Annotated in this window: 48 protein-coding genes, 1 pseudogene, 1 riboswitch and 1 other annotated feature (2 of these 51 cut by a window edge); of the genes and pseudogenes, 40 read left to right on the top strand and 9 right to left on the bottom strand. The window is 27.1% G+C overall.

Going from position 1 to position 57,671, the window contains the following annotated elements:
• The 3 genes from trkA to CSBG_RS12360 all read left to right on the top strand — a co-directional run.
• Positions 1–571, top strand: partial view of a Trk system potassium transporter TrkA gene (trkA, locus tag CSBG_RS12370; RefSeq protein ID WP_008679973.1) — the end only. It extends 806 nt beyond the left edge of the window; only the last 571 of its 1,377 coding nucleotides appear in the window; its start codon lies off the left edge, out of view; the stop codon is at positions 569–571.
• Positions 561–2,009, top strand: a complete 1,449-nt coding sequence (locus CSBG_RS12365; protein ID WP_008679972.1) for a TrkH family potassium uptake protein — start codon at positions 561–563, stop codon at positions 2,007–2,009. The genes trkA and CSBG_RS12365 overlap by 11 nt, the downstream gene beginning before the upstream one ends.
• 201 nt (positions 2,010–2,210) lie before the next feature.
• Positions 2,211–2,645, top strand: a complete 435-nt coding sequence (locus tag CSBG_RS12360; RefSeq protein WP_008679970.1) for a hypothetical protein — start codon at positions 2,211–2,213, stop codon at positions 2,643–2,645.
• Between the two features lie 104 nt (positions 2,646–2,749).
• Here the strand turns inward: CSBG_RS12360 and CSBG_RS12355 are convergent, their stop codons facing one another.
• Positions 2,750–3,391: an undecaprenyl diphosphate synthase family protein gene (locus CSBG_RS12355; protein ID WP_008679968.1), complete on the bottom strand. Its 642-nt coding sequence runs from the start codon at positions 3,389–3,391 to the stop codon at positions 2,750–2,752.
• A gap of 258 nt (positions 3,392–3,649) precedes the next feature.
• Here CSBG_RS12355 and CSBG_RS12350 point away from each other — a divergent pair, with 258 nt between their 5' ends.
• Together CSBG_RS12350 and CSBG_RS17780 are read left to right on the top strand one after the other, a co-directional pair.
• The gene (locus tag CSBG_RS12350) at positions 3,650–6,532 is read left to right on the top strand and encodes an ABC transporter substrate binding protein (protein ID WP_008679966.1); all 2,883 of its coding nucleotides are present in this window, start codon (positions 3,650–3,652) and stop codon (positions 6,530–6,532) included.
• 298 nt (positions 6,533–6,830) lie between these two features.
• Positions 6,831–11,417 carry a phosphodiester glycosidase family protein gene (locus CSBG_RS17780; RefSeq protein ID WP_008679963.1) on the top strand — a complete coding sequence of 1,529 codons (4,587 nt, stop codon included), beginning with the start codon at positions 6,831–6,833 and terminating at the stop codon, positions 11,415–11,417.
• Between the two features lie 108 nt (positions 11,418–11,525).
• Here the strand turns inward: CSBG_RS17780 and CSBG_RS12340 are convergent, their stop codons facing one another.
• A complete protein-coding gene (locus CSBG_RS12340) occupies positions 11,526–12,176 on the bottom strand; it encodes a hypothetical protein (RefSeq protein WP_008679961.1) in 651 nt (216 codons plus the stop codon).
• Between the two features lie 454 nt (positions 12,177–12,630).
• Between CSBG_RS12340 and CSBG_RS12335 the strand changes: the two genes are divergently transcribed.
• From CSBG_RS12335 to CSBG_RS12290, 10 genes are all read left to right on the top strand, one after another.
• Positions 12,631–12,972: a zinc ribbon domain-containing protein YjdM gene (locus CSBG_RS12335; RefSeq protein WP_008679957.1), complete on the top strand. Its 342-nt coding sequence runs from the start codon at positions 12,631–12,633 to the stop codon at positions 12,970–12,972.
• Positions 12,973–13,028: 56 nt separating this feature from the next.
• Positions 13,029–13,289, top strand: a binding site (T-box leader).
• Between the two features lie 112 nt (positions 13,290–13,401).
• The gene (gene brnQ, locus CSBG_RS12330) at positions 13,402–14,748 is read left to right on the top strand and encodes a branched-chain amino acid transport system II carrier protein (RefSeq protein ID WP_008679955.1); all 1,347 of its coding nucleotides are present in this window, start codon (positions 13,402–13,404) and stop codon (positions 14,746–14,748) included.
• A gap of 171 nt (positions 14,749–14,919) precedes the next feature.
• Entirely contained in the window at positions 14,920–15,174 is a 255-nt protein-coding gene (locus CSBG_RS12325; RefSeq protein WP_008679954.1) for a small acid-soluble spore protein Tlp, read from the top strand.
• A 434-nt stretch (positions 15,175–15,608) separates the two neighbouring features.
• Positions 15,609–16,061, top strand: coding sequence for a GNAT family N-acetyltransferase (locus CSBG_RS12320; protein WP_035285363.1), 453 nt, complete (start codon positions 15,609–15,611; stop codon positions 16,059–16,061).
• Between the two features lie 418 nt (positions 16,062–16,479).
• Positions 16,480–16,899 (top strand): PPC domain-containing DNA-binding protein, encoded by a 420-nt coding sequence (locus CSBG_RS12315; protein WP_008679953.1) that lies wholly within the window; start codon positions 16,480–16,482, stop codon positions 16,897–16,899.
• Positions 16,900–16,988: 89 nt separating this feature from the next.
• Positions 16,989–17,798 carry a MurR/RpiR family transcriptional regulator gene (locus CSBG_RS12310; RefSeq protein WP_008679952.1) on the top strand — a complete coding sequence of 270 codons (810 nt, stop codon included), beginning with the start codon at positions 16,989–16,991 and terminating at the stop codon, positions 17,796–17,798.
• 160 nt (positions 17,799–17,958) lie between these two features.
• Positions 17,959–19,809, top strand: coding sequence for a beta-glucoside-specific PTS transporter subunit IIABC (locus tag CSBG_RS12305; RefSeq protein ID WP_008679951.1), 1,851 nt, complete (start codon positions 17,959–17,961; stop codon positions 19,807–19,809).
• 4 nt (positions 19,810–19,813) lie between these two features.
• A complete protein-coding gene (locus CSBG_RS12300) occupies positions 19,814–21,220 on the top strand; it encodes a family 1 glycosylhydrolase (protein WP_008679950.1) in 1,407 nt (468 codons plus the stop codon).
• A gap of 15 nt (positions 21,221–21,235) precedes the next feature.
• A complete protein-coding gene (locus CSBG_RS12295) occupies positions 21,236–22,711 on the top strand; it encodes a glycoside hydrolase family 1 protein (protein ID WP_008679949.1) in 1,476 nt (491 codons plus the stop codon).
• Positions 22,712–22,893: 182 nt separating this feature from the next.
• Entirely contained in the window at positions 22,894–23,313 is a 420-nt protein-coding gene (locus tag CSBG_RS12290) for a flavodoxin (RefSeq protein WP_008679948.1), read from the top strand.
• A gap of 248 nt (positions 23,314–23,561) precedes the next feature.
• Here CSBG_RS12290 and CSBG_RS12285 read toward each other — a convergent pair.
• Positions 23,562–24,297 (bottom strand): annotated as a pseudogene (locus tag CSBG_RS12285) (GntR family transcriptional regulator).
• A 318-nt stretch (positions 24,298–24,615) separates the two neighbouring features.
• Between CSBG_RS12285 and CSBG_RS12280 the strand changes: the two are divergent.
• On the top strand, positions 24,616–25,806 hold the full coding sequence (locus CSBG_RS12280) for a phosphopentomutase (RefSeq protein WP_008679947.1): 1,191 nt from the start codon (positions 24,616–24,618) through the stop codon (positions 25,804–25,806).
• A 116-nt stretch (positions 25,807–25,922) separates the two neighbouring features.
• Here the strand turns inward: CSBG_RS12280 and CSBG_RS12275 are convergent, their stop codons facing one another.
• Positions 25,923–26,432 (bottom strand): flavin reductase, encoded by a 510-nt coding sequence (locus CSBG_RS12275; RefSeq protein WP_008679946.1) that lies wholly within the window; start codon positions 26,430–26,432, stop codon positions 25,923–25,925.
• A 287-nt stretch (positions 26,433–26,719) separates the two neighbouring features.
• On the bottom strand, positions 26,720–27,766 hold the full coding sequence (gene dusA, locus CSBG_RS12270; protein ID WP_035285359.1) for a tRNA dihydrouridine(20/20a) synthase DusA: 1,047 nt from the start codon (positions 27,764–27,766) through the stop codon (positions 26,720–26,722).
• A gap of 323 nt (positions 27,767–28,089) precedes the next feature.
• On the opposite strand from dusA, the gene CSBG_RS12265 reads away from it, so the two are divergent.
• Complete coding sequence (locus tag CSBG_RS12265) at positions 28,090–28,914, top strand: MBL fold metallo-hydrolase (protein ID WP_035285356.1); 825 nt, start codon at positions 28,090–28,092, stop codon at positions 28,912–28,914.
• A gap of 31 nt (positions 28,915–28,945) precedes the next feature.
• Here CSBG_RS12265 and CSBG_RS12260 read toward each other — a convergent pair whose 3' ends face one another.
• Positions 28,946–29,224 carry a hypothetical protein gene (locus tag CSBG_RS12260; RefSeq protein ID WP_008679942.1) on the bottom strand — a complete coding sequence of 93 codons (279 nt, stop codon included), beginning with the start codon at positions 29,222–29,224 and terminating at the stop codon, positions 28,946–28,948.
• Between the two features lie 84 nt (positions 29,225–29,308).
• The gene (locus CSBG_RS12255) at positions 29,309–30,169 is read right to left on the bottom strand and encodes a GNAT family N-acetyltransferase (RefSeq protein WP_008679940.1); all 861 of its coding nucleotides are present in this window, start codon (positions 30,167–30,169) and stop codon (positions 29,309–29,311) included.
• Between the two features lie 343 nt (positions 30,170–30,512).
• Here CSBG_RS12255 and CSBG_RS12250 point away from each other — a divergent pair, with 343 nt between their 5' ends.
• The 21 genes from CSBG_RS12250 (at position 30,513) to CSBG_RS17775 (ending at position 54,657) form a co-directional block, all read left to right on the top strand.
• Positions 30,513–31,271, top strand: a complete 759-nt coding sequence (locus tag CSBG_RS12250) for an SDR family oxidoreductase (protein ID WP_008679938.1) — start codon at positions 30,513–30,515, stop codon at positions 31,269–31,271.
• A 447-nt stretch (positions 31,272–31,718) separates the two neighbouring features.
• A complete protein-coding gene (locus tag CSBG_RS12245; protein WP_008679935.1) occupies positions 31,719–33,143 on the top strand; it encodes a 6-phospho-beta-glucosidase in 1,425 nt (474 codons plus the stop codon).
• A gap of 297 nt (positions 33,144–33,440) precedes the next feature.
• Positions 33,441–35,462: a molybdopterin-dependent oxidoreductase gene (locus CSBG_RS12240; RefSeq protein ID WP_008679933.1), complete on the top strand. Its 2,022-nt coding sequence runs from the start codon at positions 33,441–33,443 to the stop codon at positions 35,460–35,462.
• A 337-nt stretch (positions 35,463–35,799) separates the two neighbouring features.
• On the top strand, positions 35,800–36,540 hold the full coding sequence (locus CSBG_RS12235) for a glycosyltransferase family 2 protein (protein ID WP_008679930.1): 741 nt from the start codon (positions 35,800–35,802) through the stop codon (positions 36,538–36,540).
• A gap of 127 nt (positions 36,541–36,667) precedes the next feature.
• Positions 36,668–37,015, top strand: a complete 348-nt coding sequence (locus CSBG_RS12230) for an EamA family transporter (RefSeq protein WP_008679926.1) — start codon at positions 36,668–36,670, stop codon at positions 37,013–37,015.
• Between the two features lie 14 nt (positions 37,016–37,029).
• Entirely contained in the window at positions 37,030–38,277 is a 1,248-nt protein-coding gene (locus tag CSBG_RS12225) for a glycosyltransferase family 39 protein (protein ID WP_008679924.1), read from the top strand.
• A gap of 16 nt (positions 38,278–38,293) precedes the next feature.
• Positions 38,294–38,992: a response regulator transcription factor gene (locus CSBG_RS12220; RefSeq protein WP_008679923.1), complete on the top strand. Its 699-nt coding sequence runs from the start codon at positions 38,294–38,296 to the stop codon at positions 38,990–38,992.
• Positions 38,982–40,352 carry a HAMP domain-containing sensor histidine kinase gene (locus tag CSBG_RS12215; RefSeq protein ID WP_008679922.1) on the top strand — a complete coding sequence of 457 codons (1,371 nt, stop codon included), beginning with the start codon at positions 38,982–38,984 and terminating at the stop codon, positions 40,350–40,352. The genes CSBG_RS12220 and CSBG_RS12215 overlap by 11 nt, the downstream gene beginning before the upstream one ends.
• 304 nt (positions 40,353–40,656) lie before the next feature.
• Positions 40,657–42,369 (top strand): methyl-accepting chemotaxis protein, encoded by a 1,713-nt coding sequence (locus CSBG_RS12210; RefSeq protein ID WP_008679921.1) that lies wholly within the window; start codon positions 40,657–40,659, stop codon positions 42,367–42,369.
• A gap of 285 nt (positions 42,370–42,654) precedes the next feature.
• Positions 42,655–44,025, top strand: a complete 1,371-nt coding sequence (locus CSBG_RS12205; RefSeq protein ID WP_008679920.1) for an MATE family efflux transporter — start codon at positions 42,655–42,657, stop codon at positions 44,023–44,025.
• 91 nt (positions 44,026–44,116) lie between these two features.
• Entirely contained in the window at positions 44,117–44,839 is a 723-nt protein-coding gene (locus CSBG_RS12200) for a YoaK family protein (protein WP_051005325.1), read from the top strand.
• 62 nt (positions 44,840–44,901) lie between these two features.
• Positions 44,902–45,003: riboswitch (purine riboswitch) on the top strand.
• 114 nt (positions 45,004–45,117) lie between these two features.
• Positions 45,118–46,467 (top strand): nucleobase:cation symporter-2 family protein, encoded by a 1,350-nt coding sequence (locus tag CSBG_RS12195; RefSeq protein ID WP_008679918.1) that lies wholly within the window; start codon positions 45,118–45,120, stop codon positions 46,465–46,467.
• 217 nt (positions 46,468–46,684) lie between these two features.
• Positions 46,685–47,587 (top strand): hypothetical protein, encoded by a 903-nt coding sequence (locus CSBG_RS12190; protein ID WP_008679917.1) that lies wholly within the window; start codon positions 46,685–46,687, stop codon positions 47,585–47,587.
• Entirely contained in the window at positions 47,588–48,145 is a 558-nt protein-coding gene (locus tag CSBG_RS12185; RefSeq protein ID WP_008679916.1) for a hypothetical protein, read from the top strand.
• A gap of 52 nt (positions 48,146–48,197) precedes the next feature.
• Positions 48,198–48,482: a hypothetical protein gene (locus tag CSBG_RS12180; RefSeq protein ID WP_008679915.1), complete on the top strand. Its 285-nt coding sequence runs from the start codon at positions 48,198–48,200 to the stop codon at positions 48,480–48,482.
• Between the two features lie 272 nt (positions 48,483–48,754).
• Complete coding sequence (locus CSBG_RS12175) at positions 48,755–50,605, top strand: carbohydrate-binding domain-containing protein (RefSeq protein WP_008679914.1); 1,851 nt, start codon at positions 48,755–48,757, stop codon at positions 50,603–50,605.
• 436 nt (positions 50,606–51,041) lie between these two features.
• Positions 51,042–51,467 carry a hypothetical protein gene (locus CSBG_RS12170; protein ID WP_008679913.1) on the top strand — a complete coding sequence of 142 codons (426 nt, stop codon included), beginning with the start codon at positions 51,042–51,044 and terminating at the stop codon, positions 51,465–51,467.
• A gap of 14 nt (positions 51,468–51,481) precedes the next feature.
• Entirely contained in the window at positions 51,482–52,144 is a 663-nt protein-coding gene (locus CSBG_RS12165) for a hypothetical protein (RefSeq protein WP_008679911.1), read from the top strand.
• Positions 52,145–52,150: 6 nt separating this feature from the next.
• Positions 52,151–52,573 (top strand): DUF2871 domain-containing protein, encoded by a 423-nt coding sequence (locus tag CSBG_RS12160; protein WP_008679910.1) that lies wholly within the window; start codon positions 52,151–52,153, stop codon positions 52,571–52,573.
• A gap of 466 nt (positions 52,574–53,039) precedes the next feature.
• Complete coding sequence (locus CSBG_RS12155; RefSeq protein ID WP_008679907.1) at positions 53,040–53,372, top strand: PadR family transcriptional regulator; 333 nt, start codon at positions 53,040–53,042, stop codon at positions 53,370–53,372.
• Positions 53,356–54,657, top strand: a complete 1,302-nt coding sequence (locus CSBG_RS17775) for a DUF2812 domain-containing protein (protein ID WP_008679905.1) — start codon at positions 53,356–53,358, stop codon at positions 54,655–54,657. The genes CSBG_RS12155 and CSBG_RS17775 overlap by 17 nt, the downstream gene beginning before the upstream one ends.
• Positions 54,658–54,792: 135 nt before the next feature.
• Here the strand turns inward: CSBG_RS17775 and CSBG_RS12145 are convergent, their stop codons facing one another.
• Complete coding sequence (locus CSBG_RS12145) at positions 54,793–55,482, bottom strand: DUF4956 domain-containing protein (RefSeq protein ID WP_008679904.1); 690 nt, start codon at positions 55,480–55,482, stop codon at positions 54,793–54,795.
• On the bottom strand, positions 55,476–56,222 hold the full coding sequence (locus CSBG_RS12140; RefSeq protein ID WP_008679901.1) for a polyphosphate polymerase domain-containing protein: 747 nt from the start codon (positions 56,220–56,222) through the stop codon (positions 55,476–55,478). Before CSBG_RS12140 ends, CSBG_RS12145 begins: the two co-directional genes overlap by 7 nt.
• 177 nt (positions 56,223–56,399) lie before the next feature.
• Between CSBG_RS12140 and CSBG_RS12135 the strand changes: the two genes are divergently transcribed.
• Both CSBG_RS12135 and CSBG_RS12130 read left to right on the top strand, forming a co-directional pair.
• Positions 56,400–56,759 (top strand): DUF3221 domain-containing protein, encoded by a 360-nt coding sequence (locus tag CSBG_RS12135; RefSeq protein ID WP_008679899.1) that lies wholly within the window; start codon positions 56,400–56,402, stop codon positions 56,757–56,759.
• Positions 56,760–56,995: 236 nt separating this feature from the next.
• Positions 56,996–57,671 carry the 5' portion of a PhzF family phenazine biosynthesis protein gene (locus CSBG_RS12130; protein ID WP_008679897.1) on the top strand. 161 nt of this gene lie beyond the right edge of the window, so only the first 676 of its 837 coding nucleotides appear in the window; the start codon lies at positions 56,996–56,998; its stop codon lies off the right edge, out of view.

Below are 57,671 nucleotides of genomic sequence, written 5' to 3'. Positions count from 1 at the left end.
TTTACCAAACTCTATAATAATTAACGGAGATGGTATGGATGAAGAGTTATTATTATCTGAAAGTTTACTTGAAGTTGATAGTTTTATTACATTGACAGGAAGAGATGAAGATAATATAATAGGTTCTCTTTTAGCTAGTAGTAAGTCTGTAGATAACGTAATAACTAAAATAACAAGAGATAATTATAGAGAAATAGGAAAAACTGTAGGAATAAATTCTATAGTAAATCCAAAGTTAGTTACTGCATATAAGATATTGAGATATGTAAGAACTTTAAGAAGTAAGAAAAAATGCTCTATAGAAAATATATATAGGATTTGTAATGATAAAGCAGAAGCAGTAGAGTTTGTAGTTGGCAATGATACAACGAATATAAATATAAAATTTAAAAATGTAGAGTTTAATCAGGATATTTTAGTAGCTACAATTGTTAGAAATAATAAGATAATCATTCCAACAGGAGATGATTATCTAAAAGCAAATGATAGAGTAATTATTATAACTAAGAATATGAAACTTTTAAGTATTGATGACATCTTCTCTGGAGGTGGCAGATACTATGAACTATAAAATGGTTCTAAAGGTTTTAGGAAATGTATTGTTATTCGAGTCAATTCTTTTACTAATTCCTTTGGGAATAGCACTAGCATATGGAGATGGAGATAGTTTTTCATTTTTAATAACCATTATTTTGATGATGCCAATAGCTTTATTGTTAAGAAGAATAGAAGTTAAAGAAAAAGGCATATATGCTAAAGAAGGATTTTTGACTGTAGGTTTAACATGGATTGTAATAGCAGCCTTTGGAGCCTTACCATTTGTTATAAGCGGAGCAATGCCATCTTTTATAGATGCATTTTTTGAAACAGTCTCAGGCTTTACAACAACAGGTGCTACAATTTTAACAGAAATTGAATCATTACCAAAAGGAATATTATTTTGGAGAAGCTTTACTCATTGGATAGGTGGAATGGGATTCTTAATTTTTATATTAGCATTAGCACCATCATTAGGTTCTAATACAATATATTTATTAAGAGCAGAAAGTCCTGGGCCAAATCCAGGTAAAATAGTTCCTAAAATAAGTGAAACTGCTAAAATTTTATACATAATATATTTTATTTTAACTATAATACAGACGATTTTATTAATGGCATCAGGACTTTCAGCATATGATGCTATAATACATGCATTAGGAACTGCAGGAACAGGTGGTTTTTCTAATATGAATACAAGTGTTGCTGCTTTTGCTAGTCCTTCTGTTGAATGGATAATAACAATATTTATGATATTATTTGGAATTAATTTTGCATTATATTTTCAAGTAATAAGAGGAAATATTAAAAACTTCTTTAAAAGTGAAGAACTAAAATATTATTTATTAATGATTTTTATATCTATAATATTTATAACAGTAAATATTTTGGATTTTAATAATGGAAATTTAAATGAATCAATAAGACAGTCATCATTTCAAGTTGCATCAATAATTACAACGACAGGATATGCAACTGTAGATTTTAATTTGTGGCCAACGCTTAGTAAAATGATAATTATGATGCTTATGATAGCTGGAGCAATGGCAGGTTCTACTGGTGGTGGAGTAAAAACAATAAGAATAGTAATAATGCTAAAAGCTATAAGACGTGGTATAGATAAAATATTACATCCTAAAAGAATACAAAGTGTTAAGATAGATGGAAAAGTAGTAGATGAAGAAACTATATCTGGAGTATTTTTATTTATAGGAGCATATATTGTAATTGCATTAATTGCTATGTTTATTATTTCATTTGATGGATTTGATTTAATTACAACATCAACATCTGTACTAACTGCTATAAGTAATGTAGGTCCTGGTTTTGAAATGGTTGGACCAATAGGTAACTTTTCAGCATTTTCACCATTAAGTAAAATAATACTATCTTTTTGTATGCTTGCTGGTAGATTAGAAATATATCCGATGCTAATTATGTTTAGTACATCAATTTGGAAAAAGACTTATTAAATAAAATTCGATATAAATTAAGGATATCTAAAGTAAATAGCTTTAGATATCCTTTTTTTATTAACTTAAGTTTAAAAAGGAAGAAGGAAATTTAAAATGTGAACTAGTTTACTGCAAACTGAATAGAATAATACGAAGAATATTCCTTAATATTTCTATTTAGATTTTTATCAAATGAATAATTGAAATGAGTGGTAAATTATGTTTAACGAGAGAAGAATGTTTTGTAAATACATTGGTTCAGGTTCATCAAGAAATGTATTTGACTTGGGAAATGGATATGTGATGAAAGTAGCAAAAAATTTAGCAGGAATAGCGCAAAATAGGGTGGAATATCAAATTTCGTCAATGGATTCCTCGGATTTGTTTGCAAAGGTTATGCAGGTCTCTTCAAATTTTAATTATCTAGTAATGCAAAAAGCAGATAAAATAAACAGTATTACTGATATTCTTTACTATTTTAATGTTAGAAGTATTGACGAACTCTTTAGTTTAAGGGAATTTCAGAATATTGTATATAGATATAATTTATTAGCAAATGATCTATGCAGGACTAGTAGCTGGGGAATAGTTAATGGGGAACCAGTCATTATTGATTATGGTTTCACAAGAGAAGTTAGTGCAAGATATTATTAAGGAGTACAGTTAAGAGTGTAAAATAGCATTAAACATTTATAATATCTGTTTATGAATTTTACACTCTCTTAAATATGAATTAATTATTATTTACTAGTTTAACTTTAACCACCAAGAGTAATATCTTGATCATTATACCAATTTAAGGCACTATAGAAGTCTTGAGAATTAAAATCAGGCCAATATGTATCTATTACGTAAAAATCTGAATAAACAGATTGTACTGGCAAAAATCCGCTAAGGCGTCTTCTTCCTCCCCATCTTATTATAAGATCAATTCTAGAAATATCTTCTGAATGAATACAAGGTAAAATATGTTTTTTAGATGAGTCTGATTCTTTTAATAAATTTAAATCCCATTCCCATCCATAATGAATTAAAAAATTTACTTTGATACCTCCATTTCCAAATTTTTGTCTTGTTATAAAAGGAGGTAATTCCTGTGGAAAGACATCAGATTCAGTATTTCCAATTACTAATATTTCACAATCTTCTTTGGTTAAAAGCATAACAGAATCAATGCAAGCTCTTATAAATGCTTTTTTTTGTTCAGAAGGACGTTTAGTATTATCTATGGTAAAGCCATAAAATGTTACTTCTTTAATATTTTCCTTCTGACAAAGTTTAAATACTTCAAGTCCTGGATTAATTCCATGTGAATATCCTTTATCTTTACTTAAATTATTTGAAAGTGCCCAACGTCTATTTCCATCAGGAATTATTCCAATATGTTCTGGTATTCTCATATATCCTCCATAAAAGTAAAAATTAATAATAGTATTTTATCCAGAAGAATATAAATTAGTCATAAATTTATATATATTAGTAAAATTTAAATAATTAATAGTACTTTTTGTTTTTTACTGTAGAAAAAAGCAATATCATTGAGTATAATTGTTTTATGAAACCCTATGTTAAATTATAGTGTAACTAAAAGGAATCGTAATAAAAAGAATACAAATAAATACAGAATGAATAATTTATTTTATGGTTAGGGGGATGCAATGGGTGGAAAATTGAAAAAAGTGATGTTTTCATTCATAATATTTTTATTTATTATCTTAAATTTTCAAGTCCCTATAAAGGCTGAATCAGGTAAAAAGATATTAATTTTGAATTCATATAGTGAAGAATTACAATGGACTAGAGATATTCAAGAAGGTATAGAAAAAACTATAGAAGTAAATGATAATTTATTAGTATATTATGAATATATGGACTTAAAAAATAATAGCGGTGAGGCATATATAGGTATATTAAATAAACTTTATACTGAGAAATATAAGAATACTAAATTTGATATAATTATATGTTCAGATAATGATGCATTAAATTTTATGATTAACTATGGAGAGGATATTTTTGGAGATATTCCAGTTGTGTTTTGTGGAATAAATAATTTTAATGATGAAATGCTTCAAGGAAAGTCAAATTATACAGGAGTAGTAGAAGCTATAGATGTAGAGTCAACAATAGATAGTATATTATTTTTTCAAGAAAATGTAAAAGATATCATTATTATATCAGATTCTATGCCTTCTGGAAAATTTAATGAAGAATTAGTTAGAAAATCAATATCTAAATATAGCTATGATATTAATTTTAATTTTTATAGAGATGTTGATGTTTCGAAAATTTTAGATAAAAGAAATACTTTAAATAAAGAAATAGCGATTTTAATAGTAGGACAACTAAAATCAGAAAATGGTAACTATGTTCCTTATGATGAAATTAACGTCTCTCTAAAAGAATTGAATATACCCATTTATGTATGTTGGGATTTTTTATTATCAAATAATATTGTTGGCGGAAAAGTAATAGATGGATATAGTCAAGGAAAAATTGCAGCAGAGATGGCCTTAAATATTTTAAATGGGGAAAATGTACAAAATGTACCTATTCAAAGAGAATCACCTGGTAAATTTGTATTTAATTATAATGAATTAAGAAAATATAATATATCTATAGAGAAGATTCCAAGTAACTATAATATTATAAATAAGCCTTTTTCATTTTATAATACATATAAAATTCAAATATATATAGTTTCTATAATAATTTTGTCATTAATAATTCTTATAGTAATATTAATTGTTAATATAAGGAAAAGAATTATAACTGAAAAAGAATTAAATAGAAATTATGATGAACTAAATGTTGTTTATGAAGAGCTTGCGGCTACAGAAGAGTCTTTAGAAATGCAATATAATGAAGTGCAAGCTAGTGAGGAAAGATATAAACTTGCTGTTGATGGAGCAAATGATATAATTTGGGAATATGATTTTAGAAATAAAGAACATTATTTATCAAATAAATTTGAAGGATTACTTGGATATACAATTTATAATTCAGAAAATTTAATAGATACATTTAAAAAAATAATATTAAAGGAAGATTTGGGAAAAGTATTATCATTGTTTGAGGAACATTTAAATAGAAAATCTTCTTATTTTTATGTTGAATGTAGAGTAGTTGACAGATTTAATAATATTAAATGGGTATTTATAAGAGGTAAAGCACTAATTGATAGTGAAAATAATCCTGTAAAGATTTCTGGATCAATTTCAGATATTACTGAGAGAAAAAAGGCAGAGGAAAAAATTGAAACTTTAGCTTTTTATGATCAGCTAACAGGTTTACCTAATAAGCATATGTTTTTAGATAAAATTGATGATGAATTATTAAGAGGTTTAAAAAATGAATATATTGGTGTAGCATTTTTAATCGATATTGATAATTTTAAAAATATAAATGATACGCTAGGGCATGATTATGGAGATGAATTTTTAAAATGCATAGCAAAAGAATTTATAAAACTTCTAGATAATGATGAATTTATATGTAAATTAGATGGAGATGAGTTTCTAATATTAATGCTTGATGTTAATGGAAAAGCAGAAGCAGAAGAGATGGCAAATAAAATTTTAGAATTATTTAAAAATCCATTTAAAGTTAAAGAAAAAAATATTTTTACAAGTGTAAGTATTGGTATAAGTATTATTCCAAATGATGCTAGAAATAAATCAGAGCTTCTTAAAAATTCAGATATAGCTATGTATAAAGCTAAAGAAAATGGGAAAAATAGGTATTTGTTTTATCGTGAGAGTATGGCTAAAGATATAGTTAGGAAATCTCAATTAATAGATGGACTTAGAAATGCTATTTGTAAATCAGAATTTGAATTGCTATATCAACCTCAAATAAACATGAATGACTCCAAAGTTATAGGTGCAGAAGCTTTATTGAGATGGAGAAGCAATTCTTTTGGAAATGTTTCGCCAATAGAATTTATACCACTTGCAGAACAAAGTGAATTAATAATATCAATTGGGAAATGGGTTTTGAAGAATGCTTGTATAAAGAATAAGGAGTGGATTGATAAAGGAATTACTCCAATGACTATAGCTGTTAATGTTTCAGTTATCCAACTGTATCAAAGTAATTTTTTAAATACAGTAAGAGATATATTAGATGAAAGTGGATTACCAGCAGAATATTTAGAAATTGAAATAACAGAAAGTATAGTTATGAATAACATAGAAGAAAATTTAAAGGTACTTAATGACATAAAAGACTTAGGGGTTAAAATAGCATTAGATGATTTTGGAACTGGATATTCATCTCTTAGTTATTTAAGATTACTTCCAATTGATAAGCTTAAATTAGATAAATCATTTATAGATAACATACACATAAGTGAAAATGATAGGGTAATAGTTGAATGTATAATAAAGCTTGCACATGAAATGAATATACTTGTTGTTGCAGAAGGTGTGGAAATAAAAGAACAGTTTGATATTTTATATAAAATGGGTTGTGATAGAATACAAGGATACTATTTTAGCAAACCTATTTCACCAGATAAATTTGAGTTGATTATGAAATGAAGAGTATTAAATAATGCTCTTCATTTTTTATATTAAAATAGAAAAATAACAATACTTTTAAAAGTAAGTAATTTATTTAATTTAATAATAAAATAAATTAAAAATATAATGTGTAAAATATTTACATTAAAGATTAGGTGTGATAGACTTTATGTAATGATATTTCATTTTAAATTTATAATGATGAAATGAAATCTATAAAGGTTTGTAATAACGTGAAATACTGCAATTAAACTCTGATATATTAATTTCAGGGGTTAAAATATATTTATAAAATATTTTAATAGGGGGATGTTTTATGAGTAAAAAAGTAAAAATGAGAATTGCTAGTTTATTAATTGCTATTTCTATTTTAATTAACTTTATTCCACCACTTAATGTAAAGGCTTTGGGAGACTTTGGTATTTCATCACCAATTATATCTAAAGCAATAAATAACTATAATTTTAATTTAGCACCAGGTGTTATTGAAAAAGGTTATACATTTGAAGATAATACAGGTAAAAGAATAGAAAGCTTCGTAATAGAAATAGATACTAAAAATAAAAATGTAAGTATAGAAGCTTCGACTCCTAATGATGAAAGTGCATATGGATTACAACCAGTAAGAAAGCAAGCAGAAGCACTTTTAGCAAAAGGAGAGAATGTAGTTGCTGGTGTAAATGCTGATTTTTATAATATGGCAACAGGAGAGCCAAATGGTGTTTTATTAAAAGATGGAGTAATAATTAAAAATCATCCAGAATCAAGGAAGTTTTTTGGAATATTAAAAGATGGTTCAGCAGTAATTGGAGATTATAATAAATTCAATGAAGTAAAAGATAATGTGGAGGAAGCTTTAGGCGGAAATGCTATATTAGTTAAAGATGGACAAGTTTTTGAAACTCCTCAAACTGGAGCTGATAAAGAACCTAGAACTGCAGTTGGTATAAAAAGTAATGGAAACGTATTCTTTATAACTGTAGATGGAAGGCAGGAGCCATATTCAGCAGGATTATCAATGGATGATTTGGCACAGTTAATGATTTCTATGGGTGCTATTCAGGCACTTAATTTAGATGGAGGTGGATCAACTACACATTTATCTAGAATACCTGGAACAGATAATTTAGAGGTTAAAAATAGACCATCAGATAACTCAGAAAGAAGTGTTGCTAATTCATGGATGATAATATCTAAGGAGCCTATAACCCATGAATTTAATTCAGCATATATTGAACCAAATGAAAGAAGCTTTACACCATATTCGGATATACGGTTTATCGCAAAAGGAATAGATGTATCTGGAGCTTCTGCTAGTTTACCGAAAGAAAGTTTAGAGTGGAGTATTTCTGATAATTCTTTTGGTGAAATAGACAGTAGCACTGGACTATTTTCGTCTACAGGTAAAGAAGGACAAGCGAAAGTATTATTAAGATATAAAGAAAATGTTGTAGGAGAGGCTAATTTTGAAATAGCAAAACCAGATGAGATTTATTTCTATAGTAAAGAGGTAAGCTTAGATAAAAATCAAAGTAAAGATTTAGGGTTAAATACTTTATTTAATAAAAGAAATGTTAAATGCAATGAAGAAGATATAATTTGGGAAGTACCAGAAGGCATGGGAACAGTAGATAAGGATGGAATTTTATACTCGTCTGATAAAAATTCTTCTGGAGAAATTAAAGCTACTTTAAAAGGAACAAATATATCTGCAAGTATAAATGTAACAGTAGGTCAATTACCAATAATAATAGAAGACTTTGAAAATGGATTAGAAAAATGGGGATTTTCTACAGCTAATAGAGGTGAAAGTGGTTCTTTAGAACTTACAAAATATCCGGAGGAACATACAAGATTTGATGTTCATTCTTTAAAGATAAATTATGATTTCACAAATGCACAAGTAGGGACTACTCTTGGTGTATATGCTGGTCCAGGAGAAAATATAGCAATTCAAGGAAGTCCAAAATCAATTGGTATGTGGATTTATGCTACCAAAGAGGCAAAGGGATACTGGCTTAGAATGAATTTAATAGCCGGAGATGGAAAAAGTAAAACCATTGATTTATCAAATCAAAATCCGGGAATTGATTGGGAGGGGTGGAAGTATATAGAGGCGGAAATACCTGATACTTTTATAGGACCGTTTTCTATACATCCAACTCAAGCAATAAGACTAATGTCATTAAAGTCAGGGCTTCCAGGAGAGGGTCCTATGACTAAAGGAAGCATTTATGTAGATAATATTAGAGCTGTATATGGAAATAAAGTAGACGATTTATATGCACCTGTAATTGAATCTATTAATATAGCTGATAATGATTATAATAGAAATGACGTGAATATTACGGCTAGGTTATATGATTATGAAGATGATCAATATAAAACAGGAATTAATTGGGACAGAGTAAGAATATTAGTCGATGGAATTGATTATACGGGAAAAGAAGGCCATTTTTCTTATGATAAAGATGGAACTGTTTCTTTATCAGGATATAAGTGGGCTGATGGAACTCATAGAGTAGAAGTAGTTGCTCAAGATAATTTTGGAAATGAAACTACTAAAACTGAGTATTTTAATATAGATACTAATTCATCAAAGATTACTATTGATTCTATTAATAATGAAGCAGTATTAGGAGGATATTTAGATTTAGCTTTAAAGTCTATTTCAGGGAATGAGATAAAAAATTTAAAGACAAAAATAAATATAGATAATGGATTTTTAGTAGAAAGTGTAGATTTTTCTAATTTATCTAAAAATGGTATATGGAACTACAATAGCGATTCAGGAGAGCTAGATATATATTGCGAAAATGAAAGTTTAACAAATGGAGAAAATATATTAGCTAATATAAAAGTTAAAATACCTAATACAGCTAAACTTGACTCAGATGTTAATTTTGAGATTATTAATTCATTGATGGAGTATACTCTTGAAAAAGAAGATAACTTTATAGCAACTTCATCTTCTAGAATAGGAAAAGTACCAGTAGTTAGTGCATATAACATATCTATAGAAGAAATATTAGTAGGGAAGCCAGGTGTAATTAAGGTTACTGATGTTCTTGGTAATGCGGTTAAAGATGTAAATGTAATTATGGAAAATGAAGATGGAAATAAATTTGATTTAGGCAAGACTAATTCAAAAGGTATACTTTCTAGCGATAAATTGACTAATAAAGTACAAAAGTTTTTTATATATGCTGAAAAGGAAGGATTATCCTCAATAAAAATTAAGATTCAATCTTATGCACCATTAAAAGATAAGATTCCTTCAAACATACTATTTGGAACTACGGAAGATGCTAAGACACAAAAATCAATATCTTGGATGTCTAATCCATTAACATCTAAAGATAAAGTAGTAGTTCAATATATAATGAAATCTAAATATAATTCAAAAGGATTATTACGAAATAAAATAAATACAAAGGAAGTGGAAGGAGAATATACAAATCTTACTTTTAGTGGTAATAGTGATATAAATTTGAATGGAGTAGTAAGATCAAACCAGATAAAGATAACAGGATTAGAGCCAGGAACAACTTATATGTGTAGGGTTGGTGATGGTGAGAATTGGTCCGAATTTATGGAGTTTACAACACTAGAGGATAAAGAAAATATGAAATTTATTATTTTGGGTGATACACAGTCTCCATCAGAACAGGGTTTATCAGAGTTAGATAAAATATTGAATATAATTGAAAATGAGCATAGTGATTCTGATGCTATAATACACCTTGGAGATTTTATAGATGATTCATCATTGTTTAATCAGTGGAATTTTATAACTTCACTTTTTGGAAAGTATAATAGAGCTAACTCAATTGACATGATAAATGTTTTAGGAAATCATGAATATATGGGAGATCCGAGTGCGGACAAAGCAAAAAAAATATTTAATACTCCTACTAATGGAATTAAAGAAAATATTGGAGGAGTTTATTCAGTAGATTATAACGATATTCATTTTAGTGTAATTAGCTTTACATCTGATAAAGAATTACTTAAAAAGGAATTAGAATGGTTAAAAGAAGATATAAACAATTCAGATAAGAAGTTAAAAATATTATTAACTCATCAACCTCCATATTATACTAATCCGGACGGAGGAAATGAATTAATAAAAGAAATGTTACCACCTGTAGCTGAAGAATTAGGGATAGATTTAGTATTTTCAGGACATGATCATGCTTATGGCAGAACAAAGAGATTAAAAAATGGAATAGAGGATAAGAGCGGAACAATATATATAGTTGGTGGAACTACTGGACCAAAACATTATCAAGCTGTTAATGATGGAAGTTTTGAAGTGTATAATGATGAAAATACAGCCATATATACTACTTTAGAGTTTAATAAGGGTGATATTAGAGTTATTTCTAAAAAGCCTGATGGAACTATAGTAGATGATTTTAACTTGGACAAAAAGGCTCCAGAAATAACCATAAATGGAGTAGAAGATAATGGAGTTTATATAGACTCTAAAATTAAAATTGAAGTATCTGTTGATGAAGAAGCAGAAATAATAACAACATTAAACGGAAGCCCTTATAATGGAGAGGAAATAGCAAAGGCAGGAAAATATGAGTTTGCTGTAGAAGCTACTGATAAATCAGGAAACAAATCTACTAAAACCATTAATTTCATTATTAAAGAATCAGATGAGAGTGGTGAAAATGGTTCAGAAAATGGTGGAAGTAATAATGAAAACAATAATGGCAATAATGAAAATAATAATGGATCTATAAATGAAAATAATTCACTAGGAGAAAACTCGAAAGGAGAGCTTGTTCAAACTGGAGATTTATATAGCTCTAAGTTAATAATTATTATTTCATTGGCACTAATATTAATTGGAGTCACACTAAATAAAAAGTATAAAAAGAATTTAATCTAAAAATTATACCTCTAATCTTTTAATATAAGGTTAGAGGTACTCTTTTAGGGAAAACAAATTTATTTAAATTACTTTGAAATAATTTTAAAATAATTATTATATCAGATATTATTTGAACTTTTCTGGAAATTGTTTAATTATACCATCAGTAAGAACATCAGCAAAGTTAATCATATGATCTTCTCCTCTATCATATGCATCAATATCTGCTTTACAATCTTTATTTAATCTAGCATTGACTGCTTCTAGAATTAAGTCTAAATGTTTATGTAGCATATTCTTTAAAATCTTGTTTGAATATTTAGGATTAGCAGAACTTAAGAAGTCGGCTATTTCGTCTACATTTTGATACCATAATTTATTATATTTTTCAAAATCATTCTTGTTCCCACTTTTAAATGCATCAAGAACTTGCCCAGCAAGTTTTATATGTTCTCTTAATAAAGAAGAGAGTTTATTTCCTGCTTCTTCACCATAATATGGCTTTATAGAGTTTCCAATATCATCTTGATTTTTAAGAAGTCTTTCTAAAACTGCTTCCTTATCTTCAAGAGAATCTATATCAGCTATAATATAATTTCTAGTCCATAGAACATGATCAATCCAAAGTTTTCTTTCATTCATTTTTAAATCACATTTTGATTTGTTTAGAGAATCTTCACTGAAACATGTGGTTTCTATGGCTTTAGCTTTTAAAGGAATGAAAAATAAATTTAATAGAAATAGTAGTAATAATGATTTTTTTAAAACTTTCATCATTTGTATATTCTCCTTTTGTTTATAGAATTCAATGTTAGTTTTTTCAAATATATACTGATATATACTCATAGTAATTTGGGGCTTATTGGAAAGGACATTTAAGCTAAATATAATTATTCAGTTATTTCAAAGCTAGGGTTTCATACAACTTGAACTGATATAGATAGTCATATTTTAGCATTTGTAAAGAGATAGGGTTTATATATAATAATTATGGTATGAATTTGATAATTCTTAATATTTATATAGTTATGTTATAAAGAAAAATAGTAATAAATATGTATATAAAAATTAATTTTATAAGAATAAATTAGTATAATAATTGTAAATATGGTGTTGGTATGATAGTATAAAAATATATAAGAATTTCCTTATATATTTTTTGGTAAAGAACAATATTTTAATTAATATATTGTATAACTTTAAATATTTAACTAATGGAGGAAATGAATTAATGCTAAGTTTACCAAATTGCCCAAAATGTAATTCAGAATATACTTATGAAGATGGAAGTCTTTTAATATGTCCAGAATGTGCACATGAATGGACTTTAGACTCAGCAAATAATGAGCATGAAGATGAAAAAGTTGTAAAAGATGCAAATGGAAATATTTTAAATGATGGAGACTCTGTTACTATAATAAAGGATTTAAAAGTAAAAGGAAGCTCATCAGCATTAAAACAAGGTACAAAAGTAAAAAATATACGTTTAGTTGATGGAGACCATAACATTGACTGTAAAATTGACGGATTTGGTGCTATGAAGTTAAAGTCAGAATTTGTTAAAAAGATTTAATAAAGTATTGACAGAAAATAAAATTAGATATATTATATTAACAAATATATGGAAATAAAAATTCTATGAAGAGAAAAAGTAAGTTATTATTTTGTTCAACAGAGAGTTGGCATATGCTGAAAGCCAATGTTCAAAAATTAGCTGAAAATCATCTCTGAGAAGCAGTGCTGAACGGTTAGTAGGTATTGCCGGAGTCTTTCACCGTTAAAAGATAGGCGTATTGTTAGATACGTAGCTAAGTGCTATAAAAGGTTTATTATATTTATAAACTAATTTTATAGAATTAGGGTGGTAACGCGGATATTTCCGTCCCTTGTTTTTCAAGGGACGGTTTTTTTATTTCCTAAAAAGAGGGGGATTTTTATGGATATCGAAGGTGAGATTATTAAATTAAAAGTATAGAGACAGTTAATTAGGGGGAACATTAATATGAAAAATTTATCAAAAAGAGATTTATTATTTATAGGACTTATGCTTTTTTCTTTATTTTTTGGGGCAGGAAATTTAATCTTTCCTCCATTTATGGCTCAGGCAGCTGGGGAAAAAACTTGGATAGCTATGAGTGCATTTTTTATAACAGCAGTGGGATTTCCGGTACTAGGAGTGATAGCAGTAGCAAAATCTGGAGGATTGACTAATTTAGCAAAGAGAGTAAATCCAGTATTTGCAAGCATATTTACTGTGTTAATATATTTATCAATTGGACCAGGACTTGGAATTCCAAGGGCAGGTAGTTTACCTTTTGAAATGGCAGTAGCGCCATATTTACCAGAAAGTATGTCAATTAAGATATCTTTATTTATATATACATTTTTATTTTTTACAGTTGCATATTGGCTTTCACTATCACCAAATAAATTAGTAGATCGTATGGGGAAGGTATTAACTCCAACTTTATTACTTTTAATTATAGTTATAGTAGTGGGATCATTTATAAAGCCATTGGGTGAATATGGAGCTGCAACAAATGGTTATGAAATATCACCATTTTTTAAAGGATTTTTAGATGGTTATTTAACTATGGATACAATAGCAGCTTTAAATTTTGGAATAGTGATTGCTTTAGCAATAAAATCTAAAGGTATTAATGATGAAAAAACTATAGTTTCTTTATCTATAAGAGCAGGATTAATTGCAGGTGGTTTATTATCAGTTATTTATGCTTTACTTGCACATTTAGGTGCAGCAAGTGGGGGGAAATTTGGATTAACTGAAAATGGAGCTCAAACATTAACAAATGTAACTAATTATATATTTGGAAAACCAGGTGCAGTATTATTAGCTTTAATATTTACTTTAGCTTGTTTAACAACAAGTGTTGGACTTATTACTTCATGTAGCCAATATTTTTCTACTCTAACTAAGAAAATATCATATAAAAATTGGGTTAGAATATTAACTGTATCGAGTATGCTACTTGCTAATATGGGATTAACAAAAATTCTTAGTATATCAGTACCTGTATTAAATGCAATTTATCCAATAGCTATAATGCTTATAGTACTTTCAATGTTAGATTTTATATTTAAAGAAGATCATTTAATTTATAGTTTAACAATTTTATTTACAGGTATTGTTAGTATAATTGATGCATTGGGACAAGTTGGAATTAAAATAGGGTTTATTACAAAATCTATTACTTTTTTACCTCTTTATAATGAAGGATTGGCATGGATAATTCCAGCTATAACAGGAATTATTATAGGGCTATGTATTAAATTTGCTAAAGAATTTTTAAAAGAAAATAAGATTTTTTCAGAAAAAATAAGTGATTAGTATAATGTATAAAAAGTGATATGATATTTAATTTGAAAAATAAAATATAAAAAATAGAAAAGGAGCTTTATAAGTTCCTTTTTTGGAATAACAACCTCATATTTAATAAAGTATAAACTAATATATATTGAACATCATATTAATGTAGTTTAATTTATAGGAGGTATTACAATGAAAAATAAGCCTGATGATAGAAGTAATAATGTAGAAAGAATACAAGAAAATATCGATAATGTTTTAAAAAATATTGATTTAGCTAATGAAATGATTGACAAAACAGATGATACTAAAACAGTTGAGACTTTAGAAGAAAGAAATGAAAATAGAGAAAGAGCTCTAAAAGGACTTCGTAAGGAAATTAGAGATGAAAAAATAGCAAATGAAATTAAATCAGAATTGTTATCAAATGAAAATTCTTATAAATAAACAGCTTATATTTATAAGAATTTAAATCATCATAACTATAAATAATTAAAAAGCCATACAAAAATTAAATGTAAATTTTATTTAATGTTAATACTTAAGATAAAATTTATATTTCATTTTTTAGTATGGCTTTTGTTGTATTTTTATATGTTTTATTGATTTAGAGTAAAAGTACTTTAAGCATATTAGTACAACTAATGCAGTACAAATATCAATGATAAATAAGCTGTGTTTATATATAATAAGACTATACAGTAATTTAAAATCTGTGTGGGAGGAATAAAAATATGGAAAAGAATAAAATTATAATTAGAAAAGGAACCAATCAAGATATTGATGCAATAGCTAATCTGATTTATTGTACAGAAGTTCATCCTGATTATGTTTGAGGGGGAGAATCTAAGCAGGAGAGTTTAGATAATTTAAAAACATTAATAAAAACAAAAGGATCCAGATATAGTACTGAATATATAACAGTAGCAGTAGCAGATAGCAAAGTATTAGGTGCAATGATATTAATACCCTATGATGAACTAGATAGATTAAGTATAAAAACTGACTTTAAGCAAATTAAAAAAATGGATGGCTTTAGTGAAAAGTTTTATTACTTAATTACAAGAGTTAAATATATGTTATTTAGAGAATGTAGAAGAGGAAATTTATATATAGCTAATATTGCTACTGACGAAAAAGCAAGAGGCCTTGGAATAGGTAAAAAACTAATGAAATATGCAGAGCAAGTTGCTAAAAAAGAAAAGTATGAAGGTATATCATTACTTGCAAAAGATGAAAAAGTAAGTAAATTCTACGAAAAATTAGATTACGATAAAGTATTTGATAAAGTACTTTTAGGTGAGAGAATAATAAAAATGGCGAAATGCTTTTAATATATAGATAAAGTTCCTTAGAGTTTCTCTAGGGAACTTTTTTGCTGTTAAGAAATATATAAAAATAATAGATTATTTAATAGGTTTCTTAACAGTAAAATAAAGAGAGGTAAATATATAATATTAATTATAGTAATCACTACTAGTGGGATTTATAGGTGGATTGTATACCCTTTAAATTTATTTTAGTATATAGTGATGTAGATAATTTTTTAAAACTAGCAGAGGATGATTTAATAAATCGTGTATATATAGATAATGTTAAATTTTCAGTATTACAACGATAAAATACTATTATTTTAAGAATCAAGAATATAACAATTGATATTCCTGATTCTTATTTCTATGGTAAAATCAAAATAAGAGTAAAGTTAGTGCAGATTTAGAAAAAGCATATTTAAGAAATGGAGAATGAAAAATGAATTATAGAGTATTTGGTGATAAAATTGTTTTAAGATTAGAAAAAGGTGAGGAAATTATTGAATCTATTAAAAAAGTTTGTGAAGAGCAAAAAATAATAGCAGGTTCAATATCAGGGTTAGGAGCTACTAATCATGTAGTTGTAGGTTTATTTAAGCCAAATGAAAAGAAGTATTATTCAACTATTCATGAAGATGATTTCGAAATCACAAATATTACAGGAAATATATCAGAAATGAATGATGAGGTATATTTACATATACATGGAACATTTGCTAATTTAGAAGGAAGATGTATAGGTGGACATTTAAATAAAGCAATAATTAGTGCAACGGCAGAAATCATAATAGATAGAATCAATGGATCTATAGGAAGAAAATTTGATGAAAATATAGGATTAAATCTTATAGAATTTTAACTATAATAGATTATTTAAAATATTAGACTAGACAAATTAAAAATCAAATGATAAATGAATTAGTAACTAAACTAAAGGGAGAATTCTTGATGGGGACATTATTAAATAGATTATTAATTATTTTAAATGATGGGAAAGAAAGTTCCACTTATTATCATATAGCTAATATATTACTTTGTAATTATGATTCTATACAAAATATGACTATATCAGAAGTAGCAGATTTATGTTTTGTATCAAAATCTACAATTTCAAAATTTACAAGACATATAGGATTTGATGATTTCCTTGAACTGAAGGCAGCAGCGTCCTATAGAAGTAACAAGTCTTCTAACTATTTAAACTATAATGATAATATAATTGGATTTATGGAAAATCATACAAAGGAAGAATATGTAGATACAATTATTAATGATTTGGAACTTATTAAATCAAATATAGATATGAATAAAATCGAAGAACTAGCAAAAGATTTAATTAAATATGATAAAGTAGCAGCTTTTGGACTTTTATATTCAGAATCAGCAGCTATGGATTTTCAAACAAAGCTTGCATATAATGGTAAATATATTATTTCTCATATGCATGATATTAAACAAGATGAATTTATTAAAAATGCTAAAGAAGATACATTAATTATTATATTCACTAATTCTGGTAATTATATAAAGAAGTATCAAATGATGCAAGGAAATATAAATAAAAATGTATTTAAGCAGACAAAAGCTAAAATAGTAGTGATAACTGCAAATAGGAATATGGAGAATCATCCTTATGTAGATTTGTGTATAGACTTTCAGCATAGTTCTGAAGTTCAAACACATGCTATATTGTATCAAGTTATTACAGATTTTATAACCTTTAAATACAAAAAGTTAAAGGAAAGAATTAATATATAAACTTTAGCATGGGTAATTTATTAATTATACCATGCTTTTTTTTATTTTTCTAAAGTTTCCAAAAATCGAAATTTTATAATGTAAAACTTTTCAATGCTATAATTTCAATATAAGGTGTAACCGGTGTCATCAAAGAACAAACTATATAGGAGGGATTATAATGGCAAAGAAAAACTATGATTCACTAGCAAAAGAAGTAGTTAAAAAAGTTGGTGGAGTAGAAAATATAAATAGTTTATTCCATTGTGTAACAAGATTAAGATTTAAGTTAAAAGATTCATCAAAGGCTGATAGAGAAGCAATTAAGGATATACAAGGTGTTTTATCTGTAGTAGAAGGAAATGGACAATTTCAAGTAGTTATAGGAAATCATGTTACAGATGTTTTTGATACAGTTTTAAAATTATTCCCAGAAATTAAGAGTGAAGCAATGAATACTAACGATGTAGAAGAAAAGCCTTCAGGCAATATATTAACTCGTATGTTTAATACGATGTCTTCTATATTTAATCCAATCATAATAGCACTTGCAGGTGCAGGTATGATAAAAGCATTACTTGTTATTTTAACAACTTATGGGTTCATGGACAATACAGGAAGTACGTATAAAATTTTAAGTGCTGCTGGAAATAGTGTGTTCTATTTCTTACCTCTATTCTTAGCATTTAGTACTGCAAAAACTTTTAAAGTAAATCAATTTATTGCTGCTGCAATTGTAGGAGCATTAATGGAACCTAACTTTGCTGGACTTATGAAGGCTACAGGAGATGTAGTTGATTTCTTTGGAATTCCTGTTGTTCTTATGGGATATTCAGGTACGGTTATTCCAGCAATACTAACTATTTGGGTATATTCATACGTTGAAAAATTCTTAAAGAAATTTATTCCTAAGAGTATAGAAATATTTACTTTATCAGCAGTTGCTTTATTAGTTATGGTACCGTTAGCAGTTATGGTTATAGGACCAATTGGAGTTACTTTAGGTAATGGAATGGGAGATTTAATTAATTTCTTAAGTGATAAGAGTGGATTAATAGCAGGTTTAGTAGTTGGAGCAGGTTGGACATTCCTTGTAATGATGGGTATTCACTGGGGAGTTGTACCTATAATGATAAATAATATTGCAAATCAAGGTTATGATGTAATAAGACCAATGATTGCAGCTGCTACTTTTGCAAGCGCTGGTGTAGCTTTAGGTGTATTATTTCGTTCTAAGAAAAAAGAAACAAAAGCTTTTGCAGTATCAACTATGATTCCAGCTTTATTAGGTGGTATAACAGAGCCAATAGTATATGGTTTATCAGTAAAATATAAGAAACCTTTAATTGCCCAAACAATAGCAGGTGGTATAGCAGGAGCATTTATGGGAATGTTCCAAACTAAAGCTATAGTATATGTATTCCCAGCATTAACAACCTTACCAGCATTCTTTGGAGATACATTTGTAATTTATTTAATTGGTATAGCAATGGCATTTGGATTATCAGCAATTTTAACATATATTTTAGGATTTGAGGAACGCGGAGCAAAGTCTAAAAAGAGTACATTAAAACCATCAGAAATAGCAGCTTGTGTTAAGGGGGAAATGATTCCATTAGAAGATGTAAAAGATCCTGTTTTTGCAAATAAAACAATGGGAGATGGAATAGCCTTTATACCAGAAAAAGGAGAAGTAACATCACCAGTTGATGGAATAATAGAAGTGGCATTTCCAACAGGACATGCGATAGGATTAAAAAGTGATAATAATGATGAAATTTTAATCCATGTTGGTATTAATACAGTAGAGTTAAATGGAGAGTGTTTTAAGCTTTTAGTTAAGCAAGGAGAAAGAGTAACAAGAGGACAAAAATTAATAGAATTTGATTTAAATAAGATTAAAGAAAAAGGTTATGATACTACAACTATGCTTTTAATTACAGAATCAAATAATAAAACATTAAAAAAAGAAAATTATCGTAATGTAGAAAATGAAGATAAAGTTTTAGAACTAGTAGGTGAGGGGGCATAATAAAATGACATTTCCTAAAAACTTTTTATGGGGAGGAGCAATTGCAGCTAATCAAGCTGAAGGTGCTTATAATGAAGATGGCAAAGGCTTAAGCGTTGCAGACATACTAGCAGTTGGAGCAGATAGATTTAAAAATGTAGAATTAGAAATTAATGAAAAGAAATATTATCCTAGTCATGAAGCTATAGACTTTTACCACACCTATAAGGAGGATATTAGGGAATTATCTGAGCTAGGTATGAAGTGCTTTAGGACTTCTATAGCTTGGAGTCGTATATTCCCTAATGGAGATGATAAAGAGCCTAATGAAAAAGGATTAGAATTTTATGATAATTTATTTGATGAATTATTAAAGAATGGAATGGAGCCAGTTATAACAATTTCACATTTTGAAACACCTCTTAATTTAATAACTAAATATGGTGGATGGAAAAATAGAAAGCTTATAGATTTTTATGTTAATTATTGTACTGTGATATTTAATAGATATAATAATAAAGTTAAATATTGGATGACTTTTAATGAAATTAATCATGCTCATACATTACCACTTATAGCTGCAGCAATAGTAGTTAAAGAAGATGAAAATAAGCTTCAAGACATATATCAAGCAAGCCATAATATGCTTGTAGCAAGTGCGAAGGCTGTAATTATGGGACATGAAATTAATAAAGACTTCAAAATGGGATGTATGTTATCTCTATCTCCTATATATCCAGCTTCTTGTAAGCCAGAAGACGTGTTTGAATCCTATGAACTAAGAAGAAGATCTTTATTTTATAGTGATATACAAATGCTTGGAGAATATCCTTCATATTTTAAGCGTATTGCTAAAGAAAATAATATAACTATAGAAATGGAAGACGAAGATATAGAAATTCTTAAAAAGGGTGTTTGTGATTACTTAGGATTTAGCTATTATAGATCATCTTTACATGAAGCAGGAATGAAGATACTAGGTAATACAGGTGGATTATTAGGAAAGAAGAATCCTTATTTAAGTGAAACAAAGTGGGGATGGCCAATAGATCCATTAGGATTAAGATATGTATGTAATGAGTTAACAGACAGATATCATAAGCCTTTATTTATAGTTGAAAATGGCTTAGGTGCTATAGATGAAGTAACAGAAGATGGCAAGATACATGATGAAGAAAGAATGGAATATTTAAAGAAGCATGTAATAATGATGAATGAAGCAATAGAAGATGGAGCTGATATAATAGGATATACTTGGTGGGGCCCAATAGATATTGTTTCAGCAGGTACTGGAGAAATGAAAAAGAGATATGGTTTTGTTTATGTAGATAAAGATAATAACGGAAATGGAACTTTAAAACGTATAAAGAAGGATAGTTATAATTATTATAAGCAAATTATAGCTACAAATGGAGAAAATTTAGAAAGATAATGGAGGCAGTATTATATGAAAAAAATATTATCTTTTCCTGAAGGATTTTTATGGGGAGGAGCTATAGCAGCAAATCAAGCAGAAGGAGCATGGAATGTTGATGGTAAGGGTATGTCTGTAGCAGATGTAGCTATGTACAAGCCTGATATCGATATAAAAGATTATGTAAAACAATGGCATGTTGGGCTAGAAGATATAAAAAATGCAATGGAAGCTACAGAGGATACTTACTATCCAAAACGTAGGGGAATAGATTTTTATCATCATTATAAAGAAGATATAGCTTTATTTAAAGAAATGGGATTTAAAACTTTACGTGTATCTATAGCATGGACTCGTATTTTCCCAAATGGAAATGAAGAAAAGCCAAATGAAAAGGGGCTAGCGTTTTACGAGGACCTTTTTAAAGAGCTAAGAAAAAATGACATAGAACCTTTAGTAACTTTATCACATTATGAAATGCCAATTTATTTAGTTAATAACTATGATGGATGGGTATCTAGAGAAGTTGTAGATATGTTTGTAAAATATGCAAAAGTATGTTTTGAAAGATATAAAGATTTAGTAAAATATTGGCTTACATTTAATGAAATAGATAGTGTTTTCCGTCACCCATTTACTACAGTTGGAGTGGTTGAAGACAAGTATGATAGTAAAAAAGAAGCAGAAGAAGCAATTTATCAAGCACTGCACAATCAATTTGTAGCAAGTGCATTAGCAACTAAGTATTGTCATGAAATAATACCAGGTTCGCAAGTAGGATGTATGGTTACTAAAACTTTAACATATCCTGAAACTTGTAATCCTGATGATATAATTTTAGCTCAAAGAGATAATAGAAATAACTTTGTTTATACTGATGTACAAGTATTAGGTAAATATCCTAGACATCTTTTAAATTACTTCAAAAAGAATAATATTAATGTGAAAATGCTTGAGGGGGATGAAGCTATACTACAACAATATAAAGTAGATTTTATTTCCTTTAGCTATTATATGTCCATGGTTCAAAGTATAAATGCAGCACAAAGAGAAAAAGTTGGAGGAAATTTAGTTACTGGAGTTAAAAATCCATACCTACCAACAAGTGAATGGGGATGGCAAGTAGATCCAAAGGGATTAAGAGTTTCTTTAATAGATTTATATGATAGATATCAAAAACCACTATGGATAGTTGAAAATGGAATTGGTGCTTATGATACAGTTGAAGAAGATGGCTCAATTAATGATGATTATAGAATAGAATACTTTAAAAAACATTTTGAGCAAATTGCTATAGCTATAGATGAAGGTGTAGAATGCATGGGATATACATCTTGGGCTTGTATAGATATTGTAAGTGCATCAACTTCACAAATGACAAAAAGATATGGATTTATTTATGTTGATGCAGATGATTTAGGAAATGGAACATATAAAAGAAGCAAAAAGAAAAGCTTTGAATGGTACAAAAATATTATAAAGAATAATAATATAGAAATAGAAGAGTAATTTTTAATATAGAAAAAACATCGTAGTTTAATTTAATTGCGATGTTTTTTCTATATTAAAGATATTAGAGTATATAAATTTATGAATTATTGGAAAAATATATTGACTTTATTTTAACATGAGTGTATTATAAAAACATAATAGTAATGATAATCATTCTCAAATATGGAGGGAGGATATATATGAAAATTATTTATTGGAGTGGTACAGGAAATACAGAAGCAATGGCAAATTTAATTTTAGAAGGAGTTAAAGAAGCTGGAGCAGTAGGAGAATTAATAAATATTTCAACTACTGATGTTGATTCAATAGCTAATGAAGAAGTAGTTGTTTTAGGTTGTCCTTGCATGGGAGACGAAGAATTAGAAGATGGAGAATTTTTACCTTTCTTAGAGTCAATAGAAGGAGATTTAAATGGTAAAAAGGTAGCTTTATTTGGCTCATATGGATGGGGATCTGGCGAATGGATGGAAAATTTCGAAGAGAAGATAAAAGATTTAGGAGCTAGTTTACCATTAGAGTCGTTAATAGTCAATTATACTCCAGAAGGTGAAGATGAAGAGAGATGCAGAGAGTATGGAAGGCAAATAGCTGCATTATAAGATAAGCTATAATTAAAAATAATTGTATATATTTAAAACTAATATATAAACATTTTTCTCATCAATTAAATTAATTTCAATAACCCCAAAATAAAGAATCCAAGTATAACTAGGATTCTTTATTTTTATAAATGGCAATAAATATATAGATTTTATTATATTATTCTATATTAATAATTTTTATCTTTTAAATTAGTTATTAACTAGTATTATATTTTTATAAAGCCTTAAAATTGTTGATATAATTTTTACTTTGAAGTATGAATTTTAATGGATGTATTTAATATTGGTAAATAGTGTTTATTAAAGGCTATAGGATATTCAGTATTTTTATATATAGATTCTTCAATTAAGTAATATTGCTTTTCAGAGGAAATTAAATGCCTTTTAGTTGCAAACTTTCCTGATGATGAAAACTTAACATCTAGAGAGCTGTGACTACATTTATTGTAAATATCATTTTCAATAAATTTAAGAAGACTATTAGTATCATTTAAATTTATATCAAAAGAGGATATAGTTTCTATGGGGATAATTGTATATGTATATGCAACTGCATTTCCATTACTCATATACCATCTATCAATATTCACTGCAGCAACAGTCTTTTTACCTAAGACTTCTACAAAGTAATCAGATGGAGGTTCTATATGAAAATCCATTTCTACATGATCAATTTTATCTTCTAATGATTTATATATAATATGGCCTAGTTTTTCAAGCCCAATCTTTTTTATTTTTTTGATTTCTTATTATAAAGTTGCCTTTTCCTCGAATGTTTTTTATTAAGCCATCATCTTGTAATAATGATAAGGCTTGACGCAAAGTTGTTCTACTTACTCCTAGTTCCTTAGCTAAATCTGGTTCAGAAGGGAGTCTATAATTATCTGGAAGATCTTCTTCCTTTATCATTTTAAATAATGTATTGTACACTTCAACATATCTTAACTTTTTAGACTTTTTCATAATATCAGTATTAATCATAATAAAACCTCTCTTTATAAAAATAAACAAGTTAAATACAAGTTTATCTTTATCTATTATAATATAATTATAGAATAAATTATCAAATTTTTCTAATAAAATATCAATAAAATACACTGGTGAAAACGTTGACCAATGCAAGTGTATTGTAGTATTATAAATATATATAATAGACAAGTTTAAGACAAGTTTAATAATGTATTATATATTTAAATATGCTATAATTTATTTAATTAAGATTAAATAATTAAATTATAACAAATAATAAATAATATATTCTTTATAGTCTTAAAAAGAAGATTGGAAAGGAGTAATAACATGAAGAAATATAAAAGAATTTTTACTATTGTAATAGATTCATTAGGTGTTGGAGAAATGGAGGATGCAAAAGAGTATGGAGATGTAAATGTTGATACTCTTGGTCATATTGCAGAATCAGTAGAATCATTTAAAGTGCCTAACCTTGAAAAAATGGGAATTGCAAATTTACGTCCAGTAAAGCATTTAAAAGCTCAAGAAAAGCCATTAGGATATCAAATGAAAATGAGAGAAGCTAGTACAGGCAAAGATACTATGACAGGACACTGGGAAATCGCTGGCTTACACATTACTAAGCCATTCCAAACTTTTACTGATACAGGATTTCCTAAGGAGTTATTAGATGAGTTAATTAAAAGAACAGGTCATAATATAGTAGGAAATAAAAGTGCTAGTGGAACAGAAATATTAGATGAGTTTGGTGAACATCAAATGAAAACTGGAGATATGATTGTATATACTTCAGCGGATTCAGTATTACAAATATGTGGACATGAAGAAACATTTGGATTAGAAGAGTTATACAGATGTTGTGAAATTGCAAGAGAAATTACCTTAAAAGATGAATGGAAAGTTGGTAGAATAATTGCAAGACCATATGTTGGAGAAAGAAAAGGCGAGTTTAAGAGAACAAGCAATAGACATGACTACGCATTAAAGCCATATGGAAGAACAGTATTAAATGAGTTAAAAGACAGTAATTATGATGTTATTTCCGTAGGAAAAATAAATGATATATTTGATGGTGAAGGAATTACAGAATCACATAAATCAAAAAGCTCAGTTCATGGAATGGAACAAACATTAGAAATAATGGATAAGGATTTTGAAGGATTATGCTTTGTAAACCTAGTTGATTTTGATTCACTATGGGGACACAGAAGAAATCCACAAGGATATGCAGAAGAGTTAGAAAAGTTTGATGTTAGTCTAGGTAAAGTTTTAGAAAAACTTAAAGAAGATGATTTATTAATTATAACTGCAGACCATGGAAATGACCCAACATATATTGGATCAGATCATACAAGAGAACATGTACCATTCTTAGCTTACTCACCTTCAATGAAAGGAAATGGAGTATTAGAAACTTGTGATAGTTTTGCAGCAATAGGGGCAACAATAGCTGATAATTTTGATGTTGAAATGTCTGAAGGTACTATTGGAGAGTCTGTTTTATCAAAGTTAAACTAGTTTAAATAAAGTTAATAAGATTTTTTTATATAAAAGTTTTATAATTATTAAACACATTTATTAAAAAACAAACTATTACTATTAAGATTTTATAGTAGTAGTTTGTTTTTATTAAATTATTCTCTTATTAAAATTTTTTCTACTTCTGCAATATATAAAGTATGATAATCTTTTTCAGGATAAAATTGTTTATCAATATTTTTCTCTATAAAGCATTGAGGATCTAGTTCTTGAGCATATAACTTTTTACAGATAATTGTAAGCTTTGATTCTTCAAAAGCAGGAGTAGTATCGATATAAGTAACTGTTAAATTAGTTTTAGAAAGCTTATCTTCATTTCTTCCAGAAACTGTTCCTAAGTAGCTTAAATCCTTTTTGTAACTTTTATCAAAGAATGTAAGTGAAAATGTAGAAGAAGCATCTATAAATTCTTTAGTAAATCTTTGAGGTCTTAAAACTATAGAAACTACATTTTTTCCCCACATAATACCAAAGTTACCCCATGAAGCAGTCATTGTATTAATTTTATTTTCTTTTTCTGCTGTAATAAGCATCCAGTCATGACCAATTAATTTAAATGCACTTTCATTTAAATCTTCAGGTTTAATTTCTCTAAAATTACTCATAATATGTTCCCCCGTATTAAACTTATTAAAAAAATATATTATATACATTATTATACATATATACATAGAAATTGTATGTACTATAAATTAAAATATTAAGATATATAATAATATTTATTGAAAGGATAGTGTGACCTATACTAGTGCTTAACAAAATGTTATTGTTATGAAGAAAAAGTTGGATTAGTAATATTAGAAGTAATAGAAAAGAGAGTAATATATAAATTTTACTCTCCATCTATTGAATATGAAATATGTAATGTGGACTTTTAATAAGAAAAATTAATTTAATTATTTTCCCATAAGACATCTTGAGGCATTACTTCAAGGATAGTATTAAGTATTTCTATAATATTTTCTTTTTTTACATTAGAAGAAGATAAAAGTTGCTTATACTTTTTACTTCCCCTTTGTCCTTGGAATAGGCTTTGAAGTGGGGCAATTAAAGAATGAATACTATTGCCTTTTTTAATTTCTTCTATAACATATGGAGTATAAGACTTTATAATTTCTCCTCTTGAAATAGCTTTTGTATTTTGATTATTTTCATAAAGTTTATGGAAGTTAGCCAAAAGATAACAATTTTCATATGAAGCTCTTCCTATCATTACTCCATCTACCTTAGTAAGAGCGTCCCTAATTGAATCTAATGTTTTAAAGCCACCGTTAATTTCTATATTTAAATGATTGAAATCTCGTTTTAATCTATAAACCATATCATAATCAAGTGGTGGAATTTCTCTATTATCTTTTGGGCTTAAGCCCTTTAATATAGCAGAACGGGCATGAATTGTATATCTATCAGGTTTAGCTTTAGATACAATATCCAAAAATTCTAATAAATCTTCATATCCGCTCATTATAATCTTACTTTTTTCATTTTCTATAACATCAGTTCCATCTATTCCTATTCTATGCTTTATAGTAATAGGTTTAGTAGTTGCTTCTTTCATAGCACATAGGATTTCATAAACTAATTCTTTAGAAGACATTAGAGCTGCCCCCATTAAATTACCAGAAACTCTATCAGACGGACAACCACAATTTAAATTGACTTCGGTATAATTATAATAATTGGCTAATTTAACAGCTTTATAAGCATCTTCAGGGTTAGAAGCTGCAATTTGCAGTGCAACAGGACCTTCTTCTTCCCTAAAGTAAAGTATCTTATCTCTATCACCATTGATAATTGCTTGAGCTGTAACCATTTCTGTATAAAGTAGAGCATCTTTAGTTAAAAGTCTTGAAAAATATCTAAAATGCCTATGAGATTTGTCTACCATAGGGGCAATACTAATTTTCGGAGTTTCAATATTTGAAATATATTTTTCCATCATTCGTTTCCTTTCGTAGTTGTATTAAATTGCGAAGCAATTTATTAGTGAAAAGTTAGGAGTGAAAGAGTGAAAAGCTTAGGATATTTTGCTACGCAAAATTTAATCTATAAGTGCAAAACATCTTTTATTCAAAAAAATCCTGTAAGGATTTTCTCCTTAACTTTTTCCCTATTAACTATTTTGCTTCGCAAAATAATACAAATATTCACAAGTTATTTTTTATTATTATAGCATATAGAGTTAATAAAATAGTAATGTAATAAAAGTAAAATGTGATAAAATAGTAATTGGAATTAATATGGGAATGGTTGGTGATGATCATGGTAATAACTACTTTAGTTGAAAATACTTCATTATCGAAAGAGTTTAAATGTAAACATGGGTTATCTTTACATATTAAAACGAATAAGCATAATATATTGTTTGATTTAGGCTCTAATGGATTGTTTATTGAAAATGCTATAAAACTTAACATTGATATATCAGATGTGGATATTCTTGTTATATCTCATGGACATAAGGATCATGGAGGAGCTTTAAAGTTATTTTTACAACACAATAGTAAAGCAAAAATATATATTCATAAAGATGCATTTAATAAGTATTATACTTCAGTTTTAGGAGCACTTAAGTTTTATGTAGGATTAGATGATAGACTTCAATTTAATGAAAGAATTATATTCACTGAAGATATATTTAAAATTGATGAAGATATATGTATTTTTTCAAATGTCCCAAAGAGATATGAGACATCGAATCTAAATGACTCATTGTTTATTAAAATTGATGGGAAATATTATAAAGATGATTTTACTCATGAGCAAAGCCTATTGATAAGGGAAAATGATAAATATATATTAATTGCAGGATGTGCCCATAAGGGAATAGTTAATATAATAGATAAAGCAGAAGAAATAATGGATTCTAATCTATCAACTGTTATTGGTGGGTTTCATTTATTTAATCCAGTAAATAAAAAAAGTGAAAGCTTAGAATTTATTAGTAATATAGCTAAAAATTTAAGTAATAAGAATACTATTTTTTATACTTGCCATTGTACTGGGAATAAGGCATTTTATATATTAAAAGAAAATCTTAAGGATAAAATAATGTATTTATCCACAGGACAAGTTATAGAACTTTAATAAAAAAATCGTACCGTAAGATGGTACGATTTTATTTTTTATTAGAATCAAATAATAGCATAGTTACAAATATAGCTAGTAATACTCCTCTAGCGATATTAAAACCTATTACTCCTAAAGTTAAAAAATCTATTAGAACGTAACCAACTATGTAAATAGCACAGCAGATGATTGTCCAAATTATTTTACCCTTAGTTGTTTTTGTAGCTTTAAATGGAATCTTTCCACGGCTTATTAAATATTTTGATAAGTAATTAAAAATTACATTAGCTATAATAAATGATAATACAAGTGTTAATATATTAGCCAAATCATTAGCTCCTTTCAAATTTATAGTAATATTATAACATTTATTATGAAGGCTAAGTGTAACTTTATTTTGAATTTATAATAATTAGTTTTCTAACTCTAATAACATTTCGTATTGTCCAATAAAATTTTGACATCCAATAGAGGAGAGCATTTGTTTCATAGGGGCATAGCTACCATCTACATTAATAACAGATACTTTATTTGCTTTTGTATTTTTAATTAAATTTGTAATAATGCTTTTTCCAACTCCTTTATTTCTATACTTATCACGAACTGCAATTTGTGGAATATCTCCTGTATTTTTATCGATAATACCGTAACCGATAATTTTATTATTCTCTTTTACTAATGAGAATATGAAGCTATCTATAGTGGATTTTACGGAATCAATAGAATTTTGCCATGAAGGCTCAATATCCCAGAAATTTATTACATCATTCCATTCTTCTTCTGTTAATGTAGATTTATTTTCAGTATTATACATTTTAATAGGAGTATAGGAGGATTTATCTAATTTAAAGCAGTCAAATTCTCTTACAACTTTAAATCCTTGTTTTTTATATAGTTCAAAAGCTACAGTATTAGTTTTTAATACTTCAAGCAAATAATATTCTACATTATTTTTAATTAGCTCTTTTTTTATGTTGTTAAACATTGTTGTAGTAATTCCGTGCTTTCTATATTCTTTAATAACCCCTGTTCCTGTAGCATATATAGTTTTTTTATTATTCCAAATTCTTAATCCGTTATAAATAAATCCAATCAAATCATCTTCTTTAAATGTGCCAATTGAAATTTTAGGATTATAACCTCTTCTTAAAAGAATGTTTTCAAATTTAGAAATGGAAATATCAATCTCTACTTGATAATCTGAAAAAGCCAATATAAATGCTTTATGCAAAATATCAATAGGCGTATTTTCTAAAGTATTGTAGCTATACATTTTAAATCCTCCTTAATGTAATAACTATATTTTTACTGTTTATATTAGTCTATTATAGAAAATAAATTGTATTATATAAAATAAATATTTACAATAATAATTGACAAAAAAATAACAATAAAATACACTTAAAGTAATATAATAAAAAATGAGAGTTTTTAGTATTGTGTCTTTATTGACTACATACTAAAACTTATAACAAAATATAAATTAGTTCATATACATACCGATAAAAAATGAAATAACATAGGAAATATAGTTTAAAAATTAACAAATTATATCTTCGTTATAAAGTAAACGTTTGATTTAAAATAAAAATAATTATATTTGGGAGGTATTATATATGAAACTTAATGGTAAAGTTGCTGTGGTTACAGGTGCTAGTTCAGGGATGGGAAGATCTATTGCTCTTCTTTATGCAAAGGAAGGAGCTTCTGTTATTGTAGTTGCTAGAAGAAAAGAAAAATTGGATGAAATAGTTGAGATATCAAAGGATTACAATGGTACGATAATAGCTATGCAAGGTGATGTTTCAAAAAAAGAAGATAATGAAAAGATGATAGATCTTGCAATTGAAAAGTTTGGTAAAATTGATATTTTAGTTAATAATGCAGGTATAATGGATGAAATGATGCCAGTTGGTGAAGTTGAAGATGAATTATGGGAAAGTGTAATGAATGTTAATTTAAATGGCCCATTTTATGCTTGTAGAAAGGCAGTAAATTTAATGATACAACAAGGTGGAGGAAATATAATTAATGTTGGATCTATAGGCGGTTTAAATGGTTGTAGAGCTGGGGTTTCATATACAGCTTCTAAATATGCGTTATTAGGATTAACTAAAAATATTGGATTTATGTATGCTGATAAGGGTATAAGATGTAATGTTATTTGTCCTGGAGGAGTAGATTCAGAAATTGGAGTAGGGATAAGTCATCCTAGTCAATTTGGATTTTCAAGAGTTAAACTTGGGATGGAAAGCGTGCCTAGATCAGGATCTCCAGAAGAAATTGCAACAATAGCTTTATTCCTTGCAAGTGATGATTCTAGTTTGATCAATGGAGCAGAGATAGTTGCAGATGCAGGATGGACAGCATTTTAATACAAAAAGTTAAGTAATTTATAAAAACTTTATTTCGTGAAAATTCCAATGAAATCGTTAACAAAAGGTGGACATACCTTATAATTCAAATATAGTAAATTGGATAGTGATTGTTTAAGTGAAAACTAAACCTATTTACATGGGAAATATTCAACTTAAAGGTTGGTTTTATTTTGCATGTAAATGGGCTTTTTTAATAAATAGGGTATTGTAGAGTAAATATAATAATCAGATTAACATTAGTTACTTTTGATATTGAAGCTATTAAAAAAGAAGGATATAGTTTAGAAACTCCTATCATAGTTACTAATAGCTCAGATTATCTTGATTTTATAGGAACTGACAAAAAGTCAGTAAAACAAAATGATGAATTATTAACAGTTCTTAATTAAAAAGCCAGAACAAGAGTAGTAATAAGTTATTGTATAAAAGAAAGGAAGATGAAAGATGGGATTTAGAGAAGATTTCTTATGGGGTGGAGCTACTGCTGCAAACCAATGTGAAGGTGGATATAATGAAGGAGGAAGAGGCCTTGCAAATGCAGATGTAGTTCCTATAGGTAAGGATAGATTTCCTATTATAGCTGGAGAAATGAAGATGTTTGATTTTGATAATGAGCATTTTTATCCAGCAAAAGAAGCTATAGATATGTATCATAATTATAAAGAAGATATAAAACTATTTGGAGAAATGGGTTTTAAGACTTATAGATGTTCAATTGCTTGGAGTAGAATTTTTCCAAATGGTGATGATGAAACTCCAAATGAAGAAGGATTAAAATTCTATGAAGATTTATTTAAAGAGTGTCATAAATATGGTATTGAGCCATTAGTTACAATTACTCATTTTGATTGCCCTATGAATTTAATTGAAAAATACGGTGCTTGGAGAAATAGAAAAATGGTAGAATTCTATGAACGTCTTTGCACAGTTATATTTAATAGATATAAGGGCCTTGTTAAGTATTGGCTAACATTCAATGAAATTAATATGATACTACATGCATCATTTATGGGAGCGGGTATATGCTTTGAAGAAGGCGAAAATAAAGAGCAAGTTATGTATCAAGCAGCACACCATGAGTTAATAGCAAGTGCATTAGCTACAAAGATTGCTCATGAAGTAGATCCAAACAATATGGTTGGATGCATGCTAGCAGCTGGTGAGACATATCCTTATACTTGTAAACCAGGCGATGTTCTTGAAGCAATGAATAAAAATAGAGAAAATTACTTCTTTATAGATATTCAATCAAGAGGAGCTTATCCGGCATATGCTTTAAAGGAAATGGAGAGAAAAGGTATTAATATTAAGATGGAAGATGGAGATTCAGAAATCTTAAAGAAATATACTGTAGACTTTATATCATTTTCTTATTATTCTTCAAGATGTGCAAGTTCAGATCCAGAAGTTAATAAGCTAACAGAAGGAAATATATTTGCATCACTTAAAAATCCTAACTTAGATGAAAGTGAATGGGGATGGCAAATTGATCCACTTGGACTTAGAATAACTTTAAATTCATTATATGATAGATATCAAAAACCTTTATTTATTGTAGAAAATGGACTTGGAGCAGTAGATACTCCAGATGAAAATGGGTATGTTGAAGATGATTATAGAATTGCTTATTTAAGAGAGCATATTAAAGCTATGAAGGATGCAGTTGATATCGATGGTGTTGACTTACTTGGATATAAAACTTGGGGATGTATTGACTTAGTAAGTGCAGGAACTGGTGAAATGAAAAAACGTTATGGATTTATTTACGTAGATCGTGATAATGATGGTAAAGGAACTTTAAAGAGAAGTAAGAAAAAGAGCTTTGATTGGTATAAAAAAGTTATTGCTTCAAATGGAGAAGAACTTTAGTTATTAGCATAAAAAATTTAGTTATAGATATAAAATAAGAAATCTAATAAATAAAAAATTAAGTTATAGAATTTATTGATAGATAAGTTTTTAATGAATGTATATCTTAATGGTACAAGGCTATATCAAATTTATTTTGATATAGCCTCATAATATTTATAAAAAAATTATGAGATAAATAGTAAAGACATTTATCTAGTAAGTAATTACAAAATTTGATATTCTATAAAGAGAAAGTGATACAACCTAAAATATTATAAAATAAGTAAAATATATAGAGTAAATGGGGAGTATATTATGAAAAAGTTAAGTCATGGTTGCACGTTAGATTGTTTTGATTGTTGTAAGTTTAATATTTACGTTGATAAAAATGAAATAGTAAAAATTCAAGGAGATAAAGAGCATCCTTATACTAAAGGATTTATATGTAAGAAGGGATTAGCACACTTAGATAGATTAAAGCACAGGGAAAGAATATATTCTCCAATGATAAAGATAAATGGTGAATGGAAGGAAATATCTTTTGATGAAGCTTTAAATATTATGGCTGAAAAGCTTAAGTATTACAAAAATAAATATTCTTCAAAGTCGATATTATACTATGAGCAATATGGAAATGGTGCATTACTTAAAAGTATGGGAGATTTATTCTTTAATTTTTATGGGGGAGTGAGTAAATCTAAAGGTGGACCATGTTGGAGTGCTGGAATTAAGGCACAAACATATAATTTTGGAGATGTGAAAAGCCATTCATTAGATGATATGATAAATAGTAAAACAATATTTGTATGGGGGAAAAACCCTGCTTTTACAACTATACATACAATGCAAAGTATAAAAAAAGCTAAGAGTAATGGAAGTAAGATCGTAGTAATTGATCCAATATACACAAAGACTGCAGAAATGGCAGATAAATATGTGAGAATCAAACCTAATGGCGATGGAGCTCTTGCGCTTGCAATGGGAAAAATAATAATTGATAAAAATTTATATGATAGAAATTATATAAAAAGCTATGTTAATGGTTTTGAAGATTATAAGAATTATGTAGAAAGCCTAAATCTTGAAGATTTAATAGAAATTTGTGGTGTAAGTAAAGACGATATAGAAGAATTAGTTATGCTATATACAAATAAGTATTCTACTATATTGCTTGGATATGGTATGCAAAAATACAAAAATGGTGGAAATACCATAAGCTTAGTAGATATTTTAGGAGCTATCACAGGTCAAATTGGATTTGCTGGCGGTGGTATTAATTATGCTAATAAAGTTTATCCAAATGTAATTGATTCTGACCCTTATAATAGCGAGAAATCTTGTGAAAATAGATTTTTTTATGTAAGTCATATGGCCGATTTTATAAATGATTCATTATTAGGAAGAGACTTTTATGATGATGATAAAGTTTATTTGAAAGATGCTAGTTTAGACAAAGAAAGTAAAAAATATAATACACCAATAAAGATGTCTGTAATTACAAAAAGTAATTTATTAAATCAACTGGCTAATTTAAATAATTTAAATGATGCATTTTCAAAAGTAGAATTTAAAGTATGTTTTGATATGTTTATGACTGATACAGCTAAGGAATGTGATTTGTTTATTCCAACTACAAGTACATTAGAAAGTGAAGATTTAATATATAGTTCTATGACAAGTCCATATATAATTTATAATGAAAAGGCTGTTGAACCTAAAAATGAATTAATGGATGAATATGAATTTTTTAAAGAGCTTGCAAAAAGAGTTAAGTTAGATAATTATCCATATGTTGATAAACAAGAATATTTATCAAAAGTTATAGAACCATTAAAGAAGTTTAATGATGAAGTAGATATAGAATATTTAAAAAATAACTATTTTACAATTCATAAACCTGTAGCTTGGGAAGATAAAAAATTTAAAACAGCTTCAGGGAAATTTGAAATATTCTTTAACGAAAGCTTATATTTAGAAAATAATAATAAAAAAGATAATAAATTAAGTTTTAAATTACTTACTTGCCATAGTAGAGATACTTTATCAAGCCAACATATGATGGATGAAGATGGAATTTCTGTTGCTTATATAAATGAAGAAATGGCAAGGAAGCTATCATTTAATGAAGAAAAAATAGTTACTTTAAGAAATCATAATGGAGAAATAAGAGTAAATTTAAAAATTGATAATAGTGTAGCTGATTTTATAGTTTTAATGTATGTTGGATGGTGGACAAAACATGGAAATCCTAATTATTTAACAGATTCAGGAGTATCTGATATAGGTGGACAAGTAACTTATAATGAAACAGAAGTAGAGATAGATTTTGCTGTTTAAATAAATGTTATAAATAAAAATATTGTAGAGAAATAATTATAGATAGTTTGGAAAAGGTAATTCAAGTTTGAATTATTGAACTTATTAAAAAACAGTATAATGACATATTTATTTTAAACTATAAGTTATGTTAATTATTTTATAAGAAAAGGATATTAGTTTTACTTGTAATTAAGTAAAATTAATATTCTTTTTTTATCTTAAAGTATATAAATTTGAGCTTCATAAATTCTTCATAAATTCTTTAATATTTATTGCGAAATTTAATTAAAAATATTTAAATTTGATATTTAGAATTTAGTATATGGAAGATGAGTTGTAAATGGAGGTAATAAAAATGAAAATATTAGTTATTATTCCTGCTTATAATGAAGAGAAAAGTATATATAATGTAGTTTCATCTGTTAAATTAAATATTCCATTCGCAGATGTTCTGGTTGTAAATGACGGCTCATGCGATAACACCTATGGTGAGGCTATAAGAGCAGGAGCTAAGATTATAAACTTAACCAATAATTTAGGGATAGGAGGGGCAGTTCAAAGCGGATATATTTATGCATATATCGAAGGATATGACATTGCTATACAGGTAGATGGAGATGGACAGCACAATCCAAGGGATTTAAAGAATCTTATTAATGAAATAGAAGACGGGAATACTGATATTGTAATAGGATCTAGATTTGTTGAAAGAACTGAATATAAACCGAGTTTTTTTAGAAAAGTTGGGATTAAATATTTTTCTATGTTAGTTTCAATATTATGTGGAAGAAATTATTATGATACAACATCCGGATATAGGGTAGTAAAAAGAAAAGGGATAGAACTTTTTTCAAATTACTATCCAAAAGATTATCCAGAAGTTGAAACAATAGTATATGCATGTAAGAATGGATTAAATATAAAAGAGATTAAAGTTGAAATGAATGATAGAAAAGCAGGAAAATCATCTATCACTCCTATTATGGCGATATATTATATGATAAAAGTAACAGTATCAACTATAAATGTTGCACTTTATTGTAGTTATAGTAATGTTAGATGTCTAAATAAGAAGGAGAGTGAAGTGATTAGATGAAATCATTAATAACTACGATTTTTGTAGTCTATACTATTTATGAAATCTTTAATTTGAAAAAAAGAGTTATAAGATTAACACAAGAAAATGCAATTTTTTTACAGCTATTAAAGGAGAAAGAAAATAAATGATGTATTTATTAATAAGCATAAATATTGTTTTATTACTTTTAGGACAAGTTATATGGAAACTAGGTACAAAAACAATAAATTTTGAAATGAATTTAAAAGGTATATTTAATTTTATTCTTAATCCCTACGTTTTAGGAGGAGGAATTATATACGTAATTGCAAGTATAGTCTGGATTTATATACTATCAAAAGAAGATTTGAGTAAGGTATATCCATTACAAAGTCTTTGTTATGTGTTTGGTGCAATTATTGGAGTATTTATATTTAATGAGAATATGAGTGCTCTTAGAATACTAGGATTATTTCTAATATTTTGTGGAGCATTTATAATAAGTTTAAGTTAGGGAGAGAAAAATAGATGTTTTCAATAAAGAAAGAAGAAAAGAATATAAAAGTAGCTCTTATTTTAATAGAAGTAATTTTTGCTTTAATAGCTTTACTTTATATATTAAAGTTTGGAGATTCAACGCTTCTAGGAAGCATGGAAAGTTTTGATAATGATGATGTTAAATATATAAGAAGTGCTTGGAATTTAGTAGAGAATAAAATATTATCCTATGAAAATATAACTGAGCCAACTGTATATATTATGCCGGGATTAACTTTTATACTATCAGGTTTTGTTGCATTATTGGGTAAGTTTAATGCAATAGTAGCATTTAGAATATTTCAGATATTTATTCAATGTGGTTCCTTATATATAATTTTCCTTATAGGAAGAAAATTATTTAATAGTAGGATTGGAATAATTGCATGTTTAATTAATTCGTTGTATGTAGTAGAGTTTTATGTTACAAGTTTAATTCTTATGGAAACTATTTTTAAATTTTTATTACTTTTATTAGTATATTTAAGCATGTATGCAATTGAAAGAAAAAATACAAGGTTATATATAATAGCAGGAATAGTATGGGGGACAGCATGTTTATTTAGGCCTACAATTGCAGCATTTCCAGGAGTAATACTATTAGCTTGGATAATGAAAAAGGAATACAAATTGAAGGATATGTTTAAGTATGCTAGTATTGTTTTAGTAATATTTTGCTTAATTATGACACCTTGGTGGATAAGAAATTATAAGCAATTTAATACTTTCATACCTTTTACAGCATCTAGTGGAAATCCATTTTTACAAGGAACATTTGTAAACTATGATCAAAGTGGTGGTTTTGGAGTTCCATATGAAAAAGGCGAAAATTATATTGAAAGCAATAAAAATGAAATTAAAGCAGGAATAGAAAGATTAAAAATTTATGGTAGGGAAGAACCCATTAAATATATATACTGGTACACTCTGGGTAAAACATTTTATTTTTGGAAATCACCATTTTATTGGAATGGTGTAATAGGTTTTATATTAGCTCTGATTCAACATTATTTTATTTTAATTTCAGCAATAGCGGGAATAGTAATGTGTAAGAAAAAGTCAACTTGGAATTTTGATATACTTATTATATTAGGAACCGTAATACTATTTAATCTTGTTTATTTACCTTATTTCACATTTGAAAGATATTCTTATCCATTAATTTCATTGCTTACAATTTTTTCAGGATATATAATTGATAATTTGATAAAAAAGAAGAGAGTAAAAAAGATTGATTGAAAGAAGGATGTTTTTTATGGATGATAATAAAACAATATTAGTAGTTGATGATGAAAAAGATATTAGAGAAATAATAGAAATTTATTTAATTAATGAGGGATATAATATTGTTTTAGCTAGTGATGGGATAGAAGCTTTAGAAAAATTAAAGAAAGAAAAAATAGATTTGATAATTTTAGATATAATGATGCCTAAACTTGATGGTATTAGAACTTGTATTAAAATAAGGGAAGATAAAAAAATGCCTATTATAATGCTTTCAGCTAAAAGCGAAGATAGTGATAAAATATTAGGACTAAACATAGGTGCGGATGATTATATTATAAAGCCTTTTAACCCACTTGAGCTAGTAGCAAGGGTTAAATCGCAGTTAAGAAGAGTTACTAGTTTTAGTGAAGCCAAAGAAATTAATGATGAAGAAATATATATAGATGGACTTAGAATCAATAAAGCAAATAGAGAAGTTTTGGTAGAGGATAGAAATATAAAATTGACGCCTAGGGAATTTGATATATTAGAAGTTTTAGCGATAAATAGAGGCAGAGTATTAAGTACAGAACAAATATATGAAAAAGTATGGAACGAGCCATTTTATAATTCTGAAAATACAGTGGCTGTCCATATTAGAAATATAAGAGAAAAAATTGAGATTAATCCTAAAGATCCTAAGTATATAAAACTTGTATGGGGAGTTGGATATAAAATTGAGAAATAAAGGACAAAAAAAATTATTTGTATGGAGTTTAAAAAAAGAGTTTTTATTATTAAGTATAGTTACATTTATAATAGTTATTAGTGGGATTATTCATAGTATTAATATTGTTAAATACAATTCCAATGAAAGTTTAATTAATATTTTTAATAAAACTTATATAGATATACAAAGGTATGTTAATAGACTTGATGATAACAGTAAGGAATATTTAAATGAAGTATGCGAATTGAATAAAGTTAATGCAGCTATTATAGATACACAGGGAAATATTTATATGAAATCAAAAAATGTAGATTCAAATATAATTGATGTTAATAAAATTCAAAATATATTTCAAAATAAGTATTCTGACGAGAATATTTATCAAAGATATGACATTAGCTTAGATAATGAAGATTACAATCTTTTAATATGGAGAGAACAGGTAGGAAATGAGGTAATTATAAAAGTAATTTCATCTATTTCATTAAGTTTTCTACTAGCAATAATAATAATATATATTTATACAATTAGAAAAGCTAGATATATAAGAGAATTAACCAAAGGAATAAATGAGTTTTCATTAGGTAATTTAGATTATATAATATCAGAAAAAGGAAAAGATGAATTAAGATCCTTAGCAAAAGGAATGAACTTAATGGCTAAGAATTTAAAAAACAGTATAGCTTCAGAGCGAAGCCAAGAAAAATTTAAATCTGAATTAATTACAAATGTTTCTCATGATTTAAGAACTCCACTAACATCAATAATAGGATACTTACAACTTATTGATAATGAAAAAACTTCTGAGGAAAATAAAAAAAGATATACTAAAAGTGCAATAGAAAAATCTTATAAATTAAGAGAGTTAATTGGAGATTTATTTGAGTATTCTAAGCTTCAATCTAATTCAGTTACTTTAAATAAAAGTAATGCAAATATAATTGAAATAATAGAGCAGAGTATAGGAGAGTTATATATTGAAGCTGTAGAGAAAAATATAGTATTTATTAAGAAATATGAGTATTCAAACATAAATTTGAATGTTGATTCCAGTAAAATAGGTAGAGTTTTTCAAAATGTTTTATCAAACTCTGTAAAATACAGTAAGAGAAATAGTGATATTTCAATTAATATTTTAAAAGATAAGAATAATATCATAATATCTTTTGAAAATGAAATAGAACACGAATCATTAAAGGACATAGATAAAATTTTCAATAGGTTTTATAGATGTAATGAATCTAGGAATTCAGATATTCCAGGTTCTGGGCTTGGCTTAGCAATAGCCAAAAATATTATAGATCTTCACAGTGGAGATATTTACGCAGAATGTAACAATAATACATTTAAATTATATATTAAGCTATCAGTTGTTTAAGATGAGAGCATTAATGATATAAATTCATTAATGCTCTCATTTAACTAAATAAATAGTATTCAATCTATAGATAGAATACTAAAAAATTATATTTGGTTTTTTAATTTTCAAATAGTATTAATAATAATTAATACATCTAGAGTAAGTAAATAATAATTTAAATTATAAAAAATTAAAGAAATATATATTTAATTGAAATTCATTGTATTTATTATAATAAGGATATAAAAGATAAATTTGACATTTAATAAATAAATGTTTAATAATAAATATGAACAAAAGTTTAACAGATAGGGGGAGACATATGAAATTTTATAATAACTTAAAACTATCTACACGATTATTAATTTATTTCTTAAGTACTATTTTTTCAATGGGGGTAATTGGAATAATAGGAATATACAATATGTATAGTATTGATAAATCTGTAGATTATTTAAATAACATTACTATAAAATCAATTGATTCAATTAATAAGATAGATAAAAATCAATTGAATATTTATAAAGATATACAGTTAATGGAAAATTCGAGTAGTAAGACTAATTTAGATGAATTAATAAAAGAAATTACTGATGCTTCAGAAGAAAGTGAAAAGCAAATTGCAATTTACGAAACTACAATAGATGATGAAGATGAAAGAAACATTTTTAATGAATTTAAAGTTAATTTGAAAGTATTTAACGAGTCTGTTAAAAAGTATATAAATTTTATATATAATGGGAATAAAAAAGAAGCAGAAATGCAACTTTCAACTATGAACCAGGCAAGAGAAAATATGAGATATGAGCTAAATAAATTATTAGAGTTAAACGAACAATGGGCAAATGAAATTAAAGTTGAAGGTAATGAAACCTTTAGTAATTCACTAAATCTAATTATTTTTATTATAGTAGTATTATCGATATTTGCAAGTTTATTTGCATTTTTAATGCAAAGTTCAATAAAGAAATCTTTAAATAAAATAAGAGGATTAGCTAATAGATTATCTAATTATGATTTAGCAGATCCAATTATAATAGAATCAAATGATGAGTTTGGGGAAATAGGAAATAATTTAAATAAGGCGCAAGAAAATATTAGTGGATTAATAAAAAATATTATGGATACTTCTCAAGATATGAGTGCTTCAAGTGAAGAGTTATCAGCTACAGTGGAGGAAATGACTGCAAAATTTGAAAGTATAAATGCTTTAACAAGTGAAGTTAATTTAGGTGTACAAGAAAATAGTGCAACAGCTGAGGAAATATCTGCAGCAGTACAAGAAGTAGATGCAAGTGTTAATATACTGTCAAATAAAGCAATGGAAGGTAGTAATAATGCAGTTGAAATAAGAAATAGAGCAACAAAAATTGAAAAGGCTAGTAAAGTAGCAACCGAAAATACAAAAGAAGTTTACAGTGAAATGGAAAAACAAGTTTTAAATGATATAGAAAAAGGAAAAGTTGTATCAGATATTAAAGTAATGGCAGAAACTATTGCAGACATAGCAGAGCAAACAAATCTTTTAGCACTTAATGCAGCTATAGAGGCAGCAAGAGCAGGTGAGCAAGGAAAAGGATTTGCTATAGTCGCTGAAGAGGTAAGAAAATTAGCAGAACAATCTTCAGAAGCTGTAGGTAATGTTAAATTTACTATAGAAAAGGTGCAAGAAGCATTTAAAAGTTTATCGGGCAATAGTAATAAGCTATTAAAGTTTATGAATGATAATATTGTTCCTGAATTTGAAACATTTGTAGAGATTGGAGAACAGTATCAAGGTGATGGAATATTTGTAAATAATATGTCAGAAGAGCTAGCAGCAATGACAGAAGAAGTTTTAGCGACAATGAATCAAGTTAATGAAGCAGTTCAAGGTATGGCAGATATGGCTCAAAAGTCATCAGGTAACTTAGATGGAATAAATGAAAGTGTTGATGAATCTACTAAGGCTATGGAACAAATAGCAGATACAGCTCAATCTCAAGCGGAGCTTGCACAAGATTTAAATGAAATGATTCAAAAGTTTAAGGTCTAAAATTATATTAGTATATATGTTAAACTATGTTATAATTAATAAGATATATTATATAAAGTTATTGAATTGAAGTATAAAATTAGCATTTATAAGTGCTTTTGCATATGTTTTAATGTATAAAAAATATATAAGTTTACTCAGATTTGAAGACAAGTTACTGAATAATTAGATTTATATATATTGGATTTTTTATTCTAGCAATAGAATTATTATTAATTTTTATAAAAGTGTATCGAAAGGTACGCTTTTTATAATATGAAAGATATGATAGGGAGGAGATGAACTATGGTTATATCATATTTTAAAGACTTATTTGATGATAAAAAATTTCTAAAGAAAACTGTAGCTATTGGAATTCCTATAGCAATACAGGCACTTCTTAATACAACTTTAAACCTTGTTGATACTATGATGATAGGAACTTTAGGGCAAAGTGCTATTGCAGCAGTTGGATTAGCTAATAAGGTGTTTTTTGTTTTTACTTTATTATTATTTGGTGTTGTAAGTGGATCTTCAATACTAACTGCTCAATATTGGGGGAAGAGAGATGTAAAGAATATAAGAAGAGTTCTTGGGATATCACTTATTATAGGACTTTTAGGTTCTATTATTTTTATGTTATCAGGACTTTTAATACCAAAGCTTGTCATGAGAATTTTTACTCCAAGTGAAAATACAATAGCTGTTGGAGCCTCTTATCTAGTCATAGTAGCTTTAAGTTATCCTTTAACTGCAATTACAAATTGCTACATATCACTTTTAAGGGCAACCAATAGAGTTAAGGCTCCAGTTTTTATAAGTGTAGTAGCTATTGGAGTTAATGTAATATTAAACTATACATTTATATTTGGTAATTTTGGAGCACCAAGACTAGAGGTTCAAGGGGCTGCAATAGCAACTGTTATTGCTAGATTAGTTGAATGTTTATCTATTTTGGCTATTGTTTATATAAGCAAGGGTCCAGCAGCTGCTAAGATAAAAGAACTTATTAGTTTTGATAAGGAGTTCATTAAAAAGTATTTAGTCACAGTATCACCTGTTATTGCTAACGAATTTATGTGGGGGCTTGGAGTCACTATGTATTCATTAGTTTATGGAAGAATGGGAGATGAAGCTGTTGCATCAATTACAATAACTCAAAATGTTGAACAAATATGTGTTGTTTTATTCCAAGGATTAAGTTCAGCTACTGCTGTTATTTTAGGAAATGAATTAGGTGCTAATAAGCTAAAGGAGGCAGATAAACATGCTAGGAGCTTCTTTGTATTACAGCTACTATTAACAATAGTTATGGGGTTAGTATGCTTTATGATAAGAACTCCATTAATTAAGTTATTTTCTGTTCCAGATAATATAGCATTAGATATAACTAAATGTTTAACTGTATTTATATGTTATTTACCATTTAGAATGTTTAACCTAGTTAATATAGTAGGTGTTCTTAGAAGTGGTGGAGATACAAAGGCATCTTTACTTTTAGATATTACAGGAGTATGGTGTGTTGGAATACCAATGGCTTTCTTTGGAGGAATTATTTTAGGATTACCTATTTATTACGTTTATGCAATGATAACACTTGAAGAGGTTTATAAGTTTATATTAGGATTTAGAAGGTATAAACAAAAGAAGTGGCTTAAAAATATAGTTGGAGCTTAGATATTAAAAGCAGTTTTTACTTAAAAATATACTTTAATCGTAATAATGAAAGTATCAAGGGGGCTTTTAGTTGAATGCAAAAAAAGTAAAGATAAAAGGCATTATTAGGCGCATAAGAGAAAAGATACCTAGTCATGAAATAACATCTGAATCATTAAGGTTAGGAATACTATTAGCAATAGTTGGAGGGTTTTTAGATGCATATACATTCATATGTAGAGGCGGTGTATTTGCCAATGCTGAAACAGGAAATATTGTATTAGTTGCACTTGGAATTACAAATAGGAATTATAAAAATGTATTTATGGCTGCACTTCCTATTTTTGCATTTGTAGTCGGTGTTATAGTGACAGAAATAATAAGAGAAAAATCAATAAAGAATTATTCAGAATCAGCAAGGGCTGAAAAGTTTATTTTAATTATTGAAGCAATTGTACTTTTTATTATTGGATTCATACCAGACACTGTACCAGATATATTTGTAACTACAACTATATCTTTTGTTTCATCAGTGCAAATTTCATCTTTTAGGAGATTAGTTGATTCACCATATAGCACAACTATGTGTACAGGAAATTTAAGAACAGCTTCACAAGCTGCATATTTAGCAATAACTAAAAAGGATGAGGCTGCATGTGCAAGATCAATAAGATATATAATAGTAATTGCTTCGTTTTTATTTGGTGCATCTTTAGGCGGGATATTAACTGTAAATTTTGGTGTCAAATCAATATGGACATGCTCTATTATATTATTTATCTCAAAAATTTTATTTAGCATAGATGAATACAGATTAATCAAAAGAGATATATAAAAATGGAAAGAAATTTCCATATAATTAATTGTTGAAATTATATTAATGTTTGTGTATAATACGAATATAAATTAAGAAATGCTCGTATATCATCGGTGATATGGACCGAAAGTTTCTACCTGCTAACCGTAAATAGGCAGACTACGAGGTATTGGATTTGAAAAAGAAATTATTATAAATAGATTTGTAATATAAATTTATGATTTTATTTCTATTTTAAGACAACACCTCGATTACGAGGTGTTTTTTTTATTACTTAAACAATGGAGGATGAAGTCATGGATAAAGCAAAAGCAACAGATGGAATTAACCTAACATATGGAGTTGATGATAATCCATCAATATCAGAAAAAATATTGTTTGGAATTCAGCATATATTTGCTGCATTTGGTGGAATAATAGTTGTTCCATTAGTTATATCTAGTGCATTAGGTTTTGATGCTAAAACAGGGACAGCATTAATAAGTGCATCAATACTTGCAGCTGGTCTCGCAACAATAATACAAGCTAAGGGTATAGGCCCAGTAGGTTCAAAAGTAGCATGCATAATGGGGACAGACTTTACTTTTGTATCACCATCTATTACAGTTGGATCAGTTTTAGGATTACCAGGAATAATTGGAGCTACTATTTTGGGTGCAGTTTTTGAAGTAGTACTTAGTTATTTTATAAGACCATTAATGAAGCTATTTCCACCACTAGTTACAGGAACAGTTGTATGTTTAATTGGTTTAACATTATTACCTGTATCAATAGATTGGGCTGCAGGGGGAAGTGGAGCTGCAGATTATGGTAGTATAAAAAATATATCAATTTCAATGCTTGTACTTTTTGGAACGTTATTACTAAATCGTTATGGAAAGGGAATGCTTAGCAGTGCATCAATACTTATAGGAATGGTTGTTGGGTATATTGTATGCATTCCACTTGGATTAGTAGATTTTACAGCAGTTAAAGAAGCAAGTTGGATTTCAATGCCTAAGATATTTGAATATGGAGTTACTTTTGATTTAAAAGCACTTATAGCATTTATTCCAGCATATTTCGTTACTGCAATTGAAACAGTTGGATGCTTAAAAGCAGTGGGAGAAGTTTCAGAAGTAGATATGACTGACAAACGTATAGGAGCTGGCGTATTATCAGATGGTATTGGAAGTATGATAGGTGGTGTCGTTGGTACATTACCGAATACTACATTTAGTCAAAACGTTGGATTAATACCTTTAACAAAAGTAGCTAGCCGTTATGTAGCAGTTATGGCAGGTATTATATTAGTTATATTAGGATTTTTACCTAAACTTGCAGCAATAGTTAATAGCATTCCTCAGCCTGTTTTAGGGGGAGTTGGAATAGTTATGTTTGGAACTGTTGCAGCAGCAGGAATAAAAACATTAAGTAAAGTAAAAATAAATGAACGTAATCTTTTAATAATAGCTACATCTATTGGATTAGGACTTGGAGTAACATTTAGACCAGAGTTTATTGCACAACTACCAGAAGGATTAAAAATGATTTTTGCATCAGGAATATCAACTGGGACAATAACAGCATTAATATTAAATGTAGTTTTAAAAGAAGACAAAGAAGAAATAGAAGTAGCAGATGAAAGTGATATAGAAGCAGCATAATAAATAAATGAAATAATAAAACCCTCAACAAATGAAATTGTTGGGGGTTTTAATTTATAAGTGAAAAGTTAAGAGTGAAAAAGTGAAAAGTTGAAGAAGTTTTGCTATGTAAAACATAACTATTGTATATTTAAGTATAATCAGTTATTATAATGAAATTTTATTGTATCTATTATATAATGAAATTATGTTCAATTTAGATATTTAGGGGGAGAAAATGAAAAATATTAATAAAGCTTTAAAAATTTCTATTGCCTTAATAGGGTTATCTTTAATAATAACACTTTTAGTATTAAGCAAACTGAAATTAGATAAGCCTGTATTTTTGAAAAATTATAAAGAAGTTGAGCTTATGGAAAATGAGGAAGTCTATTCAATTTCAGGTTTTGATATTGAATTGAAATACATAGCAAATATAAAAGATAAAAGAAAAGTATCATCTGTAACTTTTAAAGAAGCACCAGAATTAAATTTTTATGCAAGTGAAAATAATTCTATGGGATTAATGAGTTCTTATGATTACAGTAATGATAATATTGAAAGTCATGGTAGATATGGAGTACATACAGTTTTTTTAAGTTTAAACTCTCAAAAGTATGATTATGAATTTGATAAAGAACTTGAATTAAGTGAGGCAACTGTAACTTTTGATGATGGGCTTACTATGGAGGTTGATTTAGGAAAGGTAATACTATATAAGTACGATATGGATAAATATGATTATGATAAAAAGATATTGAAATGGCATAGTGTACAAAGCTCAAATGATGGCATTAGTAAAGTGGGATTTTTAGTTAATGATTACATAAGAATATCAAATGTTTATTCACCATTATTTGAGGATACTAAGGACTTATTTGATTTTAATATAGACAAGTTGGGAAGTATGGATAAGAAAGAGTTGATTTATAATAAAAATGAGAATTTATATTTTACTTCTAAATTTTATAATATAGATGATATAGAAAGAAAACTTTATAGTTACAATATAAAGCCTGTTATTTATTTTAAAGATGGAAGTGGAAATGATCATGAACAGAGAATAAATAATTTAACTTATAAACCTTACTTTAGTTTTAGTGATATTTATAAATATTTAAAAGTAAAGGGGAAAATATAAATGATTCGTGGTTATAAAAAAGTCTTTTGGGGAATATTTTTTACAGCTTTTCACTTTAATTTTGGACCTATTAAGATTTTACCAAACTTTATTGCAATATTGATTATGTCATCTGGAATAAGAGAAATATTGATTGATAATGAAAATGACTCACTTAACATGTCATTAAAGTTAAATAATATAAGCGCCTTTATTTCATTTATTACATTTGTATTACCATTTATGGGGATTGAAAACTTAGAGAGTAATATAATTTTTAATACTATATGGTTTAATTTAGGAAGTATTTTAGAAATTATAATTATAGTAAAACTTTTAGAAGGAACAACACAAATTTTATATGAAAAATATAATAGTGACTTAGGAAGAGAATATGAAAAGAAAGCAATAAAGTATCTTTGGTTATATTCAGTAGTAGTAATAGTAAGTAATTTTAATTTTATATTTATTTCAGAGGCTGTAGCACTAGTAACAGCTATATATGCATTAATAATAAAAATATGGATAATGTTATCATTTAAAAAACTATATAAAGATGATTTACAAATAGCTAAATAAATTTATGAAAATTTACTAATAATACTTTTATAGAAATATGGAGGTGTTATTAATGATTAAAGATATATTAAATGAATTGATACTTAAAAATTCAGAAAATCTATCTCAACATAATTTTGAGAGAAATACAGTATTAGGAATGAATAGAGATTTGGATAAATTAAAAATAAATGATGATATTTCTAATGAAGATATAATAGTTGATGAATATTCATCAAAAATAACCAATGCTTATGTAGAACTTAAGGACGTTGTAGAAAATAAGGACAAATATGAAATTTCAAAAGATGATAAAAATAAGGTTGATTTAAATTCATTAACTTTAAATAAAGAATAATATATTTAGAATAAAATTTAGATAGCACGTCTATGAAATGATAAGCTCTCTTTATAGTATACAGTTTAAATACTAAAAACTAATACTATAGAGGGAGTTTTTTTATTATTTTAGTTAGTACATACAAGATTGCTTTGGATTGGAATAAAATAACTGAATAAGTAAACTCATATATGTTTAATTTTTTGTAAGGTGGAATTTAAAAATCTTTTAAGATTAATTTAAGGTAGTAATGATATTATTTACTCAATGAAATTGTAGGAGGAAAATTTATGAGTAAAAAACTTATTGCTATATTATCAGTAATTTCTTTATGCATAGGAGTTACTGGATGCACAAATAAACAAGCGAATACCAATAAAACTTCCATAAGCAGTGAAAGAATTGAAAATGTAAATGTAAATGCTACTATAACTTTAGGAGATAACATTTCTATAGAAGGAAATGGAGCAGATGTAGAAGGAAACAAGGTTATAATAAATTCAGCAGGAACTTATAGAGTTTCAGGAACTTTAAGTGATGGGCAAATAGTAATAAATGCTGGAGATGAAGATAATGTAGAACTTATATTAAATGGTGCTAATATAAGTTGCTCTAATAGTTCAGCAATATATGTTAAGAATTCTAAAAATACATATATAATTTTAGCTGATGGAACAGAAAATCAAGTAACAGATGGAGAAAATTACGTGCTTGAGGATGAAGCCACTGATGAACCAAATGCTGCAATTTTTAGTAAATCTGACTTGTTTATTAATGGTACAGGGTCTCTTATAGTAAATGCTAATTATAATAATGGAATAACAAGTAAAGATGATTTAGAAATAGGAGATGCTAATATATCAGTAACTTCTGTACATGATGGTATTAGAGGAAAAGATTCTATTACAATAGCAAGTGGAAATATAACTATAAACTCACAATGTGATGGAATGAAATCTAACAATTCAGAAGATGAAGAAAGAGGATATGTATTAATTCAAGGTGGAACTATTAATATAACATCAGGTGAAGATGGAATACAAGCTGAAACAAATACTATAATCACTGGAGGAGATATAACTATTAAATCAGGTGGAGGAAGCGAAAATAGCAGTAAAGCTAGTAGCTCATGGGGAGCATTGGGAAATCCTAAAGACTTTGGACCTCAAGAAACAACACTAGAAGAAACTGAAAAAGCAAGTGCTAAGGGAATAAAAGCTGTAGTAGGAATAAAAATTGATTCTGGAAATATAAAAATTGATTCATCTGATGATTCAATACATTCTAATGGCAATGTAGAAATTAACGGAGGTAGTATTAATGTTTCATCAGGTGATGACGGTATTCATGCAGATTCAGTAATAGATATAAATGACGGAGATATTAATATATCAAAATCCTATGAAGGAATAGAAGCTGAAACAATAAATATCAATGATGGGAACATAAAATTAGTTGCAAGTGATGATGGTATTAATGCTGCAGGTGGAAATGATGGATCTTCAATGAATGGAAGACCAGGACAAAATAGTTTTGCTTCATCAGGTAATGGAACAATCAATCTTAATGGTGGAAAGATTATTGTAGATGCAAGTGGAGATGGTATTGATGCTAATGGATCAATATATATGAAGGAAGGAACTGTTATAGTAAATGGACCTGAAGATAATGGTAATGGAGCTTTAGACTATGATGGAAAGTTCGAAATTTCAGGTGGACTTCTAATAGCAGCAGGAGGAGCAGGTATGGCTCAATCACCAAGTACAACATCAACACAAAATTCAGTTAATATATTTACAAGCTTATCAGCAAATACATTAATTCGTATTGAAGACGAAAGTGGAAATGAAGTTATAACATTTGCACCAAGTAAAAATGCACAATCAGTTGTTATATCTTCACCAAATATTAAAACAAATGAATCTTATAAGGTTTATACAGGAGGAGAATCAACTGGAACGTCAATTGATGGATTGTATTCAGAAGGATCTTACTCAGGAGGAACTGAATTAGAAAGCTTCACAGCTGCAAGTACAGTTACAACTGTAGGGCAAGCAAGAGGAGGATTTGGAGAACCAGGTGGAGGAAGAATGCCAAGTCAAGACGGTGGTATGAGAGGGCAAGAAGGAATGCCACAATGAGAAATGCCTGTAATGCCTTAATATAAAGTTTATAAAAAGATATTACCTATATATATTATAAGATCTGTAGGTAATATCTTTTTATTTATGCTAACAGGGAAAGCGTATAAGGAAGTAGTTACTTAATTAAAAAATGTAGTAACTACATAGTACAAATAATTATGAATTTTATTCTATAAAGAATACTATTGACAAAATAAATGATAGAGTATAATATTCTTTATATGAACATGGTTCAATTTAAACTCAATATATAAAATATAGTCAAAATTTAAAATAGAAGTTTTTAAAATAAGTTATTAGTATATTTTAAAGATATGTTTTTTATAATAAATATAATAGATAAATATATTGTATAGAGGCTTTTAATACAAATGGTTTCTATAAAAATATAATTCAATATGAACAAAGTTCATATTACAAAGGAGGAATTTTTATGAAAATAAGAAAGGAAAAGCTATTAATATTAGCGAGTGCAGTATGGCTTATTGCAGGATTCAATATATTGCGAATAGGATTTATAAGTTATGTTAGCCATATCACTTTCTTGAACTTAATTCTTTCAACATTGGTGTTTGTGTTTTTTTGGTTCATAATTTTTAATAAACTCGTTACAAAGCATACAAATAGAATTCAAAACTATAAAGAAGAGATGCAGTTTGTTTTGAAATTTTTTGATATAAAATCATTTTGTATAATGGCTTTCATGATGACATTTGGTATTGGGATAAGAGTTTTTAGCCTTGTTCCAGAAGTATTTATTGCTGTTTTCTATTCTGGTTTAGGTTGTGCATTATTTGGTGCTGGAATTCTATTTGGTTATAACTATTTTAAGCTTGAAAGAAAAATATATAAAGTATAAGGAGGAAAATTAAAATGCAAGCAATTATGGAAACAACATTTGATGTTGTATATCTAATTACAGTAGTTACTTTAGGAATCATAATGATTATGAAAAACAATGGGAAAAAACAATATTTTTTATTTGGGGTTATGGCAGTAACATTAGGGGTAGGAGACTCATTTCACTTAGTTCCAAGAGCAATTGCATTATGTACTACAGGACTTGAAAATTATACATTTGCATTAGGAATTGGTAAGTTTATAACTTCAATAACAATGACTATATTTTATATACTACTTTATTATGTATGGCGTTTACGTTACAAAATTGAAGGGAAAAATGGAATAACATTAGCTATATATTTATTATCAATTACACGTATAATCTTATGTTTATTTCCGCAAAATGGTTGGACAAGCATAAATGCATCTTTAAGATGGGGAATTTATCGAAATATACCTTTTGCTTTGTTAGGAATATTGATAATTATTCTATTTTATCAAAGTGCAAAAGAAAATAATGATAAAAGTTTTCGTTTTATGTGGTTAACTATTGTATTGAGTTTTGCATTTTATATACCTGTAGTATTATTTGCAGATACTATTCCATTAGTAGGAATGTTGATGATTCCAAAAACTTGTGCATATGTTTGGACTGTATTAATAGGATTTAATAGTATGAATTCAAGGAGGTAGTTTTGTATGAAAAAGATATTGAACATTTCATTTATATATTTTTTACTAGCAATGGTAGGTGGAGTTTTTTACAGAGAATTTACGAAAGTTTTAGGATTCACAGGGCAAACAACATTGGGATATATACACGTACATTTAATAGTATTAGGTTCAATACTATTTTTAATTATAGCTCTATTTTGTAGAGATACAGAACTATTATATAACAAAACTTTTAAGAAATTCATGGTTATATATAATATTGGACTTCCACTTATGGTATGTATGATGCTAATTCGTGGAATTATACAAGCATTAGAATTACAAGTAACTAGTGCAGTGAATGGAATGATTTCAGGAATTGCAGGAGTATCTCACATACTTTTAATGATAGCTTTATGGATGCTATTTACATCATTGAAGAAAGTATTAGTTAATGAGGAAAAGTAGAGATTATAAATTATAATTAAAAATTATAGTTAATAGCAATTTGTAAAAGAATGTGTATAGTATTGTTAAGCAGTGAGGGGTTAGCCACGCACTGCTTATATAGTTCTTGAAAAAATAGGGGATAGAAAGAAAGATTATAATACCAATTTCAATATTAGAAGATAATACCGAAAGAGATAATTTCATTAATGAATTAAAATCAAGGATAAGAGAATGATTTTATTAAAATATTGGAGCAATTAAAAAAGTATTCTAAAATAAGAATAAAGTTTAAAGTTTAAATATATGTTTTAGTTATAAATTAAAGGGTCTCATTTCGTGAGTCCCTTTGTTTGGTATTGGAAGAAGGAATATTTTAAAAGTCTTATTGACAATATTGATACTCGATATTAAACTTGTTATATAAGATAAAAAATTTTTTTTTATATTTTTAATATCGAGTATCGATGTTTGGAGGCGATTAAAGATGCCAAGAGAACAGTTTCAAAATTTAACTGAGCCAATGTACTATATATTAATATCTTTAATAGAAGAGCGATGTGGTGTAGATATAATGGCATCAGTTGAAGAAATATCAAAGGGAAGAGTTAAGGTCGGACCAGGAACATTATATGCTTTACTTGGTAGATTTGAGAAAGAAGGAATCATTAGAGAAACTGAAGTTGTAGGGAGGAAAAGAAGCTACATAATAACAAATAAAGGATTAGAAATATTAAAAGATGAATATAATCGTTTAATTCTGTTAGTTGAAGATGGGAAATCTTTTTTAGGAGGATATAATAATGGTATTGGTAAATAAGAAGTGGGTTATATTTAGTTTTTTACCTTATGAGTATAAAAGTTTAGAAGAATATCTAGAAAAAATGGCATTAAAGGGATGGGTATTAGAGAATATGATGGGCTTATTCCTAAAATTTAAAAGAAGTGAGCCTAAAAATTTGAAATATTCAGTTGATATAATGGATAGTGTATCGTTCTTTGATGGAAAAGATAGCGAAAGTTTATTGGAGTACAGAGAGTATTGTAAAGAAGCTGGATGGGAATTTATTTGCGGAAGAGAAAAAATACAAGTTTATTGTAGTGAAATAGATCAAGAAAGAATAGATATTCATACAGATGAAGTTGAAAAGTTTAATACTATTTGTAAAGCATCATTAAAATATGTTAGCTTAAATTTTATAACTTTAGTATTTCTTTTATACTCACAATATATTATAACAATAGGAAGCTCAGATGGGCATTTTTTAGCAAGTCCATTAAGTTTAGGAAGTCTTTTATTTGTTAGTACTTTCTCAATACATGAGATTATAGGATTAATAACATTTTTAATATTCAATATTAGAGGTAAATTATTAATAAGTAAAGGAAAAAAAATATCTTATAATTTTAAAGTTATTGCTTTGATTAAGAGAACTATTTATAAGGTGCTATTTATCTTAACTGTTATAGCTTTTATATTTTATGGTATGAAATCTGATTTAGAGTTTATTAAGATATGTGTTGCGTTTATCTTATTAATAGCTTTATTAAATTATATAGTTAGATTTGTTAAAAATAAGAATTATAAAAATAAAAAAACTATAATTTCAAGTGTATATATATTATTAACATTAGTGATATTTTTTATTATGACAAATATAATTTTTAGAAATATAGATACAAGAGATTATAAACTTGATGATGAAATGTTAGAAAAAGTAGCTACTTTAAGATTAGAGGATTTTAATGATATTAGTAAAGATGATTCACTATACTACAGATTAGAAAAATCTCCAATAGCATCATATTTATTTTATAGCTGTGAAGGAGAAAATGATTATTTAAGTTATCATGTTTTTGAAAGTAAATATAAATGGGCAGTTAGATATAATTTGAATAAAACAATAGATTTTGATAATAAAGCTGGTATAGAATATATTGAAAAGCAAACTAGTTTACCAAATGACATAAAGGTTTATATGAATGAACGTGGACATCAATATATAATTATTTCACCTAATAAGATGGTAGAGATATCAACAATTGAAGGAATAAGTGAAGATGAATTAATTAATATGGCTTATGAAAAATTATTTAGTAATTAGTAACATCAGTAATAAAATATAGATAAAAGAAGATAAATAAAATATGTGAAATAAGTATATATCGAGCCTAGTACTTCTTTGTACAGCTATTTAACTTATGAAACATACTTTATTTATCTTTGCTTTTATAGTAATTTAGTTATAAACTTTTTCTTCAAAACCAGCAAAATTTAATGAAATGTTTAAATTACCGTTTTTGCATCTTAATTCATCTATAAATTTCTTTTGATTAGCGTCAAGTTTAATATGGATTATATAATGAATTTCAAATAGTGATCCAAAATCTCTAGTTTTAATAGTTTCAATATGCCATGAATTTGTGTATTTATTAAGGATATCATCAAAAATACCATCATAATTTAAGTCTTCAGGAATTGTGATTTTAAGCTTAGATGTTTTTGTTTTTGGCATAGCAAACTTTGTTGCGTCTAATATTAAGGTTAAAGCACATAGTATTAATGTAAATATAAAAGCATATCCTATATAACCCATGCCACAAGTTAGACCAACAGCTAAAGTAAAGAATACATAAGTTATATCCTTTGGATCTCCAGGTGCGCTTCTAAAACGAATAATTGAAAAAGCTCCAGCTAAGCTAAATGCTCTAGCAACATTATTTCCAACTAGAAGTATGATAATTGCAATTATAACAGGTAACATTATAAGAGTTATTGTAAATCCTGTTGCATATCCTTCTTTTTTATGTGTCTTCATATATGCAAGGCTTATAATTAAGCCAAGAACAATTGAAGATATTATAATAAATAGTGCGTTAAATAGTGTGAATGATTCTCCATTCGTTGATGTAATTATAGTTTCTAACATACATCTTTCCTCCCTGTATCATAGTTTTTATTTAAACAATATCTCATATATTCATTTCCATATTTAGAAAAGTGAGTATTGTATATCTCTAAATCTGAAAGAATTTTAGTAAACCAAACTGGAATAGCACCTAATATTTTTACTTCCATAAGGTAGTGTTTTTTATCTAATAGTCTATCACCAAAACTACCATCTTCAAGGAAGAGGTTATCACGTCTAGTTATTATATTAGAATCAAAAGTTATTCTGAAATCATTATCATTCTTTGCAAAGAAAGCTTTCCTACTATAGCTTATATATACAGTTGGATGAATATCATGATTACTTATGTGATATTCTATTTCATTGAGAACTTGATTATTTAAATAATCAGAAGTCTCAGGTCTTTTCCCTAACTCTAAAAATTTATAAGCTTCATTTAGAGTTAAAGTAGCTCTACGTTTATTTACAATTCCATTAATTTTTTTCTTTAATTCAAGAAAAACTTTATCATCTTTACTAGTAGGTATACTGTAACTTCTTAATCTAAGTTTTTCTTTATAGTAAGGTTTATTAATAGAATGTCTAATTATTTGATTATCATCAGTATCATAATATATATTGTAAATACTGTAGTTCTGTCCAAACTTACAGAATTTATCTGGATTCATATATTTTGATAAAATTGGAATAAGTGCGTTATATTGATTTTCATCTAATATAAATTTTTTTTCATATCGTTGAAATGATTTTATTGCCATATAAATACCTCCCATAGAATTGATATCTTATGAGGTAATTATATAAAGATAACCTTAAAGAAATCTTAAATTAGTAATTACTTTTGTTAGATTAAGATATAATTAAATATGTAAAAATAGTAAAATGATATTAATTATAAAACTGGAAAGCTAAATATATATTTAAAGGGGATGATTATGATAAGTGGTAAAAAGGTATATTTGCTTTTATTAATATTTATTATATTTATGATTTCAGGCTGGACTTTAACTAAAGAAAATAATAATAAAGTAGCTATAAGGGGATTAGTAACAGAAAAAAGTCAAGAAGATGAAATAGGTTATATCTTAGTAGAAGGAAAGATTGAAGAGGATACAGAGTTTGATAAAGCAAGTGTTTCAATAAATACAAAGACGAAGATAATAAATGAAAAAAGTGATGAAAAATTAAATTTATCAGATCTTAAAGTAGGAGATGTGGTAGAAGTAATAATTGATGGACCAGTAAGAGAAAGTTATCCAGTTCAAATTGATGCCAAGATTATAAGAATAAAGTAAAAGTTAGGTATAGGTATGAAATTTAATTATAAGTATATATGAATATGTAGTTTAATAATTTCAGTATTATGATGTGAATGGTTATGACTTATTTAAGCTTAATTTACCTTATAATATTAAGTCTTTTAATTATATAAATAGTTAATATAATATATATAATGGAAATTTAAAAGTAAATATAACTAAATATTATTTTAATGTAAGTAAATATTATTATGAAATAGCAGGAGGAAAATGTGAAAAATAAAATTAAAATATATCAAGTAGATGCATTTACTAGTGAATCATTTAAAGGAAATCCAGCAGCAGTTTGTATTTTAGAAGATGACATAAGTGATGAATTAATGAAAAATATTGCCCAGGAAATGAATTTATCAGAAACAGCATTTGTTAAGCATTTAAAAAATTCTAATATAGGTAAAGGTAATTTATTTTCTTTAAGATGGTTTACTCCAGAAGTTGAAGTTGATTTATGTGGTCATGCAACTATAGCAACATCTAAAGTTTTATTTGATGAGTTTAATATAAAAGAGCAATATATTAAATATGAAACTAAAAGTGGACTACTTACATCTAAAAAGAAAGATGAAAAGATAAGTTTAGATTTTCCAATAGATAAGGCTTTAGATTTTAATTTAACACAAGATATATTAGATGCTATGGGAATAAGAAGTTACTCAAAAGCTATAATAGGTGAAAAAACAAGAAAACTTGTTATAGAAGTAAAAGACAAAGAGAATATAATAAATTTAAAACCAAATTTTGAAATATTAAAATCACTAAAGTTTAAAAGTGATGTAAAAGGAATAGGTGTTACTTGTAGAGGAAATGAAAAATATGATTTTATTTCAAGATATTTTAATCCATGGGCTGGTATAAATGAAGATCTGGTTACAGGCTCAGTTCATACTT

Origin of the sequence: Clostridium sp. 7_2_43FAA (assembly GCF_000158375.2) — a bacterium.
Classification (GTDB): domain Bacteria; phylum Bacillota; class Clostridia; order Clostridiales; family Clostridiaceae; genus Clostridium; species Clostridium tertium.
The sequence above is the reverse complement of the archived record's forward strand: the minus strand, read 5'-3'. Positions and strand labels throughout refer to the sequence as shown.

What these genes read in the sequence shown, in the direction of transcription:
- CSBG_RS12230 (WP_008679926.1), top strand. Translation starts at nt 36,668, where the DNA reads ATGATGTATTTATTAATAAGCATAAATATTGTTTTATTACTTTTAGGA.
- CSBG_RS12175 (WP_008679914.1), top strand. Translation starts at nt 48,755, where the DNA reads ATGAGTAAAAAACTTATTGCTATATTATCAGTAATTTCTTTATGCATA.
- CSBG_RS12335 (WP_008679957.1), top strand. Translation starts at nt 12,631, where the DNA reads ATGCTAAGTTTACCAAATTGCCCAAAATGTAATTCAGAATATACTTAT.
- CSBG_RS12245 (WP_008679935.1), top strand. Translation starts at nt 31,719, where the DNA reads ATGGGATTTAGAGAAGATTTCTTATGGGGTGGAGCTACTGCTGCAAAC.
- CSBG_RS12180 (WP_008679915.1), top strand. Translation starts at nt 48,198, where the DNA reads ATGATTAAAGATATATTAAATGAATTGATACTTAAAAATTCAGAAAAT.
- CSBG_RS12160 (WP_008679910.1), top strand. Translation starts at nt 52,151, where the DNA reads ATGAAAAAGATATTGAACATTTCATTTATATATTTTTTACTAGCAATG.
- CSBG_RS12190 (WP_008679917.1), top strand. Translation starts at nt 46,685, where the DNA reads ATGAAAAATATTAATAAAGCTTTAAAAATTTCTATTGCCTTAATAGGG.
- CSBG_RS12210 (WP_008679921.1), top strand. Translation starts at nt 40,657, where the DNA reads ATGAAATTTTATAATAACTTAAAACTATCTACACGATTATTAATTTAT.
- CSBG_RS12145 (WP_008679904.1), bottom strand. Translation starts at nt 55,482, where the DNA reads ATGTTAGAAACTATAATTACATCAACGAATGGAGAATCATTCACACTA.
- CSBG_RS12250 (WP_008679938.1), top strand. Translation starts at nt 30,513, where the DNA reads ATGAAACTTAATGGTAAAGTTGCTGTGGTTACAGGTGCTAGTTCAGGG.
- CSBG_RS12310 (WP_008679952.1), top strand. Translation starts at nt 16,989, where the DNA reads ATGGGGACATTATTAAATAGATTATTAATTATTTTAAATGATGGGAAA.
- CSBG_RS12365 (WP_008679972.1), top strand. Translation starts at nt 561, where the DNA reads ATGAACTATAAAATGGTTCTAAAGGTTTTAGGAAATGTATTGTTATTC.
- CSBG_RS12290 (WP_008679948.1), top strand. Translation starts at nt 22,894, where the DNA reads ATGAAAATTATTTATTGGAGTGGTACAGGAAATACAGAAGCAATGGCA.
- CSBG_RS12205 (WP_008679920.1), top strand. Translation starts at nt 42,655, where the DNA reads ATGGTTATATCATATTTTAAAGACTTATTTGATGATAAAAAATTTCTA.
- CSBG_RS17775 (WP_008679905.1), top strand. Translation starts at nt 53,356, where the DNA reads ATGGTATTGGTAAATAAGAAGTGGGTTATATTTAGTTTTTTACCTTAT.
- CSBG_RS12305 (WP_008679951.1), top strand. Translation starts at nt 17,959, where the DNA reads ATGGCAAAGAAAAACTATGATTCACTAGCAAAAGAAGTAGTTAAAAAA.
- CSBG_RS12195 (WP_008679918.1), top strand. Translation starts at nt 45,118, where the DNA reads ATGGATAAAGCAAAAGCAACAGATGGAATTAACCTAACATATGGAGTT.
- brnQ (WP_008679955.1), top strand. Translation starts at nt 13,402, where the DNA reads ATGAAAAATTTATCAAAAAGAGATTTATTATTTATAGGACTTATGCTT.
- CSBG_RS12355 (WP_008679968.1), bottom strand. Translation starts at nt 3,391, where the DNA reads ATGAGAATACCAGAACATATTGGAATAATTCCTGATGGAAATAGACGT.
- CSBG_RS12140 (WP_008679901.1), bottom strand. Translation starts at nt 56,222, where the DNA reads ATGGCAATAAAATCATTTCAACGATATGAAAAAAAATTTATATTAGAT.
- CSBG_RS12220 (WP_008679923.1), top strand. Translation starts at nt 38,294, where the DNA reads ATGGATGATAATAAAACAATATTAGTAGTTGATGATGAAAAAGATATT.
- CSBG_RS12165 (WP_008679911.1), top strand. Translation starts at nt 51,482, where the DNA reads ATGCAAGCAATTATGGAAACAACATTTGATGTTGTATATCTAATTACA.
- CSBG_RS12325 (WP_008679954.1), top strand. Translation starts at nt 14,920, where the DNA reads ATGAAAAATAAGCCTGATGATAGAAGTAATAATGTAGAAAGAATACAA.
- CSBG_RS12135 (WP_008679899.1), top strand. Translation starts at nt 56,400, where the DNA reads ATGATAAGTGGTAAAAAGGTATATTTGCTTTTATTAATATTTATTATA.
- CSBG_RS12300 (WP_008679950.1), top strand. Translation starts at nt 19,814, where the DNA reads ATGACATTTCCTAAAAACTTTTTATGGGGAGGAGCAATTGCAGCTAAT.
- dusA (WP_035285359.1), bottom strand. Translation starts at nt 27,766, where the DNA reads ATGGAAAAATATATTTCAAATATTGAAACTCCGAAAATTAGTATTGCC.
- CSBG_RS12235 (WP_008679930.1), top strand. Translation starts at nt 35,800, where the DNA reads ATGAAAATATTAGTTATTATTCCTGCTTATAATGAAGAGAAAAGTATA.
- CSBG_RS12315 (WP_008679953.1), top strand. Translation starts at nt 16,480, where the DNA reads ATGAATTATAGAGTATTTGGTGATAAAATTGTTTTAAGATTAGAAAAA.
- CSBG_RS12360 (WP_008679970.1), top strand. Translation starts at nt 2,211, where the DNA reads ATGTTTAACGAGAGAAGAATGTTTTGTAAATACATTGGTTCAGGTTCA.
- CSBG_RS12275 (WP_008679946.1), bottom strand. Translation starts at nt 26,432, where the DNA reads ATGAGTAATTTTAGAGAAATTAAACCTGAAGATTTAAATGAAAGTGCA.
- CSBG_RS12170 (WP_008679913.1), top strand. Translation starts at nt 51,042, where the DNA reads ATGAAAATAAGAAAGGAAAAGCTATTAATATTAGCGAGTGCAGTATGG.
- CSBG_RS12265 (WP_035285356.1), top strand. Translation starts at nt 28,090, where the DNA reads ATGGTAATAACTACTTTAGTTGAAAATACTTCATTATCGAAAGAGTTT.
- CSBG_RS12340 (WP_008679961.1), bottom strand. Translation starts at nt 12,176, where the DNA reads ATGATGAAAGTTTTAAAAAAATCATTATTACTACTATTTCTATTAAAT.
- CSBG_RS12255 (WP_008679940.1), bottom strand. Translation starts at nt 30,169, where the DNA reads ATGTATAGCTACAATACTTTAGAAAATACGCCTATTGATATTTTGCAT.
- CSBG_RS17780 (WP_008679963.1), top strand. Translation starts at nt 6,831, where the DNA reads ATGAGTAAAAAAGTAAAAATGAGAATTGCTAGTTTATTAATTGCTATT.
- CSBG_RS12155 (WP_008679907.1), top strand. Translation starts at nt 53,040, where the DNA reads ATGCCAAGAGAACAGTTTCAAAATTTAACTGAGCCAATGTACTATATA.
- CSBG_RS12350 (WP_008679966.1), top strand. Translation starts at nt 3,650, where the DNA reads ATGGGTGGAAAATTGAAAAAAGTGATGTTTTCATTCATAATATTTTTA.
- CSBG_RS12295 (WP_008679949.1), top strand. Translation starts at nt 21,236, where the DNA reads ATGAAAAAAATATTATCTTTTCCTGAAGGATTTTTATGGGGAGGAGCT.
- CSBG_RS12225 (WP_008679924.1), top strand. Translation starts at nt 37,030, where the DNA reads ATGTTTTCAATAAAGAAAGAAGAAAAGAATATAAAAGTAGCTCTTATT.
- CSBG_RS12240 (WP_008679933.1), top strand. Translation starts at nt 33,441, where the DNA reads ATGAAAAAGTTAAGTCATGGTTGCACGTTAGATTGTTTTGATTGTTGT.
- CSBG_RS12280 (WP_008679947.1), top strand. Translation starts at nt 24,616, where the DNA reads ATGAAGAAATATAAAAGAATTTTTACTATTGTAATAGATTCATTAGGT.
- CSBG_RS12185 (WP_008679916.1), top strand. Translation starts at nt 47,588, where the DNA reads ATGATTCGTGGTTATAAAAAAGTCTTTTGGGGAATATTTTTTACAGCT.